Below are 57098 nucleotides of genomic sequence, written 5' to 3'. Positions count from 1 at the left end.
AGAAGCGCGACCGCCAGGAGGAAGGTCAGCACCGTCGAGGCGAGGACCGGATTGTCGAACGCGAAGAAGCCGGCGACGGCATAGAGGAGGCCGCTGAGCAGCCAATAGAAGAAGCGGCCCCATGTCTTCACACCGAAGGCATGGATGATCTCGACAATGCCGGCCATCAGCATCAGCCAGCCCACGACAAAGACCGAGGCGACGGTTGCGATGAACAGATTGCCGAAGGCAATGCCGCCGAAGACAAGCAGCAGCACCCCGAGCGCGACGAACCATCCCCATTTCGCCCGCGTCTGGCCAATGGCGTCTTTCATGGCATCGCTGTGCACGGTCATTGCCCTTTTCCCTCAAGGTTGCCTAGCTTCTTTGTTCCGGAAGGTAGCGCCGATCGCCTTGCCCGTCCAGCGAGCAGGCTGTGAGCGCCACACTCCCGAGCGATCCGCTAGACCTCCGTTTTTGACCCGAAGCGGCCAAATACCAGATGGAATAATTCGATCATGTGGGGGGTGAGCCAGTGCTAAAAGATAACAAGCGGGTTTACGGGCGACCCGTCGTCCCGCCGCGGCGCAAGTGTAACGAAAATTCCCAGTGCTGGCATTGGCCCTTTATACGATGACGTGTGCTGCTGCTATATGCCGTTTTCTACGCTTGATGAGGCTAGGGAAGCAAAATGAGCGATGCGGACGAACACCTCGATCTGACGGAGATCAACGCCGTCCGCAGGTTGTTGACCTCAAAGCCTCGAACGGTCCGCTGGGACGAACGCCGGGCACGGCTCGACGAAGTCGGTTCGGTGTGGCCAGTCGCGGAGGACATCCGATGCGAGCATGTGGTTTTCGATGGCCTCGAGGGAGAGTGGTCGCTGGCGCCTGGGAGTGACAGGGACAAGATTCTGCTGTTTTTCCACGGTGGTGGCTACTGCTCCGGCTCTCTTAAAAGTCATCGTCGAATGGTGACCGAGGCAGGTCGGGGAATGGGAATGCGCACCCTCGCGATCGACTATCGCCGCGCACCGGAACATCCTTTCCCTGCGCAACATGAAGACGCACTCACCGCATGGCGCTTTCTGAGCCGGCAAGGCATCGCGTCGGACCGCATCGTGGTTGGCGGAGACAGTGCGGGCGGCAACCTCACTCTGTGCCTGGTCAGTATATTGCGCACGTCAGGCGAGCCGTTGCCGCAATGTCTTTGGCTGGTTTCGCCCTGGACGGACCTTTCGATGTCCGGCGCGACACTATCAACCAAGGACGCAATCGACCCTATCATCCACCGGGCGTATTTGGAGGAACTGGCAACGGCCTATGTTCCCAATGGCGTTGGTCGGCGCGATCCGCTGATCTCGCCCTTGTTCGCCGATCTGAGCGGATTTCCCCCAATGCTGATACAAGCCGGTTCGGCCGAGACGCTGTTGTCGGACGCAACTCGGCTCGCCGAAGCCGCTGGCGCGGCTGACGTCAAAGTAGGTCTCGAAATTTGGCCGCATATGATTCACGCTTGGCCGGTTTGGAATGCGGGGTTGAGCGCCGGTCGCCGCGCTCTTCACAGCGCAGGCATGTTTGTCCGCGAATGTTTGTAACCCCTGCCGAGGCAACTGCTATCGTATTCCAAACACTTGATCTGGAATCTTGGTGCGCCAAACACTCGACTGCAACGCGGAACAGGCCGGCCAACGCTGCCAATGTTGCGGATATTAAGTCAAATTTTACCGAACTGGCGCCATGGCTTCAGTCAAGGCTGGTTGTATCGGCCAATGCGTTCGACGTATGGAGTAACGATGCGGTCTGTCCCGACGATCTTGGCCGCATTCATGCTCGGCACCTGCGGCGTTGCCAAGGCCGGCGAGGGCACCTTCGGCTGGCTGTCCGGAGACTGGTACCTGACGGTCGGCGCCACCGGCATGGTTGCTCCGAATTTCGAGGGCGGCAAGAACTACCTGCTCAGTGCCTCGCCGATCATCTCGCTCGGCAAGGCTGGTCCCGCGGCGCGCTTCACCTCGCGCAACGACAATATTTCATTGGCATTGATCGACGATGGCGGCGTCCGCGCCGGCCTGACAGGCAAGTTCCTGTTTTCCCGCGACGGTGGTGACGCCGACGAATTGAAGGGTCTCGACCCGGTGCGCTGGGGCGGCGAGGCTGGCGGCTTCTTCGAATTCTATCCTTTGGATTGGCTGCGTGCCCGCGCCGAATTGCGGCACGGCATTCGCGCGCATAACGGTTTTGTCGCCGACATCGCCGCCGACGCCTTTTACGATGTGACGCCCGACGTCAGGATTTCGGCCGGACCGCGCGTTTCGTTCGCCTCATCGGACTATTTCGACGCCTATTACGGCGTTGATGCCAAGGAGTCCCTGGCCTCGGGACTTAGCGAATATCATCCCGGCGGCGGGGTGAAGTCGGCGGGCCTGGGCGGCGCGGTGACCTGGAAGGTGACCGAGCCGATGACGGCCAGTCTGTTCGGCGAATATTCCCGCCTGATGGGTCCGGCCGCCGATTCCAGCCTGGTCAAGGAGCGCGGCTCCAGGGATCAGTTCATGATCGGCGTGTCGACGACCTATCGCTTCGATTTCTCGATGTGAGCGGGCGGGCGTCGGCTCATTTGATCAAACGGCTGTCGAACGGATAATGGTATAGGCCCGCAATCGTAATGCGTGACGCATCGTCATGGGTCGGGTTGAGCAGATAGTTGTTTGCCTTGCGCATTATGATCGAAGGAATTTTCATGAGCGCGTAACGATTGGCCGAGAGAAAGTCCGTGCCCTGTCGCCGTGTTGATTCCATGTCCTTGTCCCAGCCGTCATGGATAACCGGTTCGGTCATTTCTATTCCGTCCGGAACGTCGATTTCGATAAGCTGGTAGGTTTCCGGAACGGTTTCGCGCGTCGCATGCACCAGTATCTCCAGCAGTGCCGTCGAAGGGTGGTCGGTGCAATAGACGATGGGCATTCCGCGCCTGTTCCATCTTCCATCAACGAGCGTTCCGCCACGACCCGAGAGATCCGCGAAATTGGAGATGCGCCAGATGCGCATCGTCAGGCAAGCATGCCAAAGTCGATACGGATAAGCTCTTCGGAAACGACGTGGGCGCCGGTCTCTGTCTCAAGGAGATCGATCGGCCTTGCACCATCCAATGCTATGATCTCGCTTCTCAGCCAACGCTGGGCTTTCTCATGGCTACCGAATACCCGATCCGCCTGCTCGGCGATGCGTTCAAGGCGCAGGGCGCGGTCGGATTCAGCTGGCGAAAGCGGCTCGGCATGTTCCTTGCGACGCGCCAGCGTGCGGCGGGGGGCAACGATACGATAGAGTTCTTCGCTACTGAAACCCAGACTGCGCAGATGATCGATCTTGTCCGTAGGGACGGAAAAGTCGTGTGTTGCGCGAATTGCCCTTGCTGCGACCGACATGAATTGTTTCCTTGGCACTGCAGGCCATTCTGCTTGCCATTTGCCTACAAATGTATGCGCAATTGGCACCTTCCGCAAGGAAGCATCAGAGTTCGGGCTTTTCAATATCGCCTGTCTCGGTTAAAAGCCCAGCCATGACGAGCTTTTCGCGCCTTCTCGCGCCTGCGATACGAATTACAGGCCCGGTGCTCCGGGCGGCCTGACCGCCGCCGGAGCCGCCGGGAATCTTGCGCGCGGCCTCTCGCGCTTTTTCCAGATCATGATAGTTCAACGCCCGGGCTCTTTTGCCGCCGGCAACGCATATGGCAGACGAATGACTGATACCGAGACCGCCGAGACGATCGATTATTCCAAAACGCTCTACCTGCCGCAGACGGATTTCCCGATGCGCGCCGGGTTGCCGGAAAAGGAACCGCTGCTGGTCAAGCGCTGGCAGGACATGGACCTTTACCGCAAGTTGCGCGAAGACGCAGTCGGCCGCGAAAAATACGTGCTGCACGACGGCCCGCCCTACGCCAATGGCAACATCCATATCGGCCACGCACTGAACAAGATCCTCAAGGACGTCATCACCCGCTCGTTCCAGATGCGCGGCTATGACTCGAACTATGTACCAGGCTGGGATTGCCACGGCCTGCCGATCGAATGGAAGATCGAGGAGCAGTACCGCGCCAAGGGCAAGAACAAGGACGAGGTGCCGGTCAACGAGTTCCGGCAGGAATGCCGTGAGTTTGCGGCGCACTGGATCAAGGTGCAGGGTTCCGAATTCCAGCGGCTCGGCGTCGTCGGCGACTTCGACAATCCCTATACGACGATGGCTTTCCATGCCGAGGCGCGCATCGCCGGCGAGCTGCTGAAATTCGCCATGTCCGGCCAGCTCTATCGCGGCTCCAAGCCGGTGATGTGGAGTGTGGTCGAGCGCACCGCGCTGGCCGAGGCGGAGGTCGAATACCAGGACTATGAGTCGGACACGATCTGGGCGAAGTTTCCGGTCGTCAGCCTCGCTCGCCAGGTCATCAACATCAAGGATGGGCAGCCAGCCCTTGATCCCAAGCTGACGCAGACGTCGCTCGATCTGCTTGATGCCAACGTCGTCATCTGGACGACGACGCCGTGGACGATCCCCGGCAACCGCGCCGTCAACTACTCGCCGCGCATCAACTATGGTCTCTACGAGGTTACGGCGGCCGAGAACGCCTTTGGTCCTCAGCCCGGCGAAAAGCTGATCTTTGCCGAGAAGCTTGCGGACGACGCTGCCGCGAAGGCCAAGGTCACTCTGAATCGGCTTCGCAGCGTTGGCGCCGAAGAGCTTGAAAACCTTACGCTTTCGCATCCCCTCAAAGCTCTGGGTGGCGGCTACGATTTTCCCGTGCCGATGCTGGCCGGCGATCACGTCACCGACGATGCCGGCACCGGTTTCGTCCACACCGCGCCGGGACATGGCCGCGAAGACTTCGACGCCTGGATGGATGCTGCCTCTGATCTTCGCCAGCGTGGCATCGACACCGCGATCCCCTTCACCGTCGACGATGCCGGCTTCTTCACCAAGGACGCGCCGGGCTTCGGCCCGGACCGCGAGGGTGGAGCGGCGCGCGTCATCGACGACAATGGCAAGAAGGGCAACGCCAACCAGGCTGTCATCGACGAGCTGATCAAGCGCAACGCGCTGTTCGCGCGCGGCCGCCTGAAGCACTCCTATCCGCATTCCTGGCGCTCGAAGAAGCCGATCATCTTCCGCAACACGCCGCAATGGTTCGTCTATATGGACAAGGAGCTTGGCGACGGCACGACGCTGCGCAGCCGCGCCCTGAAAGCCATCGACGATACCCGCTTCGTACCCGCCGCCGGCCAGAACCGCATCCGCGCCATGATCGAGGAGCGCCCTGACTGGGTGCTGTCGCGCCAGCGCGCCTGGGGCGTTCCGATCGCCGTCTTTGCCGATGCCGACGGCAATGTGCTGCGCGACGAGGCAGTCAACCAGCGCATCATGGACGCCTTCGAGAAAGAAGGCGCCGACGCCTGGTTCGCCCTCGGCGCCAAGGAGCGGTTCCTCGGCAATCACGAGGCCTCGAAATGGCAGCAGGTCATGGACATCCTCGATGTCTGGTTCGATTCAGGCTCGACGCATGCCTTCACGCTTGAGGACCGGCCCGACCTGAAATGGCCGGCCGACGTCTATCTCGAAGGCTCCGATCAGCATCGCGGCTGGTTCCACTCCTCGCTGCTCGAAAGCTGCGGCACCAGGGGCAGGGCGCCCTACGACACCGTCGTCACCCATGGCTTCACCATGGATGAGGAGGGGCGGAAAATGTCGAAGTCGCTCGGCAACACCGTCGTGCCGCAGGACGTCATCAGGCAGTCCGGCGCCGACATCTTGCGGCTATGGGTGGTGACGACCGATTATTGGGAAGACCAGCGGCTCGGCAAGAACGTGCTGCAGACCAATATCGACGCCTACCGCAAGCTGCGCAACACCATCCGCTGGATGCTGGGCACGCTCGCCCACGACGATGGCGAGGAGGTGCCGCTGGATAAGATGCCTGAACTGGAGCGGCTGATGCTGCACCGGCTCGCTGAACTCGATGAGGTCGTACGCTCGGGCTACGACGCGTTCGAATTCAAGCGCATCACCCGCGCGCTGCTCGACTTCATGGTGGTAGAGCTGTCGGCCTTCTATTTCGACATCCGCAAGGATGCGCTTTACTGCGAAGCGCCTTCCAGCGTGAAGCGCAAGGCTTCCGTGCAGGTGGTACGCCATCTCTTCGACTGCCTGGTGAAATGGCTGGCGCCGATGCTGCCCTTCACCATGGAAGAGGCTTGGCTCGACCGTCATCCGGATGCGGTCTCCCTGCATCTCGACCAGTTCCCGGAAATCCCGGCGGAGTGGAGGAACGAGGCGCTGGCGGAGAAGTGGCGTAAGGTGCGGCAGGTCCGCCGTGTCGTCACCGGCGCGCTGGAAATCGCCCGTGCGCAGAAGGTCATCGGCTCTTCGCTGGAAGCGGTGCCGGTCGTCACCCTCGACGATGCCGTGCTCGAAGCGGCGATCGCCGATGTCGACATGGCCGAGATGGCGATCACCAGCGATCTGGTAATCGTGCACGGCAAAGCGCCGGCGGGCAGCTTTACCCTCGACGACGTCAAGGGCGTCGCCGTGGTCGTCGAGAAGGCGGAGGACCGTGGCCTGGTGAAGTGCGCGCGCTCCTGGCGCTACACCGCCGATGTCGGCTCAGATCCGGAATTCCCGGATGTTTCGGCCCGTGACGCCGCTGTTCTGCATGAGCTGAAGGCTTTGAGCCGTCTTTAAGGCGGTGCACAAATGCCACGGCGGGCGGCCGATCGGCCCCCGCGCGTTGCCCTTAACGAGTGGTTGAGGTAAACACGCGAAACTCCGGACGACAAATTGTCGCCGGAATTCCGTCGGAAGAGCATAGGCGATGGGGACCGGACCTTTCTTTGGCCGGCGGCAATCGAGAGGCTGTCTACAGTGGGACTTTTTGGCATGACCGAGAGAACTTACGCGCGCGTTGCGCTGCTGGCGCCGCTTGTCGTATCGGGCCTCGCTTTGTCCGGCTGCATGGGCTCGCCCACTTACGGGACAGACAAGACCGCGGGCGCGCAGCTTGCCGGCGACCTCACCGGGGCTTTTTCCTTCGCACCCAAGCGCAAGGATAGTATCGACTACAAGCCGCGCCCCACACTGGTGAAGCCAGGGCCGGGGCAGAAGGAAGTCTTGCCGCCGCCGCAGGAAAGCATCGAGACGGCGAGTGCCGAATGGCCCGAATCGCCGGAGCAGCGCCGTGCCCGCCTGCGCGCCGATGCCACCCTGCATCAGGACGACCCGGCCTACCAGGCGCAGGTCATCGATGACGTGCAGACGGATCCGGCGTCGGTCAAGGCCGCGCTGAAGCTGTCGGGCTCGAGCCACCCGCCAGCCTGGACTCCCGCCGATTCGGACAAGAGCCGCGCCGCGGAAATCATGCGCCGCCGGGCTGAAGGCAAACAGGGCGACCCGACCACCCGCAGATATCTGAGCGAGCCACCGGTGCAATACCGCGCTGCCGCCGCCACCGCGCCGCAGGGTGACCTCGGCGAGGACGAGTACAAGAAGGAACGCCGCCTCAAGAGGGAGGCGGCTGCCAAGAGTAAGAGCGGCGGCATGTTCGACTGGCTGCCCTGGTAGGCTGACGGCGCCAGAGACGTTCTTGCCCTGGATTGGCTGGCTGGATTGGCTGACTTGGATGGACCGTCTGCCGGACCAGAAAATCAGGCTCCGCGTCGCTCGCGAAAAAAGTCCTTCAGCAATGCTGCTGCTGCGTTCTCGGCCATGCCCGGATAGATGTCGGGCACATGGTGGCAGGTCGGTGACGTGAAGAAGCGAACGCCGTTGACCACTGCGCCGCCCTTCTCGTCCGCAGCGCCGAAATAAAGCCGGCGCAGCCTGGCGAAGGAGATGGCGCCGGCACACATGGCGCACGGCTCCAGCGTCACATAGAGATCGTGGCCGCTGAGCCGCTCGCTGGAAAGCTTGCGGCAGGCCTCGCGGATCGCCAGCATCTCGGCATGGGCGGTGGGATCGGCAAACTCGCGGGTGCGGTTGCCGGCACTCGCAACGACCGTATCGCCGCCGACGACGACCGCGCCAACCGGCACCTCGCCACGCTGGGCGGCGGCTTCGGCTTCTTTAAGCGCCAGCGCCATGAAATCCTGCCGCTTCACGCGGTTTCCATTCCGATTATCTCCTCGCCACTAGAGCGCGATCCTGTTACTACCCGCGCAAACGAGCAAAGGCCACATGGACGACAAAAACAAGAAATTCCCGCGCAAGGCCGGCCCGAAGCCGGCAGGGTCGCGTGGTCGCGATAGCGCTCCCGGCAAGGGCGGCAAGCCGCCCTTCGGCGCCAAAAAACCCTACACTCCGCGCGGCGACCGGACGGCGGCCGCCGAAGGCGAACGGCCGAAGCGCGACTTCAAAGGCGGCGATCGGCCATTCAGCAAAGGGCCGCGTCCGGAAGGCAAGCCTTATGAACAGCGCGAGGGTCCACGCAAGCCTTATGCGCCGCGCGGCGACCGGCCGGCAGCTGCCGAAGGCGAGCGGCCGAAGCGCGACTTCAAAGGCGGCGACAGGCCGTTCAGCAAAGGGCCGCGTCCGGAGGGCACGCCTTATGAAAAGCGCGAAGGTCCGCGCAAGCCTTACACTCCGCGCGGCGACCGGCCGGCAGCTGCCGAAAGCGAGCGCGGCGAGAGGCGCTTCGACCGTCCCAAGCGTGATTTTGGCGATCGTCCCAAGCGTGATTTTGGCGGCGATCGACCGCAAGGGGCACAAAGGGCACAGGTGGCATCGGAAGGCGGCTTCAAGCCGCGCCCGCGTCGCGTCGAGGCAACGGAAGAAGCCGGCGAACGCATTGCCAAGCGGCTGGCGCGTGCCGGTCTGGCCTCGCGCCGCGACGCCGAGGAACTGATTGCGGCCGGCCGCGTCAAGGTCAATGGCAAGGTGTTGTCCTCGCCGGCCTTCAATGTCATGCCCGGCGACATCATCCATCTCGACGGCATGGAGATCCCGCCGATCGAGCGCACCAGGCTGTTCCTGTTCCACAAGCCGGCCGGCGTGGTCACCACCAACCGCGATCCCGAAGGCCGCAAGACCGTCTTCGATGTGCTGCCGCCCGGGCTGCCGCGGCTGATGACCATCGGCCGGCTCGACATCAACACCGAAGGCCTGCTGCTGCTCACCAATGATGGCGGCCTGTCGCGCGTGCTCGAACTGCCGGCGACCGGCTGGTTGCGACGCTACCGCGTGCGCGTTCACGGCAAGGTCGAGGAAAGCGCGCTTGCCGGCCTGCGCGAAGGCATTGCCGTCGACGGTGTCTTTTACGGCGCCATCGAGGCGACCCTCGACCGCGAGCAGGGTTCGAACGCCTGGCTGACACTCGGCCTGCGCGAAGGCAAGAACCGCGAGGTCAGGAACATCCTGGGCGCGCTCGGTCTCGACGTGACGCGGCTGATCCGCATTTCCTACGGGCCGTTCCAGCTCGACGATTTGCCGGAAGGCCATGTGCTGGAGATCAAGGGCCGCGTGCTGCGCGACCAGCTCGGCGAGCGCCTGGTCGAAGAGTCCGGCGCCAATTTCGATGCCGATATCGCCAAGCCGTTTTCCAACAAGCCGGTCAGGCGTGAGCGCGAAGAGGAGCCCGAGCGGCCGAAATTCACCCGCGACGGCGAACGCCGGCCGATCGGCGAGGGCGGCCTGATCAAGAACCGCAAGCGCCGCGAAGGCAGCCGCGACGAAGCGCTCGGCAAGCTGTCGACAAGCCCTGACAGGAGCTTTGGGCCAAAAAAGAGCTTTGGCGAGCGTGGCCCCAGACCTGAACGCAGCGACTTCGGGGACAAACCCCGCGGCGACAAGCCTCGTGGCGGCTTCGGTGGGAAAAAATCCGAACGCGAGCAGCGGCCGATCGAGCCGCCGGGCCAGCGCAAGGCCAATGTCTGGATGGCGCCGGGCGCACGGCCGATCGGCAAGGGCAGGGCGGAGGCAGACGCCGCCAAGGCGGCGGAAAACAAGGCGCGCAAGGCATCGTTCAAGCCGTCTTACGGCAAGCCCGGCGGCAAGCCGCAAGGCGGCGGTGCAAAGCCGTTCGGCAAACCGCGCGGCGAGCGCCCGGATGGCGGTGGCGACCGGCCGCGCGGCGGCCCGAAGGGAAGCAATGCGGATCGTCGGCGGTGAGTTTCGCGGGCGTCCGCTGGCGACGCCCCGCACCTTTGCCATCCGCCCGACCACCGACCGCACGCGTGAGGCGGTCTTCAACGTGCTGGCGCATCGCTTTCCTGAAAAACTGGACGGCGCGCGCGTGCTCGACCTGTTCGCCGGCACCGGCGCGCTCGGCCTCGAAGCGCTGTCGCGCGGCGCCTCCTACGCTGTCTTCATCGAAGAATCCGCCGAAGGGCGCGGCCTGATCCGCACCAATGTCGAGGCCTTCGGCCTCACCGGCCGCACCAAGATATTCCGCCGCGACGCGACGGGCTTGGGCGAGGCGGGCACCATCGCCGCATTCGGCCTGGTCTTCGCCGATCCGCCCTATGGCAAAGGCCTTGGCGAACGTGCGTTGCGCTCGGCCAAGGCCGGTGGTTGGCTCGCCCCTGGCGCGCTCTGCGTCGTCGAGGAAGCGGCGGCGGCGCCGTTCGAGGCAGGGCCGGGCTTTTCGGTTGTCGACGAGCGCAACTATGGCGAGACGGTCATCCGGTTCATCGAGGCCGCCTGAGTTCGGCTTCCACGGTGGCGCCTTCAAAATGACGAACAATTCGCTTTGCCTCGACCAGCAACCCCGCCTATCGTCCCACCACAAACCGGAGCCATCTATGACATTTCAGGCTGAATGGCTGCGCGGAACGCTCTTGGGACTGGCTCTGGTGATGGCCGCGCCGGCTCTGGCGGATAACAATCCTGACGATGGCGTCGTGACCGATTTCCTGCTCGACAACGGCATGGAGGTCGTCGTCGTCCCCGATCACCGCGCCCCCATCGTCACCCATATGGTCTGGTACAAGATCGGCAGCGCCGACGAGCCGCCGGGCAAGTCCGGCATTGCCCATTTCTTCGAGCATCTGATGTTCAAGGCGACCAGCAACCATGCTGCGGGCGAGCTCGACCGTGCCGTCGCCGCCATCGGCGGCTCGGACAACGCCTTCACCTCCTACGACTACACCGCCTTTCACGAGACGGTGGTGCCGCAGGCGCTCGGTGAGATGATGGGCTTCGAGGCCGACCGCATGCGCAATCTCATCCTCAACGACGATGTCATCAAGACCGAGCGGGACGTCATCCTCGAGGAGCGCCGCTCGCGCATCGATAGCAATCCGCAGGCAGTGCTCGACGAGGAAATCGACGCCACGCTGTGGCAGAACCAGCCGTACCGCATTCCGGTCATCGGCTGGATGCAGGAGATGGAGAAGCTGAACCGCACCGACGCGATGGCCTTCTACAACAAATATTATACACCCAACAATGCCGTGCTGGTGGTGGCCGGCGATGTCGAACCGGAAACGGTCAAGGCGCTGGCCGAAAAGACCTATGGCAAGATCGCGCGCGGCCCGGATCTGCCGCCGCGCATCCGCCCGGTTGAGCCCGAGCAGAACACCAGGCGCACGGTGACGCTGACCGACGGGCGCGTCAGCGTGCCGAGCTTTACCACGCAATGGGTGGTCCCGTCCTATCACACGGCAAAGCCCGGCGAAGCCGAAGCGCTCGACGTGCTGTCCGAAATCCTCGGCGGCGGCAACCGCAGCCGGCTCTACCAGGAGCTTGTCGTCAGGCAAGGCATCGCCGCCGAGGCCGGCGCCTTCTTCCAGGGCACCATGCTCGACGACACCAATTTCACCGTCTACGGCGCGCCGCGCGGCGATGCCAAGCTTGCCGACATCGAGGCCGCGGTCGACGCCGAGATCGCCCGCATCGCGAAAGACGGCGTCACCAGCGACGAGCTGGAAAAATCCAAGGACCGTTTCGTACGCTCGATGATCTTTGCCCGCGACAAGCAGGAGGACATGGCCAACATCTACGGCTCGACGCTCGCCACCGGCGGCAACGTCCAGGACGTCCAGCAATGGCCGGACCGCATCCGCAAGGTCACCGCCGACCAGGTCAAGGAAGTCGCTGCCCGCTATCTCAATCTCGACCACGCAACGACCGGCTATCTTCTGCCGCAAACCCAGGCTGGGAATTGATTTGATGATGAGTTTGAGCGTCGGCGCCGCCCCTCACCTGCCTGCCGGCATCCTCTCCCCGTATAGGGACGGGGAGAGGGGCGCCGTCATCGACGGTTTCGCCAATCTTCAGCGTTTGCAGAGCGAGCGCCGGGACAGCGGCCAGCCCCTTCTCCCCGTCACTATACGGGGAGAAGTGCCCGGCAGGGCGATGAGGGGCGGCGCCGACCTTGGCAATTGGCGCGCCGGCCCTCTTCTGGCCACCCTCATTCTCTCCCTCGTCTTTCTCCTCCTGCCGGCGCTTTCCGCTCGCGCCGCCGTGAACATCCAGAAGGTGACCTCGTCGAAGGGCATCACCGCCTGGCTGGTGGAGGATTATTCGGTGCCGATCGTCGCTATCCGCTTCGTTTTCGATGGCGGCGCGACGCAGGACCCGCCCGGCAAGGAAGGGCTTGCCAATCTGATGAGCGGCCTGTTCGACGAAGGTGCCGGCAACCTCGACAGCGAGGCCTTCCAGATCAAGCTCGACGACGTCGGTGCAGAGATGAGCTTCGAGGCGCAGCGCGACGGCATCTACGGCTCGATGCGCATGCTGGCCGACCAGCGCGACGGCGCCTTCGACCTGTTGCGCGTGGCAGTCAACCAGCCGCGCTTCGACCAAGTGCCGATCGACCGCATCCGCGCGCAGATCCTGTCCGGTATCATCGCCAACGAGCGCGATCCCGATACGCTCGCCCAGCGCAAATGGCTGGAAGCGATCTATGGCAATCATCCCTATGCGCGGCCCGACCAGGGCACCAGGCAAAGCATCGCGACGATTACGCCGTCCGATCTCAGCACCTTCCACAAGGCGAATTTCGCCCGCGACGGCCTGCATGTCGCGGTGGTCGGCGCCATCGACGCCGAGACGCTGAAGCAGAAGCTCGACCTGGTGTTCGGCAGCCTGCCGGAAAAGCAGGCGCTTACGCCCGTTCCCGATATCGACCTGAAGCTCGGCCAGCAGCTCGAGGTCGTCTACGACCAGCCGCAGGCTTCGCTGCAACTCGCCTATCCCGGCGTGAAGCGGAACGCGCCGGATTTCTTCGCCGCGGTGCTGATGAACGAGATCCTCGGCGGCGGCACCTTCACCTCGCGGCTGTTCGACGAGGTGCGCGAGAAGCGCGGTCTGGCCTACAGCGTCAGCTCCGACCTCGTCGACCACCAGCATTCCGAGGCGCTGTCCATCACCACCTCGACCCGCGCCGACAGGGCGGCCGAGACGCTGGCCGTGGTGCGCGACGTGGTCAGGCGCATGGCCGAGAAGGGGCCGACCGAAGCCGAGCTGGCGGCGACCAAGAAATACATGATCGGCGCCTATGCCATAAACAATCTGAATTCCTCCGGCGCGATCGCCTCAACGCTGGTCGAGATCCAGCTCGGCAAGCTCGGCATCGACTACATGCAGCGCCGCGCCGCCCTGATAAACGCGGTGACGCTGGACCAGGTGAAAGCGGTGGCGAAAAAGCTGCTCTCCGCCGAGCCGGCCGTCATGGTGGTCGGGCCGAAGCTCGGCGCGGCCAACAAGGGATGAGCCCTAGCTTCGGCATCGCCTTTGGCGGCGGCGGGGCGCGTGGGCTGGCGCATATCCATGTCATCGAGGCGCTGGACGAGCTGGGCATAAGGCCGGCAGCAATCGCCGGCTCGTCGATCGGCGCCATCATGGGCGCCGGCATGGCCTCGGGCATGACCGGCAAGGACATCCACGACTATACGCGCTCGATCCTCGGCCGCCGCGCCGAAGTGGCGACGCGCATGTGGCGGGCGCGGCCCGGCACTTTTGCCGAGGCGATGCAGGCCGGCCTGCGGGTCAGCCAGTTCAATGTCGAGCGCATCCTCAAGGCGTTCCTGCCCGACGCCATTCCCGAGACCTTCGCCGAATTGAAGATACCGCTGAAGGTGACGGCAACGGACTTTTATGGCCACAAGCTCGCCGTGTTCGACGAAGGCGAGCTGCATTCGGCGCTGGCCGCCTCGGCGGCGATCCCGGCGGTGTTCCGTCCGGTGATGCGCGACGGCAGGCTGCTGATCGACGGCGGCATTTACAATCCCGTGCCGTTCGACCTGATCGAGCTCGACGCCGACATCATCATCGCCGTCGACGTGGTCGGCGCGCCGACCGAGGCCGGCCGCAAATTCCCGACCTCCGTCGACCTGATGTTCGGCGCCACGCAGCTGATGATGCAGTCGATCATCGCTAGCAAGCTGAACCAGAGCCGGCCCGACATTCTGATCAGGCCGGCCGTTTCGAAATACCGGGTGCTCGATTTCATGAAGGTCGAGGCGCTGATGGCCGAGACGGTGGCGATCAAGGACGAGCTGAAGCGCGAGATCGAGAAGGCGCTGAGGGCGCGGGAAGACGCTGCGGTCGAGGGCAGGCAGCGGACGGTGTAGGGGCGCTGCCAATCTCTCCCCTTGAGGGGGAGATGTCGCCGAAGGCGACAGAGGGGGTCGTCTCGCGTAATGCGCCAACCCCCCACTGCCGCAAGAGAGGAGCCGAGCCCGGTCGAACCGCCCCCTCTGCCCTGCCGGGCATCTCCCCCTCAAGGGGGGAGATTGGCTCATCACCCCATCCCAGCCGCATACTCCAGCGCCACCACGCCGTTGCTGAATTGCGTGGCCGAGATCAGCTCGAGCGGCAATTGTGCGCCGGGCGGGAACAGCAGCTTGCCCTGGCCGACGGCACCGGGATAGCTGAGCAGCCTGATGCGGTCGGCCAGGCCATGGCGCAGCAATTCCTGAGCGACGCTGAGGCTGCCATGCACATAGATGTTGCCGCCGCTGCCTTGCTTCAGCCCTCTGACCGCTTCCGGCAACGCGCCCTGCAGCAGCTCGGCCGGCTGCCAGTCGAGCGCCTGCAAGCTGGTCGAGGCGACATATTTCGGCAGCGCGTTGAACCGCTCGGCGAAGTCTCCGGTCTCCTTGGGCCACGAGCCGGCAAAAATCTCATAGGTCGTGCGCCCCAACAGCATGGCGCCGCTGTCGGCAAGCTCGTCGTCCTTGAACTTTTGCATCTCATCATTCCAGGCCACGCTAGGCAGCTTCTCGACCTCGGCAATGCCATCGACGCTGATGAATTCGGTGATGATGAGTTTTCTCATGGCGGGTTCCTTTCTGGCAGGGCCGAATGGCGCGGGCCTTATGCGACATGCGCCGTCAACTAGCGCGGCGCTTTTTCAGCGGGAGGGCTTTCCCCGTTCGCTTCCAAAGACCGATACCGTGGGAAAAGCTTCTCCGACCCTGCCCGTCGTTCGGTCATGCCACAAGATCCGCATCGGCGGCCGGTCTTTTTTGCTTGTCCCCGATTGGCTCTGGTTCGTAGCTACCTGTTGCCTACAGGTTGGCAATACCGGCTTTCAGCAGTCCTTCGCGGACGTGCTGCACATCAGACTCCTGGGCAAAGTGCAGGGTGGCGATAAATGAATCGAGGTCGAATTGGGGATCGAGCGTTCTGATCTTGCCTAGATGCGCCGCGGCCGCGATTTCGTCGCCGAGCCAGCCGTAGCAGGCAGCGGCGAAAGCGTGCTGAGCCGAGTCCATGGTTGACAGATGCATGAAAGCTTCGATCGCCTCGCCATACTGGCGCGCGGCGAAATGCGCCTTTCCCAGATGGCTCCAGAACCTCTCCGGGTGGTGCGGGTTCAACTGCATTGCCTTGCGGATCCACTCAATTCCCTCTTCCGGCCTCCCGAGCCACGTCAATAACTCGCCTTGCTGCACCACCACGAGGTCGTAATTGGGATTGAGGGCCAGCGCCCGCTCTTGATGGTAGCGCGCAGTGGTCAGCTCATTGTTGTTCACGTTCACTGCCGCGAGAATGCGGTGGACATCGGCATCGTTGTTGTCCAGCGCCAGCGCCCTGTCCAGCGCCGCCATGATGTTGTTCCAGATGGCATCCCTGTCTTCGCACCAGTTATGGACCCAGGCCTGGCCAAGAATGCAGGCCCGCCAGGCATGGGCATGGGCATAATCGGGGTCGAGCGTGACGGCCCTTTCTATCAAGGTTTGCGCGCGTTCATTATCCGCAATCGTGCTTCGGTGATGCAGCACCTTGGCAGCAAGCACACATTCATACGCGGCCATGTTTGCAGGTTTCGCCCGCGCGAGCTGGTCCCGCTGAGCCGCCTCGACACGACCGGGCAGCGTGGCTGCGATCGCCGCGGTCACCTCATCCTGAATCGCGAATATGTCGTCCAGCTTCCGGTCATATTTGTCTGCCCAAATATGAGCGTCATTCGCCGTGTCGATGAGCTGAACCGTCACGCGCACCCTGTCGCCGATCTTGCGGACGCTTCCCTCCACCAGGTATTGGACGGTGAGTTTCTCGGCCACCTCGCGCACATTCACGGCGCGGTTCTTGTAGACGAAGCTGGAATTGCGCGAGATGACGAACAGCTCATGGTGGCGGGACAGTTCGGTGATGATGTCCTCGGTCAGTCCGTCCGCGAAAAATTCCTGCTCGGGGTCGCCGCTCATGTTGGTGAATGGCAGCACCACTATCGAAGGTTTCGAGATGGATCGCTTCGCCTCGACTTCTGGCAGGGCAGGACTGTCAAACCCAACGCGATAGAGGCGAACCGGGCGGCTGATGTTCTTTAACGTCTTCTCGCCCAGGTCCTCCATGGCAATTTCGAGACGGTCGGCAATTTGGGTCGCCACCGCTGCGGTCACGCAGATACCGCCGACGTCGGCGAGTTGCTCGATGCGTGAGGCAATATTGACGCCGTCGCCGAAAATGTCCTCATCGTCGAAAATGATGTCGCCGAGATTTATGCCGATCCTGAATTCGATACGCCGTTCTTGCGGCACATCCGAATTGCGCCGTTTCATGCGCTGTTGGATTTCCACGGCGCATTTCACGGCATCGGTCACGCTCTGGAACTCAACGAGCATGCCGTCTCCGGTGGTCTTGATGATCCGGCCCTTGTTCTTCGCGATGGCGGGATCGACCAGTTCTATGCGATGGGTCCGAAGGCGTGCGAGCGTGCCGGATTCGTCGGCCTCCATCAGCCGACTGTAGCCCGCCATATCGGCAGCCAGAATTGCGGCTAGTCTCTGTTCCATCGCTTGAACCAAAAACCAAGCCTATCCTTCCTGGGTTGCCAAATCCAGCAATTTGGGCTTGTGGTGGAATCAAGACGTCTTCCTACCGCCGTAGCAAGAAAGGGCGGGTCAGAACCTTCCGCCTTCCGCCAGGTGGCTGCGAACTCGCATCAATCGCGGGAGGGATCCGCGCGGCGTCAAGCTCGTCGAGGCGACATATTTCGGCAGCGCGTTGAAGCGGTCGGCAAAATCTCCGATCTCCTTGGGCCACGAGCCGGCAAAAATCTCATGGGTCGCGCGCCCCAAAAGCATGGCGCCGCTGTCGGCAAGCTCGTCCTCGTTGAATTTTGCATCCCATCGTTCCAGGTAACGCTTGGCAGTCTCGCCGATGCCATCGACGCTGATGAATTCAGTGACGATGAGTTTTCTCATGGCGCTCCTCCTTGTGTCAGAGGACGGATGGCGCGGGCCTTCTGCGATACGCGCCGTGGAAAAGAGCGCGGCGCTTTGTTAGGGGAGGAGCTTTCCCTAGACGGTTCCAAAAGAAGACCGATACCACGGGGAAAAGCTTCTCCGACCTGGACTAACCTCCCAAGATCGGATTTTGGTGTTCTGAGGCAGATATCCCCAAAGAACGCATTGCAGGAAGATCATGGGATTCGGGGTTTTCATTCATCGCTCAGATTCGATCTACAATGACCGCCCCGCCGAGCAATACCAGTTTCCTCGCCCATATCTGCGCCGCGTCGAAGCATGCGTTGGCGACTGGATCATCTATTACGAGCCCAGCAAGGTAGACGATACCCGCGGCTATTACGCCGTAGCCAAAGTCCAACAAATCATTCCCGATCCTGTGACGGCTGATATGTACCTCGCTCTGATTGAGCCTGGAACCTATCTCGATTTCGTCAACCCTGTTCCATTTAATGGAACCGATGGTCTCGTTGAGCGAGGCTTGCTCAACGATCAGGGACGAATTTCCGGTCGCGCCCAATCGGCCGTCCGCCCAATTAGCCCGGCCGATTTCAACCGCATCATCGATTTGGGCCTGGACACGAACGGGTCGTTGCTACCGCGCGTAGATGAGGTCGGCACATCTTCTGGCTTTCAGGAGGAGCAGGCGCCATTCGAATTCGAGCAGAGCCGCGATCGCGTAAACTACATCGGATCGCGAATTGTGCGAGACCGCATTTTCCGTCGCATCGTCTTGCGCGCCTATGACGAGCGCTGCGCGATCACCGGACTGAAGCTGATAAATGGCGGCGGCCGAGCAGAAGTTTCAGCCGCCCATATTCGATCGGTCGAAGCGAACGGCCCGGATGTCATCAACAACGGGATTGCACTGTCCGGCACCGCGCACTGGATGTTCGATCGCGGGTTGATCAGCCTATCCGATGACCTCGAAATCCTGATCTCGCGACAGGTCAACGACCTCGACAGCGTGCAGGGATTCATAAACAGGACCCGCCGCGCGCTTTCGCCTCGCCGACACTTTGACCGCCCGCATTCTCATTTTTTGCAATGGCACCGCGAGCACTGTTTCAAGCAATGAGGCGGCGTCTGGGCTCGCCCCCCGGGGCAGGCAGGTGAGCGGGTGAAGTGAATTGTGTTGCGCTGTTACGGCCGCTTTGGACCCTGGCCGTGCTTGGCATTAAAGAAAATCAATAATCGCGTAGTGAAGGTACGGCAAAGCAAGACCCTCCAACTTGTTGGTTGCGGGTTTGGAACTCGCCGCTTAATGTCCATTCGGGGGAACTGGCATGGATCTCGAAAAAGCTCAGGCAATGCTTGCCACCTTGCGCAAAAGCGGCGTGGCAGGTTGGCAGATTCTGGAATTTATTGATCACGGCAAGTCGGCTGCAGTCTTCAAGGCGAAGCGCGGCGAGTCAATGGCGGCGGTGAAAATCTTCGACACCGAGTTAATCACACGGTTCGGCGACGCCGCCTTGCTTGAACGCATGGAGCGCGAGAAATGGCTAGTCGGCCACGATCATCCTAATATTGTCAAAATGATAGATTCCGGCGTCGAGCCGAACTCTGGAAATCATTTCCTGATCATGGAATTGCTCGATGGAGACAACTTGTCCAAGACGCTCGACAAGTTACCGCCGGAACGGCTTCCGTTACTTGTTGAACAACTGGCGTCCGCTGCTGAGTATCTCGAATCCCTGCAACTAGTGCATCGGGACATAAAACCTGCAAACATTGTTATAGCCGACAATCTACAACGACTCGTGCTGCTGGATTTTGGGGTCCTGAGGCCTGTTGGCGAAAAGGGCCTGACGGACAATGGAGGCACCCCGCTGTTCGTTGGCACAAATCAATACGCGTCGCCTGAATTTGCCCTGAGGCAGGAAGACGACAGCCCTAGTGGCTGGCAGGCAGTAACGTTCTACCAAATTGGAGCTGTGATTCATGACATGGTTATGAAGCAGCCGTTGTTTGGCGCACATACGGGCGTTCCGGCGCGATTGGCTCAAGCGGTCCAGAACGAAGTGCCAGCCATTCTCTCAACGGATGTCCCGCCGTATCTGATCGCATTAGCTCAAAACTGCCTTGTAAAATCTCCCGAGGCCCGCCTGCAGATGGTCAGTTGGGATAATTTCAAACAGCCGGTCGAGCGAAAAGATCGAGCTCTGGAACTTCAAGACCGCATTCGACAGCGCGCGTCCGCAGCACAAACGCGGCAATCTGAAACTACCAAATATGAAGCTTCCGAATATTCGGACGCAAAGCGTCTGATGCATAATGTTAGCGAGATAGCGCGAGAAACGCTGCGAGGCCTTGGACAGGACGATCCTCCGATGCCCCGACGTATAGTTTATACCCTCAGCGAGCCGATTGACGGCGTTCGCCCGGACTTCGAGCCGCTTGCAGAAGTCGGGTTACCAGATGGACTTTCAGTGTGCATTTTTATCAACGTGATCGATGAGAAGAGCCGAATTGTGGCTCTGGACGGTGGATCGTCCAACTGTCGCGAAACAGCGAATTGGTCGCCTGAATCGAAAAGATTTTATATCGGCACTTTGGACCAAAGAGCGATACAAGATGCGATATCCCTTTTTGTATTCGGGGTCGTCGATAGCGCCCAGCAGATATCAATAAATCTCGAAGCCAGTGAAGGGTTAAAGAGCTAATGGAGGCCACCTGGTGGACCAAGCCTGAGCAGTTAGACGCCGAACAGCGAGACGTCATCGCTCTGCCTTTGGCTGGAAATCACCTTGTGCTGGGTCCGCCGGGGAGTGGAAAGACTAACCTTCTTTTGTTGCGCGCGTCATATTTGCAGGCGAACGGTATAAACAATTTCCAACTCTTAACCGTTGGGAGAGTTTTGCGAGAATTCCTTGCGCGTGGCAGCGAGACGACTAAAATATCAGCGAATAAAATCGACACATTCGTTGGGTGGGGCTCTGACGTACTTGACAACTGCGGCGTGGATTTCCGCGTTAATGCAGGCTATGAGGAGCAAAAGAATATTATTGTTGAAAAATTAACCGCTCTGGACGACGAGCAGGTAGATGATCATAGACTAGATGCAATATTACTAGATGAATGTCAGGATTATTCTGTTCAAGAAGTAAACATCGCGATCAGATTCTCAAACAGGATATTTGCAGCCGGGGATAGTCGCCAGAGAATATACAAGAATCGCGGATCGATTGATCGCCTTAGGCAGGTTTGCCCAGCGGTTAACCAACTAACATATCATTACAGAAACGGTATAAAAATCTGTAGGGTCGCCGATGGCATAACGGGTCTTGTCGGCTCGAAAGACGGCTTGGAGGCCACGTCTCAATATAAAGAGTTGGAGGCCCCATCTCAGGTTGCGTTCTTCGAGCCGGAATCAATTCAGGATCAAGTGTCTAAGGCAGTCTCTGCCCTACAAGCGCAACTGAGGGCATATCCGACAGGTATGCTTGGGGTGCTGTGCCCCCTCAATAAAGATGTGCGGGAGGTGTGGAGTCTACTATCTACAACTCACCTTCGATCTGAAGTCCAGCTTCAGATGAGGGACACCGGATACGACGCTCTTGATCCCGATCGACGTATTTTGGTGGGTTCGATTCACGGAGCGAAGGGCCTCGAATTTCGTGCGCTCCACCTCCTTGCAATGGAGGGGATCAGCAGTTTCCCAACCAACAGGACACGACTTGCATACACCGGCGTTACGAGAGCAAAGACCAGCCTGACGATATATCGGGGAGGCCCCCTAATCGGTCCACTGCAGAACGGCGAGGCCGCACTCGCTCCCCCGCCGACATCGATCGACCTAAAATCCCTCTTTAACGCGTGACCCACATGAAAACGTTTGCTGCACTCGATCGCCGTTCGTTTCTTGATTGGATCGCGGAGGATAGCGAGCCACGCGGGAGCGCCATAGATTCTGATTTCGAAGTAGGCCACATGCTGGGTGCCGGAATGGTTGGCTTGATCTGGGAAGGAAAGGCTCGCGGTCCAAACAATTTGCCAAGTCCCTTATTGGTCGTTGCTGACGACGACATTAGAGATTTCCTAGCTTGGACCTCTACGTACATCTCGAATTACACGCCTTTTACAGCGTTTTTTCGTGTAGTTACAGCAGAGGATGTTCGTCGCTTTGAACTCCTGGATGACCGAAGCTCCGCGTTGCCTGAGACGATGTTGACCGCGCTGGCTGGCGTCGCGGTCGCCGAAGCGGTTGTTCAAATGCCGCAATCTCCGCGCACTCTAACAAGCTTATCGGTGCAGGCGTGCCAAGCAACCTTTTCGTATGCCGCGTTGCGAGGGCTCGCGTCCGGTCTCCATCCCGCCGACCTATCTGAACTCGCTGAAGCTTGGGGCCGCGCAAGGGAAATCACCTCTGACATATCCCTTCGGTTGGATGCCGATTCATCCAGCATGTTTTGGATGATCGCAGTTTCAAGCCTGATGGAAGATTCGGCCAGCACTAAGAACCGATCCGGCACGTGGACTGAGGCAATTGAGGAACTTATCCGAGCCGCTAGGTTTGACCGGCCTTTGGCTGGAAGCGCGGCATGGCAGCAGCTAAAGGTTGACCTGCCTTTCATCGGTTCGATTGAGAAGCAATTTGAAGTCTCTCGCGAAGAGCAGCTTCATACCCTCGATCGAACCGCTCAGACACTAATACAATCGTCGGTTCCGAGGCCCCTGGCGGAAGCGTGGGTTGGAATGCTTGCATCGCGCCTCTCGAACGGGTCCTTTGACTACATCGGGGTGCTCGATAGCGTGAGGGACGCTTTACCAAGTTCGCTCTTATGGTTCGCTTTATTTTCTAGCTGGCGGCCGGGCTTCGATGGATTGGTGAACGGTCGTTGCCTAGGACGTCAAGTTGCAAAGGAGGCTCTTGAACAATCCTCTATCTTCGACGTTCCTACCGCAGACATTTCACTCCGTGAGTTCGAAATTGCGGGAAGGTCACGTTCGCAGGATTCGATCCGCACGAAGGTATCATCGATAGTCGAAGTTGAACTTCTGCCTATGATCTCTTCTAAGTTCCGATTCTCCAGAACGAGGGAGGATACTTCCCGTGAGCGTCTACCGGAGTTGAATATACCCCGCCTAAGAAACGCCCTGATGGAGGCGCTGCAGTCGCTTGAGCAGCCAGAGCCTTCAAGGGACTTCCGACCGCCTCAACAGCGGAGTCTTTTCGAAAAGCAAACTAGTGGGGCAAAACCTGTGCGAGCGAAAAAGGGCAGATAGCACGGAGGTCAAACGTCGGCATCCGAGGTCAGTTGATGGCCTAAGAGGTTTGAGAAATGACCGCTTTAAGTCGCTGCTGCATCGATCGGCACATCAAACAGAAAGTGCACCTGATCAGACAATCGGCGCTCGCCATCAGGCCCTCTCTCTCTGAGAAAACCTTTTCCCAACCGCCCGGCGTCCGCTGACCTCACCAGTCAGCACCCCGCAGCGCCGCAAGAGAAAAGCTTTTCCCAGCCGGGAGGATCGATACCCAAATCATGCCGTCCGACGTCCAGCCAACGCCCGCCAAACAGCCAGTCACCCTCCGTGAGGTGGCCGCACTTGCCGGCGTCAGCGTCGCCACGGCGTCCAAGGCCCTGAACGGGCAGGGGCGGATGACGGCCGAGACGCGGACCCGGATTCGCGAGACGGCGCAGCGGCTTGGCTTTCGCCCGATACCGTCGGCCTTTTGACCAACGACCTATCGCCGCGCCTTCGGCGCGCATTTGTGATGGTCACCGCCTTCATGAAGCAACTCTGATCCCAAATATCATCGTGCGATGCCAAGCCGTTGCGGGAGGGGACTGGGTAACGTCAGCAAAGTGGAACAATCCGGCAGCCGGCGGGTTTGTACGATGAAGGGCGATCTGTTTCGGAGGAAGATTACGATGAAACGCGTCCTTGCCCCACATGCGGTGCGACTGATGCTCGGCGGCGTAACCGCCTGCCTGCTCACGGTCGTCGAGATTCCCAACCCAATTGCGCCATTGTCGCTTGTGTCCGAGGCAAGGGCTGCCACCACCGTTTCGATCAGCACGTTCTACGAAGACCTGTCTTCCTATGGTGATTGGGTCTCGTATCACGGAGCGACCGTTTTCGTGCCGGTTGATGTGCCTGACGATTGGCGTCCGTACACGCTTGGACACTGGGTCTATACCGAGCAGTATGGCTGGCTCTGGGTGTCCGACGAGCCATTCGGCTGGGCGACGTACCATTACGGCCGGTGGGGCTATGCCGACGATATCGGCTGGTACTGGGTTCCGGGCACTCGCTGGGCGCCAGCATGGGTGAGTTGGCGTCGTGACAGAGAGCACATCATTTGGGCGCCGCTGCCGCCCCGCCGCGATCCGGATTTGATTTCAATCGAGGTGACCTTCGACACGACGCCGGATTATTACTGGGTTGTGGTCCCCACCCGCGAATTCCTTGCCGCGGACATTTCTGTGGTCGTTATTCGTGATGAGCCGGAGTTTGTGCGCATTGTCGAGGCGGCCGAACCGGCCGGCGACGTGACGATCCAGAACAATTTGGTGATCAACAAAGTCATTGATGTCGATGTGATCGAAAAGGAGACGAACCAGAAGGTGACTGCTGTCAAGGTCAGCAAGACCGACGCGCCCGAGAAGTCCGGCAAACTGGAAAACGATAGGGTCGCTGTCTTTGAGGGCGAGGTGAAAGCCGACCCTAAGGCCAAACCAGCTAAGCTCAAAGACATCGAAGAGGTGAAGCAGGTTCAGGCTGGCCGGAAATCGAAGCCGACCGAAGGCGCTGCAACGACCGAGCAGGCCAAGCCCGAAGAAACCGCCAAGCCTGAGAAGCCGAAGGCCAAGGAGCAGCCGGCCACCGAGCAGCAGCAGGCCCAGCCCGAAAAGGCGGCCAAGCCTGAGAAGCCGAAGGCCAAGGAGCAGCCGGCGACCGAGCAGCAGCAGGCCGAGCCCGGCAAGGCGGCCAAGCCTGAGAAGCCGAAGGCCAAGGAGCAGCCCGCCGCCAAGCAGCAGCAGGCCGAGCCGGAACAGGCGGCCAAGCCTGAGAAGCCGAAGGCCAAGAAGCAGCCCGCCGCCGAGCAGCAGCAGGCCGAGCCGGAACAGGCGGCCAAGCCTGAGAAGCGGAAGGCCAAGAAGCAGCCCGCTGCCGAGCAGCAGCAAGCTGAGCCGGAGCAGGCTGCCAAGCCTGAGAAGCGGAAGGCCAAGGAGCAGCCAGCGGCCGAGCCGCAGCAGGCCGAGCCCGAGCAGGCGGCCAAACCCAAGCCACAGAAACAGAAAAACAAGGCGTGCGATCCACAGACTGAGAACTGCTAGCCGTGCGGGAAGACTGCGGCACCGCGATTATTCCATCGCGGTGCCCGCTGAAAGGCAATGCACGCCAAAGCTGCTCGCCCTCTTTCCTTCGGGCCGCCATGGCAGATCCTGGACCCAGGGCAGCGAGTCGTAGTTGACTGCCGAACATGCCTGTAACCGGGCCATTCCCTCTTGCCATCCTTGCATCCTTCCCCTAATCTTCCTTTTGAGAAAACCTTTTCCCAACTCTGCCGGCATCCGCTGACTTCACCATTCAGCGCCTCGCAGGCCGGTAAGAGAAAAGCTTTTCTCAAATGGGAGGATCGATATCCAAATCATGGCGTCCGACGCGCAGCCAACGCCTGTTTCTGCCAAGCAGCCCGTCACCCTGCGTGAGGTGGCGGCGCTCGCCGGCGTCAGCGTGGCCACGGCCTCAAAGGCGCTGAACGGGCAGGGGCGGATGACGGCCGAGACGCGGACCCGTATTCGCGAGACGGCGCAGCGGCTTGGCTTTCGCCCGAACAGCCTGGCGCAGAGCCTGCTCAGGCGGCGCTCCTTTACCGTCGGGCTTTTGACCAACGACACCTATGGCCGCTTTTCGCTGCCGCTGATGGCCGGCGTTTCCGATGCGCTGGTCGATGCCGGCGTCTCGGTGTTCCTGTGCAATGTCGAGGACGACCCGCGCCTTGCCCAGCTGCATGTCGATGCCATGCTCGACAAGCGCGTCGACGGCATCATCGCCACCGGCAAGCGCATCGACCGCCACCTGCCGGTCGACCTCGCCAATCTCGGCATTCCGGCGATCTACGCATTCACCGAGCCCGATCCCGGCGCCATCGCGTTGGTCTCCGACGATGCCGGCGGTGCGCGGCTGGCGGTCGAGCATTTTTGCCGGCTCGGGCGGCGGCGCATCGCCCATGTCAGCGGGCCGGCGAGCTTTGCCGTGGTGCATGCCCGCGCCGAGGCTTATCGCGCGGTGCTGGCCGAGAACGGCCTGCCGGTCATGGAGCCGCTGCTCGGCCCGTGGTCGGAGGCCTGGGGCCACGAGGCGGTCAAGAAGCTGTTCGACGGCGAGGGTTTCGACGGTACGCGCGAAAAGCCCGATGCGGTGTTTTGCGGCAACGACCAGATCGCGCGCGGCGTCATCGACGCCTTGCGCGAGCGCGGTATCGGCGTGCCGGACGAGGTCGGCGTCATCGGCTTCGACAACTGGCAGATCGTCGCCGAGGCAACCCGCCCGCCGCTGACCTCCGTCGACATGAACCTGGCCGCGCTCGGGCGCGAGGCCGGCCTTGCCCTGCTTTCGCTCGTCGGCGGCGAACCCGCCGAGCCGGGCATCAGAAAACTGCCGTGCCGGCTGGTGGTGCGTCAGTCATGCGGCCGTCCGCCGGACGGCTGAACGAAACGGGCCGTGTCGATAGTCACCCGCTTGGGGCGCGGCTAAATTAAGACGCTAAATTAAAACCATGTGGAGGAGAAGCATGAGAACCACCATTACCGGGCTCGCCATCGCCGCGAGCATTTTGGGCACGCTGGCAACAGTCGGCCCGGCCGCCGCCGACACCGCCAACATCTGGGTTCGCGCCGACGGCTCGAACTTCATGCCGCGCATCGTCGATGCCTTCAACAAGGGGCATCAGAACCAGATCAAGCTCGACATCATCCCCAACGCCGAAATCATCCCGAAATACGGCGCTGCCGCCGCTGGCGGCACGGCGCCCGATGCGCTGTCGCTCGACCTGATCTACACGCCGTCCTTCGCCGCCGCCGGCCAGCTCGAAGACATCACCGACTGGGCGAAATCGCTGCCCTATTTCGCCAGCCTGTCGCCGGCGCATGTCAAGACCGGCACCTATAAGGGCCGCATCTACGGGCTGCCGTTCTCGGCGGATTCCTCGGTGCTGATCTGGAACAAGAAGCTGTTCAAGCAGGCCGGCCTCGACCCGGAAAAGGGCCCGACCAACTGGGCCGAGATCGAAGCCGACGCCGAAAAGGTCAATGCGCTCGGCGGCGACATCAAGGGCTTCTACTTCTCCGGCAATTGCGGCGGCTGCAACATCTTCACCTTCACGCCGCTGATCTGGGCCTCGGGCGGCGACATCCTGACCGAGGACGGCTCGAAGGCGACGCTGGACACGCCGCAGATGCGCGGCGCCATCGACCTCTACCGTTCGATGGTCAAGAAGGACCTCGTGCCTTCAGGCGCGCAGACCGACACCGGCTCCAACTTCTTTGCCGCCTTCGCCACCGGCAATATCGGCATCTCGCCGTCCGGCGCCTTCGCCATCGGCGCGTTGAACACGCAATATCCCGACATCGACTACGGCATCACCTTCCTGCCCGGCAAGGATGGTGGCTGGTCGTCGTTTGCCGGCGGCGATAATTTCGTCGTCACCAAGGGCACCACCAAGGTCACGGTGGTGAAGGAGTTCCTCGATTTCGCCTATTCGCTCGAAGGCCAGACCATCCTGGCGAAATACGGCAGCCTGCCGGTGCGCGGCGACATCGCCAATGAGGCGCTGAAAGACCTCGACCCGCGCTACAAGGTTGCCGCTGAAGCCATGGCCAAGGGCCGCACGCCCTATTCGGTGGTGTTCAACGACCTGATCAACTCGGCCAACGGTCCGTGGAACCAGATGATGAACGAGGTCTTCTTCGGCGAAGACGTCGACGGCGCCATCGCCAACGCGCAGGAAACGATGCAGTCGATCATCGATTCGGCGCCGCAGAAGTAAGGCGCCGGCTCCACCTCCCCCTCGAGGGGAGGTCGGACCGCAGGTCCGGGTGGGGTCATCGCGGCAGTGCTCGACGCTCTTTTGATGTCGGAGCACTTCGCAGAGGACCCCACCCCCGGCCTTCGGCCGGACCCTCCCCTCGAGGGGGAGGGGACGTCCCGCCAATGGAACAACAGGCATGAGCACCATCACAGTACGCCGTCGCAACGTTGGCTCCCCCTTCTCCCCTTGTGGGAGAAGGTGTCGCCGAAGGCGACGGATGGGGGGTGCTCCAGCTTGGCTCGGACGGCATTCCTTCCAACACCCCTCATCCGTCTCGGCGCTTCGCGCCGATCCACCTTCTCCCACAAGGGGAGAAGGAGAAGGCCAGCGATGACCACCATCACAGCAACCACCGCCGCGCCAGCGCGCGCATACAAACTCGTCGGCGCCGGCCGCCGGCAGTGGATCGGCTTGCTCTATGTCGCGCCCGCCGTTGCCCTGGTCGTCGTCTTCTTCATCGTGCCGCTTTGCATGACCGCCTGGATGTCGCTGCACAACTGGCCGCTGATGGGCGCGCATAGCTTTATCGGCCTCGACAATTACTGGGCGATCCTGCGCGACACCCGTTTCTGGAACGCGCTGAAGTTCACCGGCTACTACACGGTGGTGGTCACGATCGCGATCTTCGCCGTCGCCTTTCCGCTGGCGCTGTTCATCGAAAGGCCGCGGCAGCTGACCGGCTTCTACCGCACGTCCTTCTTCATGCCGGCGGTCATCGGCTTCGCCTCGGCGAGCCTTTTGTGGTCGTGGCTGCTCAATGTCGATTCCGGCCTGTTCAGCCCGGCCGCCTTCGAGCTTGGCCTGACCGAGAAGAAATTCAACCTGCTGGCGACCTTCCAGCCGGCCTTCTGGTCGATCATCGCCATGGTGGTGTGGAAGGTGGCGGGCTTCACCATGATCATCCTGATGACCGGCCTGCAATCGATCCCGCCGGATCTGCAGGAGGCGGCGATGATCGACGGGGCAGGGCCATTCGCGCGGTTCCGGGCGATCACCTTGCCGCTGATGCGCCGCACGCTGGCGCTGGCGCTGATCCTGTCGGTGGCCGGCTCGATCCTCGCCTTCGACCAGTTCTACATCATCCTGCGCGGCGGGCCGCGCAACCAGACGCTGACCGCCGTCTACTGGATCTTCAACCAGTCCTTCGTGTCGTTCAAGCTCGGCTATGGCGCAGCACTTTCGATGGTCCTGCTGGTCATCCTGGTGGCGCTCAGCCTTATCCAGCTGCGGCTGCTGCGCAATCCGGAAGGGGTCGACTGATGGCGCAGGCAAGGAGCCGCAAACGCCGCATTGGCATGCAGATCGCCGAGCACTCGACCGGCATCATCGCATCGATACTGTTCCTGGCGCCGATCGCCTGGACGGTGCTTTCGGCCTTCAAGCCGGCGCAGGAAGCGCGCCAACCGCCGCTGCCGCCGTGGCCGACCAGCGGCATCTCGCTCGAGAACTACGCGACGCTCAACACCTTTGGCGACGGCCTCTGGCTGCCGGCGCAAAACAGCATCTACGTCTCGGTCATGACGGTGGTGCTGTCGGTGATCGTCAGCGTGCTCGCCGGCTACGGTTTCTCGCGCTTCCGCTTTCCGCTGAAGAACCTGCTGTTCGTCGTCATCCTGTCGACGATCATGATCCCGTTCCAGTCGATCCTGACGCCGATCTTCCTGGTGCTGACAAAAATCGGCCTGCACAACACGCTGACCGGGCTGGTCTGCGTCTACGTCACGCTGCAGCTGCCGTTCTCGATCTTCATGATGCGCAACGCCTTCGACGCGGTGCCGCGCGAGATCGAGGAAGCGGCGCGCATGGACGGCGCCAACAACGTCACCATGCTCTTGAGGGTGATGCTGCCGCTGGTCTGGCCGGGCATCGTCACCATCGCGCTGTTCGCCTTCCTTGGCGCCTGGAACGAGTTTCTGGCGGCGCTGGTGCTGATGACAGACCAGTCGAAATTCACGCTGCCGATCATGATGACCGCGCTGCAGTCCGGCCGCTTCGGCGCCATCGACTGGGGCGCCGTGCAGGCCGGCGTCACCGTCATGATGGTGCCGTGCCTGGTGCTCTTCCTGCTGCTGCAGCGCTTCTACATCCGCGGCCTGATGGCAGGGGCCGTGAAGTGACCAACCGAACCGAACCGGAGTAAATTGATGACCGCATCGCAATCCGCCAGTCAGGGCGCCAAGCCGAAACTCGCCTTCCGCCCGCTGCCGGTGCCGCAGGTCGACGTGCGCGGCTTCTGGGGCGACCGCGTCGATGCCGTCGCCTCAAAAACCGCCGGCATCCTCTATGACCGCTGCGTCGAGGCGCGCATGCTCGAGCAGATCGACCCCGACCGGCCGTCGCCCGGCGTCGTCATTCCGTTCCACTCACCTTCACCGGACGAGGCGGCCACCGCCGGCAACGAGTTCACCGGATCGACGGTGACGACGCAGATGTTCTGGGACTCCGATTGGGGCAAGACCATCGAGACCGCCGCCTATTCGCTCTATCGCCGCCGCAACGACGAGCTCGAAAAGAAGATCGATGCCGTCATCGACATGTATGGCAAGCTGCAGCAGCCCGACGGCTATCTGTCGAGCTGGTACCAGCGGATCCAGCCGGGCTTGCGCTGGACCAATCTGCGCGACTGCCACGAGCTCTATTGCGCCGGCCACCTGATCGAAGGCGCGGTCGCCTATTACCAGGCCACGGGAAAACGCAAGCTGCTCGACATCATGTGCCGCTATGTCGATCACATTGCCGAGACGTTCGGTCCCGAGCCCGGCAAGAAGAAGGGCTATTGCGGCCATGAGGAGATCGAGCTGGCGCTGGTCAAGCTGGCACGGGTGACGGGCGAGCGCAAATACATGGAGCTTGCCAAATATTTCATCGATCAGCGCGGCCAGCAGCCGCATTATTTCGACGAGGAGGCGCGAGCACGCGGCGCCGACCCCAAGGCCTATCATTTCAAGACTTACGAATACAATCAGTCGCACAAACCGGTGCGCGAGCAGGACAAGGTCGTCGGCCATGCGGTGCGGGCGATGTATCTCTATTCGGGCATGGCCGACATCGCCACCGAATATGGCGACGACACGCTGCGGATGGCGCTCGACCGGCTGTGGGACGACCTCATGACCAAGAACCTCTACGTCACCGGCGGCCTCGGGCCGTCCTCGCACAATGAGGGTTTCACCGCCGATTACGACCTGCCCAACGACACCGCCTATGCCGAGACCTGTGCTTCGGTCGGCCTGGTGTTCTGGGCAAGCCGCATGCTCGGCATGGGTCCCAATGCGCGCTACGCCGACATCATGGAGCGGGCGCTATACAACGGCTCGATCTCCGGCCTGTCGCTCGACGGCTCGCTGTTCTTCTACGAGAATCCGCTCGAAAGCCGCGGCGCCCACCACCGCTGGAAATGGCACCGCTGCCCGTGCTGCCCGCCCAATGTCGGGCGCATGGTCGCCTCGATCGGCAGCTATTTCTACGGCCTGTCGGACGACGCACTCGCCGTCCATCTATATGGAAACGGCACGGCTCGTTTCGATATCGCCGGGACGCAGATAGAGCTCACCCAGACCAGCAATTATCCATGGGACGGCGCGGTCTCGATCTCCGTCGAACCGGAAGCTCCGACCGCGTTCACTTTGCACCTGCGCCTGCCGGCCTGGTGCCGCAAGGCAGCGCTCAAGGTCAACGGCGCCGATGTCGATCTGGCTGCCATCAGCAGCGACGGCTATGCCGCGATCCGCCGCGAATGGCGCAAGGGCGACCGCGTCGAGCTCGACCTCGAAATGGCCGTCGACCGCCTCTACGCCAATCCGCAGGTGCGGCAGGATATCGGCCGCGTCGCACTGGCGCGCGGCCCGCTGATCTATTGCGTCGAGGAGACCGACAATTCCAGCCAGCTGCACCGCATCGCTCTGCCGCGCACGGCCGACATCGAGGCGCATCAGCAGCCGAACCTTCTGGGCGGCGTTGTGACACTTTCGGCGATTGCCAAAAAGGAGGCTTTCGAAAACTGGGAAGAGGGGCTCTACCGCACCGAACCGCCGGCGGTCGAGGACGCGAAAATCACCGCCGTGCCGTACTTTGCCTGGGACAACCGCGACCCCGGCGAGATGCTGGTCTGGCTCAGAAGCGCGGAGTAGGCTGGGCGCGGCAGCGGCTCAAAGTACCTCGACCGCAGTCGCGAATATGTAGCCGGCGCCACGCTCCGTAACAATGAGCTTCGGCTCGCTCGGATTGACCTCGAGCTTGCGGCGCAGCCGCAATATCTGCACGTCGATGCTGCGGTCGAACACCTCTTCGTTGTGCACGCGGCTGGCAGCGAGAAGCTGCTCGCGGCTCAGGATCTGCTGCGGCGATTTCAGGAAGGCTGCCAGCAGGTTGAACTCGCCGGCGGTCAGCGGCGTCGCCTCGCCCGCCGCCGACCTTAGGCGCCGCATCCGCATGTCGAGCTCCCAGCCGGCAAAACGATAGCGTATGGGTTTCTTGCCGCGCGGCTGCGGCTGCGTCGACCGCGATCGCCGCAGCACGGCGCGAATGCGCGCCAGCAGCTCCCTGAGGCCGAAGGGCTTGGTGATGTAGTCGTCGGCGCCGAGTTCCAGGCCGACGACGCGATCCACCTCGTCGCACCTGTGGCCGGTGATGATGATGATGGGCGCTTCCGGCGGACTGCCGAGTTGCCGCATGACGTCGAACCCGTCCTCGTCGGCAAGCCTCATGTCGAGGATCATCAGGTCTACGGGCTTTTCGTTGAGGACGCGCGACATGGCCCGGCTGTCGGCGACCGCGCTAACCCTGAAGTTTTGGCTCTCCAGGTAATTGGTGAGCATATCGCGAATTTCGGGGTCGTCGTCGACGACAAGGATATGCTTCGGCGCCGCTGGCTGCTCGGTACTGCCTTTCGACTGCTGTTCGTGGCGAATGTTTTGTTCGGCTGACATCTCGCACCGTCCGCAAGCATGGAACTCATGACCGAGCCGTTGCTTTATTAAACGTCGATTTTCGGCGATTTATTGGTGAACGCCGATGATCTACGTGATCGCACACCCTGCCACAGGCTCGCTCGATGGCACATCGGCAGATTGGTAAGGTTCGGGCGGGGCTTTTTGTTCCGCTTTGCCTGGCAATGGCGGCACCTTTTGCGTTGGCCCAGAGCAATCAGCCGGGCCCGCCGATGGGCGAGCCGATTGCACCGATCACGGCCAGCGGCCCCTCCGACCGGGCGAAGATCGCGCTTGGCGAGAGCCTGTTCAACGATGCCCGCCTTTCGCATGGCGATGTCGTCGCTTGCAGTTCCTGTCACAGGCTCGATTTCAGCGGCGACGCCGGTCTGGCCCGTTCCGTGGCGGCGGATGGCAAGCCGCTCGATTTCAACACGCCGACCGTCTTCAACGCGGCGCTCGATTTTCGGCTGAACTGGCGCGGCAATTTCCGCACTTTCGAGGAGCAGAACGAGGCAGCCCTGCTCGATGACAGGCTGATGAATACGAGCTGGGAGGAATTGCTGACCAAGCTGCGCTCGAATGCCGAGTATTCGCAGCGGTTCGCGAGGGTCTACGGCGCCATTCCCGACCGGACAAGCGTGCTCGATGCGCTTGTTGTCTTTCAACGGTCGCTGATCACGCCCGATGCCCGTTTCGACCGCTATCTCAAGGGCGAACGCGACGCCATCACGACCGACGAAGAGCACGGCTATCAACTGTTCAAAGCGTATGGCTGCGTCGCCTGCCACCAGGGCGCCAACGTAGGCGGCAATCTGTTTCAGAAATTCGGCATCTTCCAGGATCCCTTCGCTCGCCAGAAGACCCTGACCAAGGCGGATCTCGGCCGCTTCGCCGTTACCGGCGCCGAGAGCGACCGCCATGTGTTCCGCGTTCCCAGCCTGCGCAACGTCGCGGTGACGGCGCCGTATTTTCACGATGGCCGCACCGCATCGCTCGCAGACGCGGTGAAGATCATGGCGCGCAACCAACTCGGCCGGGAGCTCGACCAGCGCGATGCCGATCTCATCGTCGAATTCCTCGGGACACTGACGGGCGAGTATCGCGGCCGGCCGTTGACCAGCGCAGCCGATCGTCTGCAGCAATGAAGTCGCTACGCATCCTGGCGCCGATCGTTGCCTGCCTGCTCATCGCCCTGACCTACCTCCTGGTGCAGGGCACGGCTCCCGATGCGGCGCGCCACGAGCGCACGCTCGATGCGCTCAGGACGGTCATCCTCTATAACGCCGCACTCCAACGCGATGTTTTAAGGGCACGCGCGGGACTGCTGCGCAGCTACGATCCGCTTGTGCGGTCGATCGAGACCCTGGATGAGGCGACGCAGACGCTGCCGGCTGCCCGCGACGCAGCAAGCGGCGAAACACGGGCGGACATCGACAAGCGGATCGCCGAAGTCATCGCCGCGATCCGCGACGAGGAAGCGCTCGTCGAGAGGTTCAAGTCCGATAACGCGCTGCTGCAGAACTCGTTGAACTTTTTCAACTATATGAGCGGTCGTCTCACGAGCGAGGGTGACGGCCTTCGAGCGGTCGAGATAGGAGCCCTGATGGTCGCAATGTCGCGGTTTATCAGCGATCCCCAGCCGGATGCGGCAAAAGCAGTAACCGCCGCACTCGACCGGCTGGCAAGGCCCTCCGTCGATGCCGTGCCTGCAAGCGATGTACTCTCGCTTGTCTCCCACGGCCGGCTTATCGTCACCAGGCTTCCGGCGGTCGACGATCTCGTCGCCCGCCTGCAGACCGCGCCGACGAGCGAGCGGGCTCGCGCGCTGCAGGACGTCTATCTCGGTGCGCATGGGCGGGCCGCGGCGCGGGCCGAACTGTTCCAGACGCTGCTTTATGTCGCCGCGTTGGGCCTCGTCGGCTATGTCGCCTACCTGTTCGCCCGCCTGCGCCGCAACGCGCGGATCCTGCGCGAGCGGCTGGAATTCGAGGGCCTGATCGCCTCGATCTCCACGCAGTTCATCAATCTGCCGCGTGACCGCATCCGCGCCGGCATCAGCAAGGGCCTCGCGCGCCTGGTCGAACACGCCGGGCTCGACGGCGCCCAGATTTTCGTCAGCCACATCGCCGATCCTTCCGGCGGCTACTTCTATCGCCGTCCGGGCGGGAGCAGGCCGGCCCGCCTGTCGAGGGACATGATCGAGCTGGCTTCACGCTGGGCGCTGGCCGACCACGAGCGGCTGGGCTGCATCGACGTTCCCCGCGTCGGCGAGCTTCCCGAGGGGCGGGAGAAGGCATCGCTGCAGGCACACCAGTTTCGATCGTGGCTGTGCATACCGATGTGGCATGCCGGCGAGCGGTTGGGTTTTCTGGCTCTCGATACCGTCACGCACGAAAAGCATTGGGCCGACGACGACATTGCACTGCTGCGCACCGCGGCCGAGATTTTCGCCAATGCCATCGTGCGCGAGCACAACGAACGCGAGCGTGAGGCACTGCAGGCGCGGCTCAATCAGTCGCAACGGCTGGAAGCGATCGGGACGCTCGCCGGCGGCATAGCGCACGAGTTCAACAACATCCTCGGTGCCGTCCTTGGTTACAGCGAGATGGCGCTGGCGGTGCTGCTGAAGGAGTCGCGCGCGCGGCGCTACGTCCAGCAGATCATGCAGGCCGGCAGGCGGGCGCAGGACGTCACCGAGCAGATCCTCGCCTTCGGCCGTCGTCACGAGCGGCAGCATCACGCGCTGCGGGCGGAAGCCGTGGTTGCCGAAGCGATCGACCTGCTGCGCGCCTCGTTCCCCGCCACGCTTTCAGTGCAGACGCGTCTTGCAGCCGCGGATGCGGCGATGATGGGCGATCCGACCGAGCTTCAGCAGGTGGTGATGAACCTCGGCACCAACGCGGCGCAGGCGATGAACAACCGCGGCGCATTGGAAATCGGTCTCGACACGACGGAATTCGTCGAGGCGCGGATGCTATCGCACGGCAACCTGCCTGCCGGGCGCTACCTCCGCCTTGCCGTCAGGGACACCGGCAGCGGCATGGATCAGGCGACGCTCGAGCGTATCTTCGAGCCGTTCTTCACGACCAAGCCGGCAGGGCAAGGCACCGGGCTCGGCCTGTCGACGGTGCACGGCATCGTCATAGCGCACAGAGGCGCGGTCGACGTGAACAGCAAGCCCGGCGAAGGCACGACCTTCGAGATCTATTTTCCGCGGATCGAGGCCGCCGAAGCAACCCAGAACGAGGACGAGAGCGACGCCGCCGAGGTGCCGGTCAAGCATGGCAACGGCGAGACGATCCTCGTCGTCGACGACGACACGCCGCTGATGCAACTTGCGGAGGAAATGCTCGCCGCGCTCGGCTACGAGCCGGTCGGGTTCGACCGCAGCCCCGCGGCTCTCAGCGCATTTCGCACCGATCCGGAACGCTTCGACCTGGTGCTGACGGACGAGGTCATGCCCGACATCACAGGGATCGAATTCTCCGGCCGGTTGCACAAGATCCGGCCCGACCTTCCGGTCGTGCTGATGACCGGTTACGGCCGTCAGCTGCGGTCGCGCCAACTGACGGCGGCCGGCATAAGCGAAGTCATCAAGAAGCCGCTGCTGTCGGCCGCCGTCGCACAATGTCTTGCCCGCCATCTGCATTCAGGCTGATCACGGCCGGCCGGATTTCTTCGTTACAACCGTAACCAAAATCCCACCTGGCTGAAATCGACCCGTAGCCGGGCCAGTCGATGGTCCTCCCGCGCCCAGACCATGATCCCGAAAAACCGGGAACCGGCTTTTTGGAAAGGTCATGGTCTCTTGAGGAAGGAGAAATCTTATGGACGCAACCATCACCGAGGTAACGAAACAGGCGAATGACGTCGCAGAACTGTCGCCCGAAAGCCTTATGCAACTCGGCCTCGGCTTCTGGGCATCGAAGACGTTGCTGAGCGCCGTCGAACTTGACCTTTTCACGGAGTTGGCGGCCGGACCCCTCGAAGGGGAAACGCTGAGAAACCGGCTCGGGCTGCATGAGCGGGGAGCGCAGGATTTCTTCGACGCACTGGTTGCGCTGCGCATGCTTGAGCGCGAGGGCAACGTCTACTGCAACACGCCCGTGACTGACCGCTACCTTGACCGCAACAAGTCGACCTATGTTGGCGGGATGCTCGCCAGGGCCGGTCAGCTGCTTTACGCGAACTGGGGCTCGCTCACCGACGCGCTCAGGACGGGCAAACCGCAAAACGGCACCCAGGACGGCGAAGATCTGTTCGACATGCTGTTTTCGGACCCGGACAAGGTAAAGATGTTCGCGCAGGCGATGACCGGCGGCAGCCTTCAGGTGGCGGAGGCGCTCGCCCGGCATTTTCCCTGGGCGGACTATTGTACCTTCATCGATATCGGCACAGCCGAAGGCAGGCTTCCGGTCGAGGTCGGCCGCGCCCATCCGCATCTCACCGGCGGCGGTTTCGACCTGCCGCCGATGCGGCCGGTGTTCGAGGCCTATGTGGAGCGGCACGCACTTGCAGACCGGCTTCGGTTTTATCCCGGCGACTTCCTTGCCGAGCCGCTGCCTTCCGCCGACGTGCTGGTGATGGGTCATATCCTGCACGACTGGAACCTGGAGGTGAAGCGCGCGCTGCTGGCAAAGGCGCATTCCGCGCTGCCGAAGCAAGGCGTGCTCATCGTCTACGACCAGATCATCGATGACGAGCGACGGGACAACGCTGCGGGTCTGCTGATGAGCCTCAACATGCTGGTCAACACCAATGGCGGGTTCGACTACACGCGCGCCGACGGCATGGGCTGGATGCGGGAGGCGGGCTTTGCGGAGGTCCGCTGCGAGCATCTCGCCGGGCCTCACTCGATGATCGTCGGCATCAAATAGCAGCGGAGAAGCTGATGACACGAAGAGCTCTCATCGCAATTGCCGCCCTTGGCCTGGCCGCAGCATTCACCGCCGCAACGCTCAACCAGGGTGAGGTCGGCGCGGCGTCCGCGACCGCTTCGATCGAGCACGGTCGATACCTGGTGAAAATCGGCGGCTGCAACGACTGCCACACGCCAGGGTACCTGGAGAAGGCCGGCAACGTTCCGCAGGATCGATGGCTGATCGGCGATTCGCTCGGCTTCAACGGGCCGTGGGGTACGACTTACCCGACCAATCTTCGCCAATTTTTGCGGACCATGGATGAGGACGACTGGGTACAGTTCGCGCGCACGATCGAGACGCGCCCGCCCATGCCATGGTTCAACCTGCGTGCCATGAGCGAGCCCGACCTGCGCGCCATCCACCGATATGTGCTTTCGCTCCCGGCAGACGATACGCCGGTTCCGGACTATGTGCCGCCCGGTCGTCCGCCGAAGACGCCGCATATCGTGTTCGTTCCGCGGGCGCCGAAATCATAGTGGCGTCCGAACGCCGGGCGCAGGGTGGTTCTCCGCTTGCGCGGTACCCCAGGCACGGCGCCTGTTTCAGTCGTAACGCAATTCCCGATTCCGGAAATCACGTTGTAGCACCGATCTCCGATGGTGACGGTCGGGCCCCGGGCGGTCATCAGGCTGCCCAGCGGTCACAAATCCCGGATAAATCGATCATGGAGTCAAACATGTACAATCTGCTTGCCGAACATGCGCCGAAGACCGGCCGTGATCAGAGCCCCATGGATCCGCGTCCCTATGCGTTGGGTTACACGCAAAGCGAATTCAAGCGCCTGGAGCTGCAGGGAGCGCTCATTCACGACCTTACCGAGCATGTCCTGCGCAGTGCGGGCATAGGACCCGGCATGCGCGTGCTCGACATTGGCTGCGGCGTAGGCGATGTCTCCTTGCTGGCCGGAAGGCTGGTCGGACCGGCGGGAAGCGTGCTTGGTGTCGATCGCTCGGCAGAGGCTGTGGACATTGCCGAGCGGCGCGCCACTGAATCCGGCCAGTGTTACTGGACACGTTTCACGACGGCCGAGCTTGATACATTCTCGCCCGACGGGAGCTTCGATGCGGTGATCGGCAGGCTTGTCCTGATGTATCTGCCCGACCCGGCCGCAACCCTGCGCAGGCTTGCCGGTTTCCTGCGGCCTGGCGGCATCGTCGCCGTCCAGGAAATGGCGATGCCGCTCACCCGCAGTTTTCCAGAGGCGCCGCTGTTCGGCAAATGCCGCGGCTGGATCATCGACACGATCGAGCGCGCGGGTTTCGAGGTCGACATGGGTGGCAGGCTGCCCATGGTGTTCGCCGGCGCAGGGCTGCCGGCGCCGCGGATGAACTCCGCCGGCCTCGCCGGCAGCGGACCCGACTCGCCGATCTACGACTATATTGCCGGCACGTTGCGCAGCCTGTTGCCGATGGCCGAGGCAGTCGGTACCGCAACCGCCGCCGAGGTGGAAGTCGATACCCTCGCCGAGCGGCTGCGCAACGAGGCTGTCGAGCAGCAGACGTGCATCATGCTGCCGCCCTTTGTCGGCGCATGGGCGAACACACTGGCATAGAACCGAAGGGAGGACACACGATGCTCGATACTGCCATCGGCGAGCGCGCGGGACATCTCGTCGACCTGCACAACATCGATTTCGCCTGGGAGCCCGACGAGATGCTGGTCTGACTCAGGGACGAATGAAGCCCGACCGCGCCCGACCGATCTCCTCGGCCACAAGTTGCTGCAACTGCCAGAGATTGCGGTCGCGGATGCCGCAGGCGTCGAGATGGCGGATGGTCTCGAACAGATATTCGGCGCCCGAACCCCAATGGCCGACGGCCGTGGCCAGGGTCGCCGCTATCGCTCGCTTTTCGAGCTTGCCAGCGTAGCGTGGATTGGCGGGATCGACAACGAAACCAAGCGCTTGGCCCGTGCCGCCGCCTGTCCTGACCTGCAGCCAGCGCGGCACGTTGACGGCCGGCAGGATGGTCATCTCGCGGCGCAGCAGCGTTTCGAGATTGGCCGCCACGGGCTCGGCGACCTCGAACACCATGCCCTGACACTGGCCGCCGCGGTCGAGCGCCATCATCAGGCCGGGCTGCTCGACGGTGCCCCTGAAGCGCTGCACTGTAAAACAGAACGAACGGTGCCAGCCCGTCGCCACGGCCCGTTCGCCACCCCTGACCTCGCCGGCCGGCTTCCACAGCAGCGAGCCATAGGCGAACAGCTTCACCGGCCCGCCCGGCGCGCCGGCCAGCACCTCGTCGCGAATGCGCACGTAATCGGCATCGGTCATGTAGACCATGCCCGGCGTCGGCCCGGCATCCTCGACCGCACGCAAGGTGCGGGCGACCAGCGCCTCGGTCAGCGCCATCGGTGTCTTGCGCGGCGAACGCCGTGATGCGGCGGAAATGACCTTGCTCATCCTCATGCTCTCAGCCTCGCCGCCATGTTGCCGAAGGCTGAAGGATTCTCAAGGGCCGAGTAAACCAGCGCGGTATCGGGATTCGAACTATCGTGTCCAACAGCCTGACTGGCTTAGTGCGGAGGCTGATCTGGCCGGACGGTGTCGTTGCAGCCGTCAACATAGGGATGGACCGACCACCGGGAGCGGGGCCGGGCCTGTTGCGCCTTGGTGAGCGGATCCTGAGACTGCGCGTAGCCGTCTTGGTAGCCCCGAACGATTTCGTCGATATCGTCGGGCCAGTCGCCGTCCCATGGCCGTCCCAGAATCTGGGCCTGCTGGACCGGATGCAGTTCGTTGTGGCCTTCATGAAAGCTGTCGTGGATGTGTCCGGCATCATAGACCCACCGGCCGGTCACCCCCAGGATTGTCGCTCCGGTTCCGTCGCCCTTGTTGGTCTCGATGCTCGGCAAGCCGGCATCGCTCGGACTGGCGGTGTCCGAACTGCTGAAGGCCGCGCCGAGCAGCGAGGCGAGCAAGGCGAGAAGCGCCAGCACGTAGGCAACGACCGCGCCGACGCCCGACATGCATACCGCCAGCGCAATCAATGCCGCGGCTAGGGCGAGGATGTTGACGGTCTGCAGGTCATGGATCGATGCCCCTTCTAACTCCACATGCAGCGCCTCTGACTTTACTCCGGTCACCTTGTCCTCCGCCGGGTTCCCCGTGAACAGAAAGCCGTGCGAGGAGGTGATTGCGTTTTCGGCCATCAGATAGCCGAACGGGGCACTGGCGGCGGCAACGGCCTGGGAGACGCCCACCGGGTTGTTCGGCAGCAGCAAATTGAGGCTGTAGTCGGAGTCCAGGCTTCCTGGCCAGGTCTTTTCCGACGGCGGCTCGATGCTGATGACCATGCCGACGATACTCACCGGCTCGCCCAGGCAAACCAGCCGTTTGTTGAGCCACCAGTCGCAATAAGCGAGAATCCACACAATCTCAGTCACCACCAGCGCGATCGGTATGCACCACGGCTCGCCCATCGCGACCACCACCACGACCATCACGGCTGCGAATATGCCGCTGGTAATCGCCGCGCTGATGTACTGGTTGACCGAAATCACCTCGTCGGCGGTCGTGCACTTGGTCCAGGATTTGTCGTCGGTGGCCATCACGGCTCCAAGCTGCTGAGGACGGTCAAGGTGACGCCGCCGCTGGCGCGGTCACCCTCGTCAAACGCATTCAGATTGAGGGCTTGCCGGCCGGTCCAGCCGTCCGGCGGCGTAGCGACCGCCGTGATCGTCACCTGTTCGCCCGGCGCCAGCGACGGCAGGTCAGGCGAAATCTCGACCTTCCAGCCCGGCGGCAGGGGATGAGCTGACGGCAAGTGTGCCGCCAGCCGGCGCTTTTGCTCCGCCTTGGCGGTCTCTTCCGTTGGCTGCCGGTCGTCGCGACAGGGGCCGAGCGGCGGAATTGTGTAGGCATCGACGGTGAACCGGTACCGATGCGGCCGACGGGTAGCGTTGCGCAACTCGAATTGAAATGTTGCTGGCGACTGGGCCAGTCCGACATCGGTATTTTCTTGCCCGCGATTGTTGGCGAAGTTGGCGTCATCGGCCGGATCGAGCAAAGCTTGCAGGCAATAGTGACCTGCTTGCCGCGGCGTATGCCAGTCGAAGGAGACGAACCCAGGCTGGCTGGCGGATCCGATCACCCCGACCGAGACCGGCCTGGTGGCTATCGGATTCGACACGGTTCCGATGCCAAACGACAGATAGGACAGATGGACCGGCATCTGGACGACGACGGCATCCGGGGAGGCGTTCCAGACGCGAACCCGCACCTCGTAGTCGGTGTCCGCCTGCAACCTGCCGGCGGGAACGGGCACACCACCCTGGCGTAGCTCGATATCGGGATTATCCCAGGTGACCGCGAGACCAAGGCCGATCAGGTAATACTGATCGTAGATCAGCGGGTCAGGCCGGCAGAAAGCAGGGTGATCGATCGGTACGCAATGCGCCCGGGACCCTTTCTGGTCGACCCGGCGGTCGCCCCCTAGCCGCCACCGGCGACAGAAACGGCGAGCCATCTCGATCAGTGCCGGAATCCAGGCGGAGAACAGTGCTCGCAGGATTGCCGCTATTCCTCGCATCGACTTCCCCTCTGAAGCTAACGCAGGGCAACGCTCTGATAACAACGGGATTCGCGCGGCAACAGTGTATTGGAGTGTCAGACGACTGGTGCCGTTTGTACTCTGGTCAGACGAATAAAGCTGGGCTCGAACGGTACGCGGGCTATTTCCGCGCGAAGAAACCGCGCGCGAACTGCACGATGTGCTTGTGGAATGCGAGCGCCAATATTGCGACAACGGCAAGTATGTAGAGAGCTTCGGTCGATCCGTCGCCGCCGTCAGGGGAAATACCAAACCAACTCTCGATGAAATCCATGAACAGATTCCCTCCGCGCAAACTTGCGACCGATGTTCAGCATAGCTCTTCAGCTTGTCCCGGTGTCAAGTAGGGATGCATTGCCATCCACATAAATCCAGTAAAGACCGTTGTGCCGAATTGTCTGCTGCCGAATTGTCTGCTGTTTGTCGATAAACCTGAGAATTTGCCTAAAGTTGCTAAAAATTGTCGCGGCTTATTGATGCACAACTGAAGGAAAGCTTTGTATCTCGGTCATTTCCGGGTCATTTTGTCGATCATGTGCGAACGATCAAGTCAATGATGGTGTCGCCAAACAGGTCCGGACTTGTGCATGGACAGTACGCGGCCCACCACGATCAGAAACGCGGGGTAGCCTGAAAAGCAGCCGGCATGGCTCATTGGACGCCATTCGGCGGTCGTCTGGCCTGGTTTCAAATGTAGTCAGCTCTCGAACGTGCCCCGCGGCGTCGTCACGCTGTCGGCTGTTGACAGGAAAGAGGCGTTTGAAAAATCACCGGCGGTCGAGGCAGCAGAAGTCACCATGCCGTATTTCGCCCGGGACACCACGATTCCGGCGAGATGCTGGTCTGGATCAGAGCGTCCTGACCGGCAAGCTATCGTACCGGCCGAGCCTTAGCTGGGCCGGCCGGTACGCTTGCCGGCCTGACGAGAGCCGCCGTCAAGCAGCCGGTCGAATGTTTTGGTTCACCCGGAAGAGGTTGTTCGGGTCGTATTTCTTTTTCAGCGTAGCCAGGCGCTCATAGTTGTCGCCATAAGCCGCCTTGAGCCTTGCATCGCCCTCGTCATCCATCATGAAGTTCAGGTAGGCGCCACCCAGATCGAACGGATGCACGGCCTCCCAGTAGGCCTTGGTCCAGCGCGTCACCGGCCCCGCTTTCTGTGGGTCCGGATCGATCCCGGCGATGACCATCGACCAGGTCGCATCACGGTAATTCCAGGGTGTCTCGTCTTTGCCGACGCGATGGACCGCACCATCGATCGGGTAGAGATGCATGAGCGATAGCTCGCTCGGCGTCTTCGCCGCCTGCTCGAGATGGGCGTCGATCGCCTCGTCGGACAGCGTCTTGACGAAATCGCCCCGCCAGTACCACTGCATTCCCTTCGGGTAGAGCCCATCGAACATGCTCTGCACCGCGGGATAGGGCATCGTTCCCATCCAGTTGAACCAGGGCGCGGGCAGCGCATCGAGCAGCGGGGCCAGTGCCTCTCTGCCCTTTTCCTCCGGGCCGTTGTAGCAGCACATCAGCAGACACATCCGCTTTCCCCAAAACTCTTCCGGGAAGGGTGCGCTCGAGAGGACGGTCTTGAGCCCGAGAAAGATCCCGAGTTCTTCGGGCGCGTTCGGCAGGAACTCGCGATAATGCTGCATGATGGTGCGGGCGTGGCGCTGATCCCATGCGATCGGCCCCGCAAAGACCATGCTGACCCGGTGGAGCCTGAACACAAAGCTGGTGACGATGCCGAAATTGCCGCCGCCGCCGCGAAGCGCCCAGAACAGGTTGGGGTTCCGCTCCTTGCTGGCGGTGACGAAGCTTCCGTCGGCAAGCACGACATCGGCCTCGACCAGGTTATCGATGGTCAGGCCATATTTGCGCGTCAGATAGCCATGGCCGCCGCTCAGCGTCAGTCCGGCGACCCCGGTGGTCGAGATGATGCCCGCCGGTACGGCCAGGCCAAAGGCATGGGTGGCATGGTCGAGGTCGCCCTGAGTGCAGCCCGGGCCTACCCGCGCCGTGCGGGCATCCGGATCGACGCGCACGCCGTTCATCGCCGACAGGTCGATCACCAGACCGTCGTCGCAGCTCCCCAATCCTGGTCCATTATGGCCGCCGCCACGTACCGCAACCAGCAAATTGTTGTCGCGGCCGAAATTCACCGCTGTGATTACGTCGGCGACGTCGACACAGCGGGCGATGATCAGCGGCCGCTTGTCGATCATGCCGTTGTAGAGCTTGCGGGCCTCGTCATAGCGGGCGTCGCCGGCGCGGATGACTTCGCCTCGCAGGCTTGCTGCGAATTTGGTGATGTCTTCATCGTTCATGACATTCCTCCCTGTTATTGGACCTGTCGGCCGGCCGATGAAACGCTAATCCCGTCCGCTGTTCCCGCAAATGTCACATCGTCCATTTCTGTTGCCCGATCGTTCAGAGTAGGATTAGACCGGATGGATAGTTGCTCGGGCGGCCATATTGCCGGATAGTTCGAGATGCCTGGCGGAAAAACTCGTTGTCAAAGGGAGTAGCCGATCGTTTCCGGAGGTGTAGCGATGGATGTCCTTTCCGATGTGCTCCGAGCCGTTCGCCTCACCGGTGCGATCTATTTCGACGTTGACGCCAGCTCTCCCTGGGTCGGCGAGTCGCCGGGCACGGCCGACATTGCCGCCGCCATCATGCCGGAGGCAGAGCACATCATTTCTTTTCATGCCGTGATGTCGGGCTCGTGCTGGGCCGCGCTGGGAGACGATTCGGTGCCCCCGGTGCTCGTGAACGCCGGTGATGTCGTTGTCTTCCCCGGTGGTGTTCCGAACGTGTTGAGCTCCTCGCCGGGGGCGCGGGGCGAACCCAATATGGCGATGTATTATCGGCCGATAGACGAGAGCCTGCCGTTCGCGGTGATCCATGGTGGCGGCGGAGACGAGCGGACCCGGTTCATTTGCGGGTATCTTGGCTGCGATGCACGTCCCTTCAATCCTCTCCTGGCCGCATTGCCGGCCATCCTGTGTGCCCGCAAGCCCGCCGATGGAAGCAGTTGGGTTATCGACCTTTTTCGGCTGGCGCTGGCCGAAGGTGGCAGTGGGCGGGCGGGCTGTGAGACGATCCTCGCCAAGCTGAGCGAGCTGATGTTTGTCGAGATCATCCGCCGCCATCTCGAGACCCTGCCCGACGATTCGCGCGGCTGGCTGTCAGGCCTACGGGATCCACATGTCGGCGAGGCGCTCCGGCTCATCCACGCTCGCCCCAGGGAGGAATGGACATTGGACCGGCTCGCCCGCGAAGTAGGGCTCTCGCGCACGGCGTTTGCGAGCCGCTTTACCCACTATGTCGAGGTCTCGCCCATGCACTATCTTGCTCGCTGGCGTCTACAACTGGCAGGACGCTTGCTCGAACGCCCCGAAATGAGCATCGCGCAAGCGGGTGCCGAGGTCGGCTACGAGTCGGAAGCCGCCTTCAATCGCGCCTTCAAAAAGTTCGTCGGCATTCCACCTGGCACCTGGCGAAAGGGACGGTCGGCGTTGCTCGAGGCTCAGAGATTGCCCACTGGCGTCGTGCAATAGGAAAGAACTGGCAGGGCGTTGACGCTTCGGTCCGCGTGCAGCGTCCCAATGCTCGAAAGCCCCTGGCACAAAGCGGTAGACGATGACCGGCCGCCGCGACGCCTTCGGCGAGGCGTGTCAGACTTCGCGCCTTAATCCTTCGCGCGCTCGACATAGGCGCCATCGGCGGTCATCACCACGACGCGGGTGCCGGCACTGATGTGTGGCGGCACCAGGGTACGCACGCCGTTGGACAGCGTTGCCGGCTTGTAGGACGAGGACGCCGTCTGGCCCTTGGTCACCGGCTCGGTCTCGACCACCTCGAAAGTGGCGCGCTGCGGCAGTACCAGCGAGATGGCGATGTTGTTGTATTGCGAGATCTGCACCGGCATGCCTTCCACCAGATAGGGCGCCATGTCGCCGACCACGCTTTCCGGCACCGCGACCTGGTCGTAAGTCTCCGGATTCATGAAGTGAAAGCCTTCGCCGTCACGGTAGAGGAACGTGTGCTCGCGCTCCTCGACATAGGCGCGCTCGACCTGCTCGGTGGTGCGGTAACGCTCGGAAACCTTTACCCCGTCGGAGATACGCCGCATGTCGAGCTGGGTGACCGGCGTACCCTTGCCAGGATGAATGTTTTCGGCAAAGAGGATCACATAAAGCTTGCCGTCCTTTTCGACGACGTTGCCTTTGCGTAAGGAGCTGGCGATGACCTTCACGGGTTTCCATCCTGATAAAATTTGTTGGCGCAAATCGGCTGGAGAGGCCGTTGCGTGCGGCCTAGCGCATCTTGGCCGCAATCGCCAGCCCTCTGTGCAATTCCCCTGAAGCCGATGACCGCCGCCTCGCCGTGGTGGACGCCGCATGTCCACGCCGACCGCCGGCCGCGGCTAATCCTGCGCAATGCCATTGCCGCCGGGACGCGCGACTGGTTCGCCCGCCGCGACTTCGTCGAGGTGGATACATCGGCCCTGCAGGTCTCGCCCGGCAATGAAGCGCACCTGTCGGCCTTTGCCACCGAGGCGATCGGGCCGGACGGGCAGCGCCAGCCGCTCTACCTCCACACGTCGCCGGAATTCGCCTGCAAGAAGCTGCTTGCCGCCGGCGAGGAGCGCATCTTCAGCCTCGGGGCTGTCTGGCGCAACCGCGAGCGCGGCCCCTTGCACCATCCTGAGTTCACCATGCTCGAATGGTACCGTGTCGGCGAGACCTATGAGAGCCTGATGCGCGATTGCGCCGAGCTCGTAGCGCTGGCGGCCGAACGGGCCGGAGCGAAGCGTTTTAGCTTCCGCGGCCGCGAGGCCGATCCGTTCGCCGGGCCGGAACGGTTGAGCGTCGCCGAAGCTTTCATGCGCCATGCCGGCATCGATCTGCTGGCGACGGTTGCCGCCGATGGCAGCACCGACCGCGCGGGGTTGCATGCCGCCCTGGTCCAGGCCGGATTGCGGACCGCGCCCGACGACAATTGGGCCGACCTGTTCAGCCGGGTGATGGTCGAAAAAATCGAGCCAGCGCTGGGGCAGGGGCGCGCTACCATTCTTTTCGGATATCCGATCTCGGAGGCGGCACTGGCCAGGCCGAGCGCCGACGATCCACGCACCGCCGAGCGCTTCGAGCTCTATTGCTGCGGCATCGAACTCGCCAACGCCTTTGGCGAATTGACCGATCCGGCCGACCAGCGCCGACGCTTTGCCGCCGAAATGGATGAGAAGCAGCGCGTCTATGGCGAACGCTACCCGATCGACGAGGATTTCCTCGCCGCGCTCGCCATCATGCCGCAGGCGAGCGGCGCGGCGCTCGGCTTCGACCGGCTGGTGATGCTCGCCACCGGCGCGCTCAGGATCGACGACGTGATCTGGACGCCGGTGGCTGGTCCCTGAGGAAGGTTGGACAAGCCGATCTCGCCCGGCTTGAAAGCCAGGATTAGATGGTCGGTCCAGGCCGCCGCCGGCTCCGTCGAGCCAGAAGATTGGCGACGACCAGGAGGATTATCGACAGCCCCATCATCAGCGTGGCGGCGGCGCTATTGCCGGGGAGAGCTTTCGCGCAAGCCGATGAACATTTCGAGCGGCATGGTGCGTTGGTTGGCGCTGGCCAGGAACTGCACCGCGACGACCTCGTCATGTGCGACGCTGCAACCGTTCCGTGTGTTGCCACGATCATGGTGGGCCGGCATAGTGCTGGCGGGGTTCTCGGCGCCGCGGAGCTATCGGCCGTCGTACTCAGAATGGCCTTCGGCACAATGCCAGACAAAAACGCGCTGAACGCAAAACATAGCAGCGAATGGACAATGTCCTGGCGCCTGGTCATACTTGCGGCCGTGGCGATTAATGTTGTGATGCTCTTGGCCGCGCTGTTCGTCGCGCAAACTCTTGGTCTGGACGCTACAATCTTCTATCGAGATCCATCTGCAGCCGCCGATGTCGGCTTCTATACGGGGTGGATTTCGTCCCTAGGTGCTTCACTGTGGATCGGCACCGGCGCGGCGACCCTGTTTGCCGGTCTGCTCACGCACCGATGGGATTGCACGTTTCTCGGCGGCCTTACCTTGGTCATGGGCCTCGATGACCTGTTGTTGATCCATGAGGACGTGCTGCCGTTTGTCGCGATACCAGAGATTGTTACGATGATTGCCTACGCCGTCGCCGGGTTGTTCTGGTTCTTTCGGCTGCGACGGAAGACATTCGACGGCTCGATCGTATTTGTGGCCGCAGGCTTCCTACTCGCGATGTCAGCAGCGATCGACCAGCTGGGAGAGCTGTTTCCTAGCCCGGGTTCGGCGGTCGACATCGCCGAAGACGCTGTCAAAGAGCTTGGCATCTTCCTTTGGGCGGCAGGTGCCGTCGGGTACGCGGCGATGGTGACACGGTTGGGCCGCCCGTGGGTGGATCCAGCCGATCCCAACTCTACAGGCTGACGGTCGCACACGCCGCATCTTCGACTCGTCGCCGGCAGCGGTGCCGCCGTCGCGGCTTTCGGTCACGGCCACCTCGGATCTAAGCCGTCCTTTGTGCGTCTGGAAGGACGCACCATCTCTGGGTCGGTCGCGCCGACCTGGGGCTAGATGCCTCCTGATTGTCCGCTTCTCCCATTGCAGAAGCGGCATCGGGACAATAGATGGTGCAGCAGCGGCTGCCCTTCAGCCGGCCGGAAATAACAGGATCATGCGCATGACCGATACGCTCGACGCAGCGAAACTGACCGATCGCGTCGCGGCCCTGGTCGAGGCTGCCAAACGGGCCGGCGCCGATGCCGCCGATGCCGTTGCGGTACGCGGCCGCTCGACCGGCGTGTCGGTGCGGCTTGGCAAGGTCGAAGGCACAGAGGCGTCCGAGAGCGAGGACGTCTCGCTGCGCGTCTTCGTCGGCAAGCGGGTAGCCAGCGTTTCGGCAACAGCGGCATCCGACCCCAATATGCTGGCCGAGCGCGCGGTCGCCATGGCCAAGGTGTCCCCCGAGGATCCCTATCAGGGCCTCGCCGACCCGGCCTTGCTGGTCAAGAAACCGCGCGACCTCGATCTGTTCGACGCCACCGAGGTGTCGGCGGACCAGTTGAAGGAAGCAGCGCTTGCCGCCGAAGCGGCGGCGCTTGCCGTCAAGGGCGTCACCAATTCGGCCGGCAGTGGCGCCAGTGCCGGGCTTGGCGGCCTGGTGCTCGCCACCTCGCACGGCTTCGTCGGCCACTACGTCGCCTCGCGTTTTTCGCGCTCGACCAGCGTGATCGCCGGCGAGGGCACCGGCATGGAGCGCGACTACGAATTCTCCTCGCGCCAGCATTTTTCCGATCTCGACGCGCCGGAAGACATCGGCCGCAAGGCCGGTGAGCGCGCTGTACGCCGCATTGGCGCGCGCAAGGCGGCGACCGGGCCTGTCGACGTGGTGTTCGATCCGCGTGTGGCGCGCGGCATTGCCGGCCACCTTGCCGGTGCCATCAATGGCGCCGCGGTGGCGCGCAAGACCAGCTTTCTCCGCGACATGATGGGCAAGAAGGTGGCTTCGGCCGCAATCACCGTCACCGACGAGCCGCTCCGGCGCCGTGGACAGGCCTCGCGCCCGTTCGACGGCGAAGGCGTCGAGGGCGAAAAACTGTTCATGGTCGACAAGGGCGTGCTCAACCACTGGTTCCTGTCGACTTCGGCGGCTCGGGAACTTGGCCTCGTCACCAATGGGCGCGGCTCGCGCAGCGGCTCGTCGGTCTCGCCGTCGTCGACCAATCTCGCCATCGAGCCCGGGGAAAATACGCCGGAAGAGCTGATCAAGTCGCTCAAGACCGGCTTCTACGTCACCGAAGTGTTCGGCCAGGGCGTCGACATGGTGACCGGCGAATATAGCCGCGGCGCTTCCGGCTTCTGGATCGAAAATGGCGAGCTGGCCTATCCCGTCGCCGAGGTGACCATCGCCTCCAATCTGAAGACGATGTTCCTCAACATGGTTCCGGCGAGCGATCTCGACCGCAATTTCGGCACCGCCGCGCCCACGCTTTTGATCGAAGGAATGACCCTTGCCGGAGCTTGACCCGGCCGTCTCAGCCGGCGCTACTGAAGACCTGCAGCTGTTGCGCGATGCCGCCCGCGAGGCGGGGCTCATCGCCATGCAATACTTCAACAACAATCCGCAAGTGTGGATGAAGGGCGGCACCTCGCCGGTCAGCGAAGCCGATCACGCCGCCGACAAATATCTGCGCGAGACCTTGCTGGCGGCCCGGCCGGATTATGGCTGGCTGTCGGAGGAAACCGTCGACGACCCGGTAAGGCTTGTCGCGCGCCGCACCCTCGTCGTCGATCCGATCGACGGCACGCGCGGCTTCCTCGAGGGCCTGCCCACATGGTGCGTCAGCGTCGCTGTGGTCGAGAACGGCCGAACGCTTGCCGGCGTACTCGACTGCCCGGCGAAGGGCGAAATCTATTGGGCGCTGCCGGGCGTGGGCGCGTTCCTGAACGGCAGGCGCATCAGCGTGCGTCCGCCGGCGGAAACGGCCGAAATCGCCGGACCGAAGGCGATGATCGACCTGATGCCGGCGAAATGGCACAAACGGCTGAAGCGCGTGCCCTATATTCCTTCGCTCGCCTACCGGCTGGCGATGATCGCCGGCGGCCAGCTCGATGCCACCTTCGTCAAGGCCAACGCACATGACTGGGACATCGCCGCGGCCGATCTCATCCTGCGCGAGGCAGGCGGCGCCTTGCTCGATCGGCATGGCCGCGCGCCGCTCTATGCCGGCGAAGTGATCCGTCACGGACCGCTCGCCGCCGGCAGCGGCGAACTCCTCGCCGTGCTCGCCGGCGTCATCGCCGGGCTGACAATTGACCACTATCAATAGTTCCAAAGTCGGCGGCTTTGGTCTAGACCTGTCCCAAACTCACGATATGTGAAGGATCGACATGGCCGCTGAAGACGGAAAGAAGCAGCTTTTGCACCTGGTGTTCGGCGGCGAACTCAAGAAGCTGGGCGGCACCGAATTCCGCGATCTCGACGCGCTCGATATTGTCGGCATTTATCCGGATTACCAATCGGCGCACGCCGTCTGGAAGGCCAAGGCGCAAGCTAGCGTCGACAATGCCCATATGCGCTATTTCGTCGTTCACCTGCACCGCCTCCTCGACCCCGAAAACAAGGCTGTCGGTTGACATCGATGAACCATGAAGCGGTCAAGCGATCAGCCCCGCGGTCGGCGGTCAGACGTCGCAAGCCGAAGACGTTCTGGCGCAAGATCCGCGAACCGCTGGCGCAGTCGCGATTCGTCAAGAATGCGCTTGCCGCGCTGTTTGCGTATTTCGTCCGCCTTGTCCGCTTGACCAACCGCATGGTTGACGGATCGGCCAAGTTTTCCGGCGGCGCCTATGCGCAGCTCGAGCCTGGCATCATCGCGCTCTGGCACGGCCAGCACCTGCTGACCCCGGCCTACTATCCCAAGGGACGGCCGCTGGTTGCCATGGTATCGCGCAGCGCCGATGCCGAGCTCAACGCGCTGATGGTCGAGAAATTCGGCATCGAGGCGGTGCGCGGCTCTGGCGGGCGCGAAAGCGCAAGGCATCTCGACAAGGGCGGGGCCAAGGCGCTCATCGCCCTCAAAAAGTCGCTCGCCACCGGCAAGAATGTCGCCATGATTGCTGATATTCCCCACGGCACGCCGCGCGATGCGGGGCTCGGCGTCGTCCTTCTGGCGCGGCTGTCCGGCCGGCCGATCCTGCCTGCCGCGATAGCCACCAGCCGCCGCAAGGTGATCGAGGGCAGCTGGGACAAGACGACGATCAACCTGCCCTTCGGCCGCTCCTCGATCGTCGTCGGCACGCCTGTCTTCGTGCCGGCCAACGCCGACGCCGCCGAAATGGAACGCAAGCGCCAGGAGGTCACGGCCTCGCTTAATGCCGCGACCGCCGAGGCCTATCGCCTTGTGGACGGTTCGAAATGAGTGTGCGCTGGGCGCGCGCCTTCCTGACCGCATACCGTTTCGCCGGGGCCGCCGCCTACCCGTTGGCCGGGCCTTATGTCGCCTGGCGCACTTCCAGAGGCAAGGAGGATCGCATTCGCCGGCGCGAACGCTACGGCGTCGCTGGACGCGAGCGCCCCGAAGGCCCGGTGATCTGGATCCATGCAGCCAGCGTCGGCGAGACCATCGCCGTCGTGCCGCTGGTCGAGAGCATTCTCGATTACGGCGTCAACATCGTGCTGACGACGGGCACGGTCACCTCGGCGCAGGTCGCCGAAGAACGGCTGGGCGACCGCATCATCCACCAATATGTGCCGCTCGACCTCAAGCCGGCGGTCAGTCGCTTCCTCGATCATTGGCAGCCGGACCTGGCGATCATCGCCGAATCGGAGATCTGGCCGATGACCATCCTGGAACTCGGCGCCCGCCGCGTGCCGCAGGTTCTGGTCAACGGCAGGCTGTCCGACCGCTCTTTCAAGTCCTGGAAGAAGCGCGCCAACATTGCCGAAGCATTGTTCGAAAATCTCGCCCATGTCGTCGCCCAGTCGGATCTCGATGGCGAGCGCTTCCTTTCGCTCGGCGCCCGGCCGGTCACTGTATCCGGCAATCTCAAGGTCGACACCGCGCCGCCGCCGGCCGACGAGCGGGCACTGGCGGCGCTGAAACGCCAGATCGGCGGCCGCCCGACCTGGGCGGCGATCTCGACCCATGACGGCGAAGAGGCGGTCGCCGCCGAAGTTCACGCCATGCTGCACAAGCGCCACCACGGGCTTTTAACGATCATCGTGCCGCGCCATCCCGATCGCGCCGGGCAGCTGGCCGCCCAGATTTCCGGCATGGGCCTGAAGCTGGCGCAGCGCAGCAAGGGCGACAGGATCACCGCCGACACCGATATTCTGCTCGGCGACACGATCGGCGAGATGGGGCTTTATCTGAGGCTGACGGAAATTGCCTTTGTCGGCCGTTCGCTGACTTCCGAGGGCGGCCAGAACCCGCTGGAACCAGCCATGCTGGAGACAGCGGTGCTTGCCGGCCGCAACGTCCAGAATTTTCGCGAGGCCTATCAGCGCCTGCTCGATAGCGGCGGCGCCAAGCTGGTGCGCGACCGCGATATGCTGGCCGGCGCCGTTAATTTCCTTTTGACCAACGAGGCGGCCCGCCATGAGATGATGGCGGCGGGTGCGGCGACGGTCGACGAGATGCGCGGTGCGCTGGCGCATACGCTCAGGTCGCTCGAGCCCTATATCCAGCCGCTGGTCGTCAAGTCGCGCCTGAAGGGCGCGAACGGGCGCTGACGTGACCTCGGAAGCGCCGCCCTTCTGGTGGGAAGAGCCGGACTGGCGGGTCACGGCGCTGTCGCCGCTCTCCGCCGTCTATGCGCTTGTCGCCGGTCGCCGCATGCGGCACGCGCCGCGTGAAAAGGTCGAGGCGCCGGTGCTCTGCGTCGGCAACTTCACCGTCGGCGGCACCGGCAAGACGCCGGTGGCGATCGCGCTGGCCGAGCAGGCCAGGCGCATGCAGCTTAATCCGGGTTTCCTGTCGCGTGGCCATGGCGGCTCCTTCGCGCAGCCGCATATCGTCGATCCGCACCACGATGCCGCCAAGCATGTCGGCGACGAGCCGCTGCTTCTGGCCGAACACGCCCCGGTCGCGGTGACGCCGAACCGGGCCGCCGGCGCCAGGCTTCTGCTGGAGAAGCTCGGCTGCGATTTCCTGATCATGGATGACGGTTTTCAGAGCGCGCGCATCCACATCGACTATGCGCTCGTCGTCGTCGACGCGCGACATGGCATCGGCAATGGCCGCGTCATCCCCGGCGGGCCGCTGCGGGCAAAGATCGTCGACCAATTGGTCTTCACCAGCGCCTTGCTGAAGATGGGCGAGGGCACCGCGGCCGACACGGTCGTGCGCCAGGCAGCGCGCGCCGGCAGGCCGATCTTCGAGGCGCACACTGCCCCGAGCAGCAAGGTGACGCTGGCCGGCAGGCGTTTCCTGGCGTTCGCCGGCATTGGCCATCCCGACAGGTTTTTCGACACTGTCCGCGAGGCCGGCGGCGAGCTTGCGCTGACCAAATCGTTTCCTGACCATCATTTCTATGGGGAGGACGAACTTGCCGAATTGGCGGCGACGGCGCGTAAAGCCGGGCTTGGCCTCATTACCACCGCCAAGGACGCTGCCCGCCTGCGTCACGGCGCGGCGCCGCCGGAATTCCTCGACGGGCTCGATGTGCTGGAGATCGACACCGTCTTCGAGCTCGACCATGTGCCGCAACGCATCATCGACGAGACGCTGGACGCCTGGCGGCAGCGCCGGCTTAAAGGCTGACCAGAAGCTTGAGCACCGAGGCAATGCGGGACTGGAATTTGCAGCTTTCCGCCGGTCGAACGTATTTTGTTCTTGCTTTGTGCCGGCAGCTATGCTAGTAATTTGGGTATGGTGATGATTCGCCGGTGACCCGCCCTCGAGGCGGGTTTTTTATTTCAAGATAGCCTCTAAGGTTTCGGTGTTGCCGGCCTGACGCCGCGGCAGAGGGCGCAGGATCGCAACGGGGCGGCTTCCATTTGCGCTGGACTAGCGTCGGCGGCGCAGTTCCGGATGCGCTTCGATCTCGCGGCGCAGCGAGGCGGCGGCGTTCACATAGGGTTCCTGCCTGGTGACACTCCAGTATTTGAGCTCGTCGAGCGGGATGCTCTCGCCGGTCACCGCGCAGCGCACGAAGGCGCCGGGGCTGGTCACCTGGAAGTCGCCGTCGAGATAGCGGATGCGGGCTTCCTTGCCGCCGGGTCCTTCGAAACGGTTCATCATGGGGTGGTGCCGAAATTCATGACGATGTCATCGCCACAAATTGCGGCGAGGTCAAGCTTGACGTTGATGACGGCCGATCTCCCCCACAAGGGGAGAGATCAGCGCTTGTCCGTCGCTCCTAGCTCTCTACCTCAAGGAACGCTTCGATCTTCTCCGCTGGCAGCCCTGCCTGGACGGCGATGCGCCGGGCAAGCTCGGCGGCGGCGGCGCGCGGGCGCCCCAGCGGCCGGTCGAGCCAGTAGGATATCGGGCTTAGCGCACTGCGCTCGTCTACGGCGACGATGCGGCCCGATTTCAATTGGTCCACCGTCAACGGCGGACGTGCCAGCGCAATACCGAGCCCGTGCGCGGCGGCGTCGAGCACGAGGTTGTAGTCCTCGAAACGGCGGTCGTGCGGCCGCGGCCGATAGTCCATCTCCTGCGCCGCAAACCAGGCGCGCCAGGCCGAAGCGTCGGAATCGTTGATCAGCGGAAATTCGAGCAGCCGGGCAGGATCTCCGCGGCCGATCTCCCTGGCCAATTCCGGCGAGGCGACCGGGAACACATATTCTTCGAAAAGCTGCACCGAGATCCGGCCCGGAATGCGGCCGCGCCCGCAGCGGATCGACAGGTCGATGCCCTCGTCGGCAAGATCGCCCTGGCGGATGTCGACGTCGAGCACGATACGCAGCTTGGACGGGTGGTTCTCCAGCGCCGCCATGCGCGGCATCAGCCACAGCCCGCTGACCGAAGGGATCGAGGTCAGCCGCACCACCGCCGTGCCGCGCGGCTCGACCCAACGGTCCGAATTGCTGGCGATCAGGGCAAAGGCTTCGGTGGTGCGCAGATGCAGGCGATTGCCTTCGACCGTCAGAGAGACGCCGCGCGCGCCGCGATCGAAGACTTTCAGCCCAAGCCAGCCCTCAAGCTTGGCGATCTGCCGGCTGACGGCGCCGTGGGTGATGTTGAGCTTCTCGGCCGCCGCCGAAAAGCTGCCGGTCCGAGCCGCGGCGTCGAAGGCGCGCAGCGTTTCGAGCGGCAGCATCGGGTCTAAGCTGTGATCCATAGTCACAGGTGATCCTCGATTTGTTCGTTTGTCAACCGACCCGCAATAGCGTTTCTCTACTTCATGGCATTGGATCGCGAGGACACCCAGATGAGCGCTTACACCGGCACGTTGAATACGACACAGCGCATGGATGCCACGGCTGCCATCGCGGTGGCGCTGACGGTGGTCGGCTGGGCCTCCGCCTTTCCGGCGATCCGCGCCGGCCTTGCCGCTTTCGGGCCGCTGGAACTTGGCGCGCTGCGTTTTGCCATCGCCGCGGTTCCGGCGGCGATCTTCCTCGCGGTCAAGCGGCCGGCACTGCCCAGGCTCGATGAACTCTGGCGCTTTGTCTTCGGTGGTGCCGTCTTCGTCGCACTCTACACCGTGATGCTCAATTTCGGCGAGCTGACCGTTTCGGCCGGTGCGGCCGGCTTCATCATCAATGTCAGCCCGATCTTCACCGCCATCATGGCCATGGCGCTGCTCGGCGAACGCTTCTCGGGCCTGGCCTGGGCCGGCACATTCCTGTCCTTCGCCGGTATCGGGATCATCGCCATGGGCGAGGGGCAAGGGCTGCATTTCAACAGCGGTGCGCTGCTTGTCCTCGGCTCGGCGCTGTGCTCGGCCGTCAACACCATCGTCCAGAAGCCGCTGTTTGCCCGCCATCACCCGCTGACGATCTCGGCCTCGAACATGGTGCTTGGCGCGCTCTGCCTGTCGCCGTTCCTGCCGAGCGGTCTGGCGCAGGCGGCGGTCGCCGACACCGCCGGGCTCGGCGCCGTCATCTTTCTCGGCATCGTACCCAGCCTGATCGCCTACGCTGCCTGGGCAACAGCGCTTTCCCGCCTGCCCGCGGCGCGTGCCTCGAACTTCCTCTATCTGGTGTCGCCGATGGCGACGCTGATCGGCTTCTTCTGGCTGGGCGAGGTGCCGACGCTGCTTGGCATCTTCGGCGGCGCGCTGGCGCTGGGCGGCGTCATCGTGGTGAATTTGAAGAGGTGAGCAAAGGGTTTGGGGCTGTGCCTGACTCGAAATGAGCCGCTGTACAGCGGCTCTTTTCGTACCCCCACCCCGCTGCTTCGCAGCGACCCTCCCCCTTGAGGGCAGGGCTATCGCATATGAGTGATGGCATTGATGAGATAGTCGTCGTTCCAGGCGCATTTCTTGATGCGATGGCTGATGGGAACTTTGGCAGCATCGGCG

Annotated in this window: 51 protein-coding genes and 1 pseudogene (1 of these 52 running past the window's edge); 35 read left to right on the top strand and 17 right to left on the bottom strand. The window is 62.7% G+C overall.

Annotated features, from left to right (window positions below):
* Positions 1-335, bottom strand: the 5' portion of a protein-coding gene (locus NKJ15_RS21565; protein WP_352685523.1) for an HdeD family acid-resistance protein. Its footprint begins 220 nt before the window's first position; only the first 335 of its 555 coding nucleotides appear in the window; the start codon lies at positions 333-335; the stop codon falls past the left edge of the window.
* Between the two features lie 335 nt (positions 336-670).
* Here NKJ15_RS21565 and NKJ15_RS21560 point away from each other — a divergent pair, with 335 nt between their 5' ends.
* A complete protein-coding gene (locus tag NKJ15_RS21560; protein ID WP_352817452.1) occupies positions 671-1576 on the top strand; it encodes an alpha/beta hydrolase in 906 nt (301 codons plus the stop codon).
* A gap of 198 nt (positions 1577-1774) precedes the next feature.
* Positions 1775-2578 carry a MipA/OmpV family protein gene (locus NKJ15_RS21555; RefSeq protein WP_352817449.1) on the top strand — a complete coding sequence of 268 codons (804 nt, stop codon included), beginning with the start codon at positions 1775-1777 and terminating at the stop codon, positions 2576-2578.
* A 16-nt stretch (positions 2579-2594) separates the two neighbouring features.
* Here NKJ15_RS21555 and NKJ15_RS21550 read toward each other — a convergent pair whose 3' ends face one another.
* From NKJ15_RS21550 to NKJ15_RS21540, 3 genes are all read right to left on the bottom strand, one after another.
* On the bottom strand, positions 2595-3029 hold the full coding sequence (locus tag NKJ15_RS21550; RefSeq protein ID WP_254817429.1) for an RES family NAD+ phosphorylase: 435 nt from the start codon (positions 3027-3029) through the stop codon (positions 2595-2597).
* A gap of 2 nt (positions 3030-3031) precedes the next feature.
* The gene (locus NKJ15_RS21545) at positions 3032-3406 is read right to left on the bottom strand and encodes an Xre family toxin-antitoxin system antitoxin (RefSeq protein WP_254817430.1); all 375 of its coding nucleotides are present in this window, start codon (positions 3404-3406) and stop codon (positions 3032-3034) included.
* 85 nt (positions 3407-3491) lie between these two features.
* Positions 3492-3677, bottom strand: a complete 186-nt coding sequence (locus NKJ15_RS21540; protein WP_352474531.1) for a hypothetical protein — start codon at positions 3675-3677, stop codon at positions 3492-3494.
* A 42-nt stretch (positions 3678-3719) separates the two neighbouring features.
* Between NKJ15_RS21540 and ileS the strand changes: the two genes are divergently transcribed.
* Together ileS and NKJ15_RS21530 are read left to right on the top strand one after the other, a co-directional pair.
* Positions 3720-6710: an isoleucine--tRNA ligase gene (gene ileS, locus NKJ15_RS21535; RefSeq protein WP_352817446.1), complete on the top strand. Its 2991-nt coding sequence runs from the start codon at positions 3720-3722 to the stop codon at positions 6708-6710.
* 195 nt (positions 6711-6905) lie between these two features.
* Complete coding sequence (locus NKJ15_RS21530; RefSeq protein ID WP_352453465.1) at positions 6906-7586, top strand: hypothetical protein; 681 nt, start codon at positions 6906-6908, stop codon at positions 7584-7586.
* A gap of 83 nt (positions 7587-7669) precedes the next feature.
* On the opposite strand, the gene NKJ15_RS21525 is transcribed toward NKJ15_RS21530, so the two are convergent.
* Positions 7670-8122 carry a nucleoside deaminase gene (locus tag NKJ15_RS21525; RefSeq protein WP_352474534.1) on the bottom strand — a complete coding sequence of 151 codons (453 nt, stop codon included), beginning with the start codon at positions 8120-8122 and terminating at the stop codon, positions 7670-7672.
* A 76-nt stretch (positions 8123-8198) separates the two neighbouring features.
* Here NKJ15_RS21525 and NKJ15_RS21520 point away from each other — a divergent pair, with 76 nt between their 5' ends.
* The 5 genes from NKJ15_RS21520 (at position 8199) to NKJ15_RS21500 (ending at position 14533) form a co-directional block, all read left to right on the top strand.
* Positions 8199-10127, top strand: coding sequence for a pseudouridine synthase (locus NKJ15_RS21520; RefSeq protein WP_352817443.1), 1929 nt, complete (start codon positions 8199-8201; stop codon positions 10125-10127).
* The gene (gene rsmD / locus NKJ15_RS21515) at positions 10108-10662 is read left to right on the top strand and encodes a 16S rRNA (guanine(966)-N(2))-methyltransferase RsmD (RefSeq protein ID WP_352475003.1); all 555 of its coding nucleotides are present in this window, start codon (positions 10108-10110) and stop codon (positions 10660-10662) included. The genes NKJ15_RS21520 and rsmD overlap by 20 nt, the downstream gene beginning before the upstream one ends.
* Positions 10663-10759: 97 nt before the next feature.
* A complete protein-coding gene (locus NKJ15_RS21510) occupies positions 10760-12124 on the top strand; it encodes a M16 family metallopeptidase (RefSeq protein WP_352817440.1) in 1365 nt (454 codons plus the stop codon).
* Positions 12125-12314: 190 nt separating this feature from the next.
* The gene (locus NKJ15_RS21505) at positions 12315-13673 is read left to right on the top strand and encodes a M16 family metallopeptidase (RefSeq protein ID WP_352817582.1); all 1359 of its coding nucleotides are present in this window, start codon (positions 12315-12317) and stop codon (positions 13671-13673) included.
* Positions 13670-14533 carry a patatin-like phospholipase family protein gene (locus tag NKJ15_RS21500; RefSeq protein WP_352685517.1) on the top strand — a complete coding sequence of 288 codons (864 nt, stop codon included), beginning with the start codon at positions 13670-13672 and terminating at the stop codon, positions 14531-14533. The genes NKJ15_RS21505 and NKJ15_RS21500 overlap by 4 nt, the downstream gene beginning before the upstream one ends.
* Before the next feature lie 170 nt (positions 14534-14703).
* Here the strand turns inward: NKJ15_RS21500 and NKJ15_RS21495 are convergent, their stop codons facing one another.
* The 3 genes from NKJ15_RS21495 to NKJ15_RS21485 form a co-directional block, all read right to left on the bottom strand.
* Positions 14704-15240 carry a dihydrofolate reductase family protein gene (locus NKJ15_RS21495; RefSeq protein ID WP_352817437.1) on the bottom strand — a complete coding sequence of 179 codons (537 nt, stop codon included), beginning with the start codon at positions 15238-15240 and terminating at the stop codon, positions 14704-14706.
* 232 nt (positions 15241-15472) lie between these two features.
* Positions 15473-17203 carry an adenylate/guanylate cyclase domain-containing protein gene (locus NKJ15_RS21490; protein WP_352817434.1) on the bottom strand — a complete coding sequence of 577 codons (1731 nt, stop codon included), beginning with the start codon at positions 17201-17203 and terminating at the stop codon, positions 15473-15475.
* Between the two features lie 108 nt (positions 17204-17311).
* On the bottom strand, positions 17312-17614 hold the full coding sequence (locus NKJ15_RS21485; RefSeq protein ID WP_352817431.1) for a dihydrofolate reductase family protein: 303 nt from the start codon (positions 17612-17614) through the stop codon (positions 17312-17314).
* A gap of 220 nt (positions 17615-17834) precedes the next feature.
* Here NKJ15_RS21485 and NKJ15_RS21480 point away from each other — a divergent pair, with 220 nt between their 5' ends.
* The 11 genes and pseudogenes from NKJ15_RS21480 to NKJ15_RS21430 all read left to right on the top strand — a co-directional run bounded on the left by NKJ15_RS21480 (position 17835) and on the right by NKJ15_RS21430 (position 31828).
* Positions 17835-18734 (top strand): HNH endonuclease, encoded by a 900-nt coding sequence (locus NKJ15_RS21480; protein WP_352817430.1) that lies wholly within the window; start codon positions 17835-17837, stop codon positions 18732-18734.
* A 208-nt stretch (positions 18735-18942) separates the two neighbouring features.
* Positions 18943-20319 (top strand): serine/threonine-protein kinase, encoded by a 1377-nt coding sequence (locus NKJ15_RS21475; protein WP_352817427.1) that lies wholly within the window; start codon positions 18943-18945, stop codon positions 20317-20319.
* Positions 20319-21476 carry an ATP-binding domain-containing protein gene (locus NKJ15_RS21470; protein ID WP_352817424.1) on the top strand — a complete coding sequence of 386 codons (1158 nt, stop codon included), beginning with the start codon at positions 20319-20321 and terminating at the stop codon, positions 21474-21476. The genes NKJ15_RS21475 and NKJ15_RS21470 overlap by 1 nt, the downstream gene beginning before the upstream one ends.
* A gap of 5 nt (positions 21477-21481) precedes the next feature.
* The gene (locus NKJ15_RS21465; protein WP_352817421.1) at positions 21482-22882 is read left to right on the top strand and encodes a hypothetical protein; all 1401 of its coding nucleotides are present in this window, start codon (positions 21482-21484) and stop codon (positions 22880-22882) included.
* A gap of 260 nt (positions 22883-23142) precedes the next feature.
* Positions 23143-23319 (top strand): annotated as a pseudogene (locus NKJ15_RS21460) (LacI family DNA-binding transcriptional regulator); the annotation flags it as partial.
* Between the two features lie 213 nt (positions 23320-23532).
* Positions 23533-24942 carry a DUF6600 domain-containing protein gene (locus tag NKJ15_RS21455; RefSeq protein ID WP_352817420.1) on the top strand — a complete coding sequence of 470 codons (1410 nt, stop codon included), beginning with the start codon at positions 23533-23535 and terminating at the stop codon, positions 24940-24942.
* A 316-nt stretch (positions 24943-25258) separates the two neighbouring features.
* A complete protein-coding gene (locus NKJ15_RS21450) occupies positions 25259-26320 on the top strand; it encodes a LacI family DNA-binding transcriptional regulator (RefSeq protein WP_352817417.1) in 1062 nt (353 codons plus the stop codon).
* A gap of 82 nt (positions 26321-26402) precedes the next feature.
* The gene (locus NKJ15_RS21445; protein WP_352817414.1) at positions 26403-27656 is read left to right on the top strand and encodes an ABC transporter substrate-binding protein; all 1254 of its coding nucleotides are present in this window, start codon (positions 26403-26405) and stop codon (positions 27654-27656) included.
* A gap of 372 nt (positions 27657-28028) precedes the next feature.
* A complete protein-coding gene (locus NKJ15_RS21440) occupies positions 28029-28958 on the top strand; it encodes a carbohydrate ABC transporter permease (protein ID WP_352452309.1) in 930 nt (309 codons plus the stop codon).
* Complete coding sequence (locus NKJ15_RS21435; protein ID WP_254817449.1) at positions 28958-29815, top strand: carbohydrate ABC transporter permease; 858 nt, start codon at positions 28958-28960, stop codon at positions 29813-29815. Before NKJ15_RS21440 ends, NKJ15_RS21435 begins: the two co-directional genes overlap by 1 nt.
* 27 nt (positions 29816-29842) lie before the next feature.
* Complete coding sequence (locus tag NKJ15_RS21430; protein WP_352817411.1) at positions 29843-31828, top strand: glycoside hydrolase family 127 protein; 1986 nt, start codon at positions 29843-29845, stop codon at positions 31826-31828.
* Between the two features lie 18 nt (positions 31829-31846).
* Here NKJ15_RS21430 and NKJ15_RS21425 read toward each other — a convergent pair whose 3' ends face one another.
* A complete protein-coding gene (locus NKJ15_RS21425; RefSeq protein WP_352817408.1) occupies positions 31847-32626 on the bottom strand; it encodes a response regulator in 780 nt (259 codons plus the stop codon).
* 233 nt (positions 32627-32859) lie between these two features.
* On the opposite strand from NKJ15_RS21425, the gene NKJ15_RS21420 reads away from it, so the two are divergent.
* The 5 genes from NKJ15_RS21420 to NKJ15_RS21400 all read left to right on the top strand — a co-directional run bounded on the left by NKJ15_RS21420 (position 32860) and on the right by NKJ15_RS21400 (position 39103).
* Entirely contained in the window at positions 32860-33774 is a 915-nt protein-coding gene (locus tag NKJ15_RS21420; protein ID WP_352817405.1) for a cytochrome-c peroxidase, read from the top strand.
* A complete protein-coding gene (locus NKJ15_RS21415) occupies positions 33771-36287 on the top strand; it encodes a two-component system VirA-like sensor kinase (RefSeq protein ID WP_352503608.1) in 2517 nt (838 codons plus the stop codon). The genes NKJ15_RS21420 and NKJ15_RS21415 overlap by 4 nt, the downstream gene beginning before the upstream one ends.
* A gap of 169 nt (positions 36288-36456) precedes the next feature.
* Positions 36457-37506 (top strand): methyltransferase, encoded by a 1050-nt coding sequence (locus NKJ15_RS21410; RefSeq protein ID WP_352770873.1) that lies wholly within the window; start codon positions 36457-36459, stop codon positions 37504-37506.
* A 14-nt stretch (positions 37507-37520) separates the two neighbouring features.
* Positions 37521-38027 carry a hypothetical protein gene (locus NKJ15_RS21405; protein WP_352474406.1) on the top strand — a complete coding sequence of 169 codons (507 nt, stop codon included), beginning with the start codon at positions 37521-37523 and terminating at the stop codon, positions 38025-38027.
* 188 nt (positions 38028-38215) lie between these two features.
* A complete protein-coding gene (locus NKJ15_RS21400) occupies positions 38216-39103 on the top strand; it encodes a class I SAM-dependent methyltransferase (RefSeq protein ID WP_352474404.1) in 888 nt (295 codons plus the stop codon).
* Between the two features lie 114 nt (positions 39104-39217).
* Here NKJ15_RS21400 and NKJ15_RS21395 read toward each other — a convergent pair whose 3' ends face one another.
* The 5 genes from NKJ15_RS21395 to NKJ15_RS21375 all read right to left on the bottom strand — a co-directional run bounded on the left by NKJ15_RS21395 (position 39218) and on the right by NKJ15_RS21375 (position 44422).
* Entirely contained in the window at positions 39218-39955 is a 738-nt protein-coding gene (locus tag NKJ15_RS21395; protein ID WP_352817402.1) for a gamma-glutamylcyclotransferase, read from the bottom strand.
* 113 nt (positions 39956-40068) lie between these two features.
* Positions 40069-41103, bottom strand: a complete 1035-nt coding sequence (locus NKJ15_RS21390; RefSeq protein WP_352817400.1) for a hypothetical protein — start codon at positions 41101-41103, stop codon at positions 40069-40071.
* Entirely contained in the window at positions 41103-42083 is a 981-nt protein-coding gene (locus NKJ15_RS21385; protein ID WP_352817397.1) for a hypothetical protein, read from the bottom strand. The genes NKJ15_RS21390 and NKJ15_RS21385 overlap by 1 nt, the downstream gene beginning before the upstream one ends.
* 142 nt (positions 42084-42225) lie before the next feature.
* Positions 42226-42378, bottom strand: coding sequence for a hypothetical protein (locus NKJ15_RS21380; protein WP_352474399.1), 153 nt, complete (start codon positions 42376-42378; stop codon positions 42226-42228).
* A gap of 661 nt (positions 42379-43039) precedes the next feature.
* The gene (locus NKJ15_RS21375; protein ID WP_352541563.1) at positions 43040-44422 is read right to left on the bottom strand and encodes an FAD-binding oxidoreductase; all 1383 of its coding nucleotides are present in this window, start codon (positions 44420-44422) and stop codon (positions 43040-43042) included.
* A 225-nt stretch (positions 44423-44647) separates the two neighbouring features.
* Here NKJ15_RS21375 and NKJ15_RS21370 point away from each other — a divergent pair, with 225 nt between their 5' ends.
* The gene (locus NKJ15_RS21370; RefSeq protein WP_352817395.1) at positions 44648-45655 is read left to right on the top strand and encodes an AraC family transcriptional regulator; all 1008 of its coding nucleotides are present in this window, start codon (positions 44648-44650) and stop codon (positions 45653-45655) included.
* A 131-nt stretch (positions 45656-45786) separates the two neighbouring features.
* Here the strand turns inward: NKJ15_RS21370 and efp are convergent, their stop codons facing one another.
* Positions 45787-46353: an elongation factor P gene (gene efp, locus NKJ15_RS21365; RefSeq protein WP_023674374.1), complete on the bottom strand. Its 567-nt coding sequence runs from the start codon at positions 46351-46353 to the stop codon at positions 45787-45789.
* Positions 46354-46467: 114 nt separating this feature from the next.
* Here efp and epmA point away from each other — a divergent pair, with 114 nt between their 5' ends.
* The 8 genes from epmA (at position 46468) to lpxK (ending at position 54388) form a co-directional block, all read left to right on the top strand.
* Complete coding sequence (gene epmA / locus NKJ15_RS21360; RefSeq protein ID WP_352817393.1) at positions 46468-47514, top strand: EF-P lysine aminoacylase EpmA; 1047 nt, start codon at positions 46468-46470, stop codon at positions 47512-47514.
* Between the two features lie 89 nt (positions 47515-47603).
* The gene (locus tag NKJ15_RS21355; protein ID WP_352817390.1) at positions 47604-48551 is read left to right on the top strand and encodes a DUF8692 domain-containing protein; all 948 of its coding nucleotides are present in this window, start codon (positions 47604-47606) and stop codon (positions 48549-48551) included.
* A 253-nt stretch (positions 48552-48804) separates the two neighbouring features.
* On the top strand, positions 48805-50148 hold the full coding sequence (locus NKJ15_RS21350; protein WP_352457105.1) for a TldD/PmbA family protein: 1344 nt from the start codon (positions 48805-48807) through the stop codon (positions 50146-50148).
* Positions 50135-50953, top strand: coding sequence for a 3'(2'),5'-bisphosphate nucleotidase CysQ (locus NKJ15_RS21345; protein ID WP_352817388.1), 819 nt, complete (start codon positions 50135-50137; stop codon positions 50951-50953). The genes NKJ15_RS21350 and NKJ15_RS21345 overlap by 14 nt, the downstream gene beginning before the upstream one ends.
* A 61-nt stretch (positions 50954-51014) precedes the next feature.
* Positions 51015-51260: a DUF4170 domain-containing protein gene (locus tag NKJ15_RS21340; protein WP_023674378.1), complete on the top strand. Its 246-nt coding sequence runs from the start codon at positions 51015-51017 to the stop codon at positions 51258-51260.
* A gap of 5 nt (positions 51261-51265) precedes the next feature.
* Positions 51266-52045: a lysophospholipid acyltransferase family protein gene (locus NKJ15_RS21335; protein ID WP_023717166.1), complete on the top strand. Its 780-nt coding sequence runs from the start codon at positions 51266-51268 to the stop codon at positions 52043-52045.
* On the top strand, positions 52042-53358 hold the full coding sequence (gene waaA, locus NKJ15_RS21330; RefSeq protein ID WP_352474386.1) for a lipid IV(A) 3-deoxy-D-manno-octulosonic acid transferase: 1317 nt from the start codon (positions 52042-52044) through the stop codon (positions 53356-53358). The genes NKJ15_RS21335 and waaA overlap by 4 nt, the downstream gene beginning before the upstream one ends.
* Before the next feature lies 1 nt (position 53359).
* Complete coding sequence (gene lpxK, locus NKJ15_RS21325) at positions 53360-54388, top strand: tetraacyldisaccharide 4'-kinase (RefSeq protein ID WP_352685490.1); 1029 nt, start codon at positions 53360-53362, stop codon at positions 54386-54388.
* Positions 54389-54634: 246 nt separating this feature from the next.
* On the opposite strand, the gene NKJ15_RS21320 is transcribed toward lpxK, so the two are convergent.
* Together NKJ15_RS21320 and NKJ15_RS21315 are read right to left on the bottom strand one after the other, a co-directional pair.
* Positions 54635-54868, bottom strand: a complete 234-nt coding sequence (locus tag NKJ15_RS21320) for a DUF2093 domain-containing protein (RefSeq protein ID WP_352817384.1) — start codon at positions 54866-54868, stop codon at positions 54635-54637.
* A gap of 118 nt (positions 54869-54986) precedes the next feature.
* Positions 54987-55913, bottom strand: a complete 927-nt coding sequence (locus tag NKJ15_RS21315; protein ID WP_352817382.1) for a LysR family transcriptional regulator — start codon at positions 55911-55913, stop codon at positions 54987-54989.
* Between the two features lie 90 nt (positions 55914-56003).
* On the opposite strand from NKJ15_RS21315, the gene NKJ15_RS21310 reads away from it, so the two are divergent.
* A complete protein-coding gene (locus NKJ15_RS21310; RefSeq protein ID WP_352817380.1) occupies positions 56004-56897 on the top strand; it encodes a DMT family transporter in 894 nt (297 codons plus the stop codon).
* The last annotated feature ends 201 nt before the right edge of the window (positions 56898-57098 follow it).

Source organism: Mesorhizobium sp. M0207 (genome assembly GCF_040321995.1).
In the GTDB taxonomy this organism is placed as follows: domain Bacteria; phylum Pseudomonadota; class Alphaproteobacteria; order Rhizobiales; family Rhizobiaceae; genus Mesorhizobium.
Note: the sequence above shows the minus strand (reverse complement) of the source record. Positions and strands in the feature narration are given on the sequence as shown.

Excerpts from the sequence above, each read along its gene's own strand:
- NKJ15_RS21510 (WP_352817440.1), top strand. The coding sequence starts at position 10,760 with ATGACATTTCAGGCTGAATGGCTGCGCGGAACGCTCTTGGGACTGGCT.
- ileS (WP_352817446.1), top strand. The coding sequence starts at position 3,720 with ATGACTGATACCGAGACCGCCGAGACGATCGATTATTCCAAAACGCTC.
- epmA (WP_352817393.1), top strand. The coding sequence starts at position 46,468 with ATGACCGCCGCCTCGCCGTGGTGGACGCCGCATGTCCACGCCGACCGC.
- NKJ15_RS21400 (WP_352474404.1), top strand. The coding sequence starts at position 38,216 with ATGGAGTCAAACATGTACAATCTGCTTGCCGAACATGCGCCGAAGACC.
- NKJ15_RS21505 (WP_352817582.1), top strand. The coding sequence starts at position 12,315 with ATGAGGGGCGGCGCCGACCTTGGCAATTGGCGCGCCGGCCCTCTTCTG.
- NKJ15_RS21465 (WP_352817421.1), top strand. The coding sequence starts at position 21,482 with ATGAAAACGTTTGCTGCACTCGATCGCCGTTCGTTTCTTGATTGGATC.
- NKJ15_RS21410 (WP_352770873.1), top strand. The coding sequence starts at position 36,457 with ATGGACGCAACCATCACCGAGGTAACGAAACAGGCGAATGACGTCGCA.
- NKJ15_RS21320 (WP_352817384.1), bottom strand. The coding sequence starts at position 54,868 with ATGATGAACCGTTTCGAAGGACCCGGCGGCAAGGAAGCCCGCATCCGC.
- NKJ15_RS21335 (WP_023717166.1), top strand. The coding sequence starts at position 51,266 with ATGAACCATGAAGCGGTCAAGCGATCAGCCCCGCGGTCGGCGGTCAGA.
- NKJ15_RS21430 (WP_352817411.1), top strand. The coding sequence starts at position 29,843 with ATGACCGCATCGCAATCCGCCAGTCAGGGCGCCAAGCCGAAACTCGCC.
- NKJ15_RS21550 (WP_254817429.1), bottom strand. The coding sequence starts at position 3,029 with ATGCGCATCTGGCGCATCTCCAATTTCGCGGATCTCTCGGGTCGTGGC.
- NKJ15_RS21350 (WP_352457105.1), top strand. The coding sequence starts at position 48,805 with ATGACCGATACGCTCGACGCAGCGAAACTGACCGATCGCGTCGCGGCC.
- NKJ15_RS21480 (WP_352817430.1), top strand. The coding sequence starts at position 17,835 with ATGGGATTCGGGGTTTTCATTCATCGCTCAGATTCGATCTACAATGAC.
- NKJ15_RS21395 (WP_352817402.1), bottom strand. The coding sequence starts at position 39,955 with ATGAGCAAGGTCATTTCCGCCGCATCACGGCGTTCGCCGCGCAAGACA.
- NKJ15_RS21545 (WP_254817430.1), bottom strand. The coding sequence starts at position 3,406 with ATGTCGGTCGCAGCAAGGGCAATTCGCGCAACACACGACTTTTCCGTC.
- NKJ15_RS21425 (WP_352817408.1), bottom strand. The coding sequence starts at position 32,626 with ATGTCAGCCGAACAAAACATTCGCCACGAACAGCAGTCGAAAGGCAGT.
- NKJ15_RS21490 (WP_352817434.1), bottom strand. The coding sequence starts at position 17,203 with ATGGAACAGAGACTAGCCGCAATTCTGGCTGCCGATATGGCGGGCTAC.
- NKJ15_RS21450 (WP_352817417.1), top strand. The coding sequence starts at position 25,259 with ATGGCGTCCGACGCGCAGCCAACGCCTGTTTCTGCCAAGCAGCCCGTC.
- NKJ15_RS21405 (WP_352474406.1), top strand. The coding sequence starts at position 37,521 with ATGACACGAAGAGCTCTCATCGCAATTGCCGCCCTTGGCCTGGCCGCA.
- NKJ15_RS21375 (WP_352541563.1), bottom strand. The coding sequence starts at position 44,422 with ATGAACGATGAAGACATCACCAAATTCGCAGCAAGCCTGCGAGGCGAA.
- NKJ15_RS21380 (WP_352474399.1), bottom strand. The coding sequence starts at position 42,378 with ATGGATTTCATCGAGAGTTGGTTTGGTATTTCCCCTGACGGCGGCGAC.
- NKJ15_RS21340 (WP_023674378.1), top strand. The coding sequence starts at position 51,015 with ATGGCCGCTGAAGACGGAAAGAAGCAGCTTTTGCACCTGGTGTTCGGC.
- NKJ15_RS21420 (WP_352817405.1), top strand. The coding sequence starts at position 32,860 with ATGGGCGAGCCGATTGCACCGATCACGGCCAGCGGCCCCTCCGACCGG.
- rsmD (WP_352475003.1), top strand. The coding sequence starts at position 10,108 with ATGCGGATCGTCGGCGGTGAGTTTCGCGGGCGTCCGCTGGCGACGCCC.
- NKJ15_RS21500 (WP_352685517.1), top strand. The coding sequence starts at position 13,670 with ATGAGCCCTAGCTTCGGCATCGCCTTTGGCGGCGGCGGGGCGCGTGGG.
- NKJ15_RS21440 (WP_352452309.1), top strand. The coding sequence starts at position 28,029 with ATGACCACCATCACAGCAACCACCGCCGCGCCAGCGCGCGCATACAAA.
- waaA (WP_352474386.1), top strand. The coding sequence starts at position 52,042 with ATGAGTGTGCGCTGGGCGCGCGCCTTCCTGACCGCATACCGTTTCGCC.
- NKJ15_RS21485 (WP_352817431.1), bottom strand. The coding sequence starts at position 17,614 with ATGAGAAAACTCATCGTCACTGAATTCATCAGCGTCGATGGCATCGGC.
- NKJ15_RS21495 (WP_352817437.1), bottom strand. The coding sequence starts at position 15,240 with ATGAGAAAACTCATCATCACCGAATTCATCAGCGTCGATGGCATTGCC.
- NKJ15_RS21390 (WP_352817400.1), bottom strand. The coding sequence starts at position 41,103 with ATGGCCACCGACGACAAATCCTGGACCAAGTGCACGACCGCCGACGAG.
- NKJ15_RS21315 (WP_352817382.1), bottom strand. The coding sequence starts at position 55,913 with ATGGATCACAGCTTAGACCCGATGCTGCCGCTCGAAACGCTGCGCGCC.
- NKJ15_RS21445 (WP_352817414.1), top strand. The coding sequence starts at position 26,403 with ATGAGAACCACCATTACCGGGCTCGCCATCGCCGCGAGCATTTTGGGC.
- NKJ15_RS21415 (WP_352503608.1), top strand. The coding sequence starts at position 33,771 with ATGAAGTCGCTACGCATCCTGGCGCCGATCGTTGCCTGCCTGCTCATC.
- NKJ15_RS21370 (WP_352817395.1), top strand. The coding sequence starts at position 44,648 with ATGGATGTCCTTTCCGATGTGCTCCGAGCCGTTCGCCTCACCGGTGCG.
- NKJ15_RS21530 (WP_352453465.1), top strand. The coding sequence starts at position 6,906 with ATGACCGAGAGAACTTACGCGCGCGTTGCGCTGCTGGCGCCGCTTGTC.
- NKJ15_RS21385 (WP_352817397.1), bottom strand. The coding sequence starts at position 42,083 with ATGCGAGGAATAGCGGCAATCCTGCGAGCACTGTTCTCCGCCTGGATT.
- NKJ15_RS21475 (WP_352817427.1), top strand. The coding sequence starts at position 18,943 with ATGGATCTCGAAAAAGCTCAGGCAATGCTTGCCACCTTGCGCAAAAGC.
- NKJ15_RS21455 (WP_352817420.1), top strand. The coding sequence starts at position 23,533 with ATGAAACGCGTCCTTGCCCCACATGCGGTGCGACTGATGCTCGGCGGC.
- NKJ15_RS21435 (WP_254817449.1), top strand. The coding sequence starts at position 28,958 with ATGGCGCAGGCAAGGAGCCGCAAACGCCGCATTGGCATGCAGATCGCC.
- NKJ15_RS21560 (WP_352817452.1), top strand. The coding sequence starts at position 671 with ATGAGCGATGCGGACGAACACCTCGATCTGACGGAGATCAACGCCGTC.
- NKJ15_RS21310 (WP_352817380.1), top strand. The coding sequence starts at position 56,004 with ATGAGCGCTTACACCGGCACGTTGAATACGACACAGCGCATGGATGCC.
- NKJ15_RS21520 (WP_352817443.1), top strand. The coding sequence starts at position 8,199 with ATGGACGACAAAAACAAGAAATTCCCGCGCAAGGCCGGCCCGAAGCCG.
- NKJ15_RS21555 (WP_352817449.1), top strand. The coding sequence starts at position 1,775 with ATGCGGTCTGTCCCGACGATCTTGGCCGCATTCATGCTCGGCACCTGC.
- NKJ15_RS21470 (WP_352817424.1), top strand. The coding sequence starts at position 20,319 with ATGGAGGCCACCTGGTGGACCAAGCCTGAGCAGTTAGACGCCGAACAG.